General features: G+C 60.8%; 42 protein-coding genes (1 of these 42 running past the window's edge). 19 read left to right on the forward strand and 23 right to left on the reverse strand.

Going from position 1 to position 57,671, the window contains the following annotated elements; genetic code table 11:
- Window positions 1–60: 60 nt before the first annotated feature.
- On the forward strand, window positions 61–753 hold the full coding sequence (locus J3R75_RS02200) for a DUF1559 family PulG-like putative transporter (RefSeq protein WP_307259678.1): 693 nt from the start codon (window positions 61–63) through the stop codon (window positions 751–753).
- 105 nt (window positions 754–858) lie between these two features.
- Here the strand turns inward: J3R75_RS02200 and J3R75_RS02205 are convergent, their stop codons facing one another.
- Window positions 859–2,982: a pyruvate formate lyase family protein gene (locus tag J3R75_RS02205; RefSeq protein ID WP_307259680.1), complete on the reverse strand. Its 2,124-nt coding sequence runs from the start codon at window positions 2,980–2,982 to the stop codon at window positions 859–861.
- 358 nt (window positions 2,983–3,340) lie between these two features.
- Between J3R75_RS02205 and J3R75_RS02210 the strand changes: the two genes are divergently transcribed.
- The 4 genes from J3R75_RS02210 (at window position 3,341) to J3R75_RS02225 (ending at window position 6,633) form a co-directional block, all read left to right on the forward strand.
- Entirely contained in the window at window positions 3,341–3,931 is a 591-nt protein-coding gene (locus J3R75_RS02210) for a chromate transporter (RefSeq protein WP_307259681.1), read from the forward strand.
- Window positions 3,928–4,500, forward strand: coding sequence for a chromate transporter (locus tag J3R75_RS02215; protein WP_307259682.1), 573 nt, complete (start codon window positions 3,928–3,930; stop codon window positions 4,498–4,500). The genes J3R75_RS02210 and J3R75_RS02215 overlap by 4 nt, the downstream gene beginning before the upstream one ends.
- A gap of 220 nt (window positions 4,501–4,720) precedes the next feature.
- Window positions 4,721–5,737 carry a hypothetical protein gene (locus J3R75_RS02220; RefSeq protein WP_307259683.1) on the forward strand — a complete coding sequence of 339 codons (1,017 nt, stop codon included), beginning with the start codon at window positions 4,721–4,723 and terminating at the stop codon, window positions 5,735–5,737.
- Between the two features lie 71 nt (window positions 5,738–5,808).
- Complete coding sequence (locus tag J3R75_RS02225; protein WP_307259684.1) at window positions 5,809–6,633, forward strand: LOG family protein; 825 nt, start codon at window positions 5,809–5,811, stop codon at window positions 6,631–6,633.
- Here the strand turns inward: J3R75_RS02225 and J3R75_RS02230 are convergent, their stop codons facing one another.
- The 3 genes from J3R75_RS02230 to J3R75_RS02240 form a co-directional block, all read right to left on the reverse strand.
- On the reverse strand, window positions 6,634–6,873 hold the full coding sequence (locus J3R75_RS02230; RefSeq protein ID WP_307259685.1) for a hypothetical protein: 240 nt from the start codon (window positions 6,871–6,873) through the stop codon (window positions 6,634–6,636).
- 938 nt (window positions 6,874–7,811) lie between these two features.
- The gene (locus J3R75_RS02235; protein ID WP_307259686.1) at window positions 7,812–8,783 is read right to left on the reverse strand and encodes a hypothetical protein; all 972 of its coding nucleotides are present in this window, start codon (window positions 8,781–8,783) and stop codon (window positions 7,812–7,814) included.
- Window positions 8,784–8,792: 9 nt separating this feature from the next.
- The gene (locus J3R75_RS02240; protein WP_307259687.1) at window positions 8,793–11,729 is read right to left on the reverse strand and encodes a family 10 glycosylhydrolase; all 2,937 of its coding nucleotides are present in this window, start codon (window positions 11,727–11,729) and stop codon (window positions 8,793–8,795) included.
- Between the two features lie 895 nt (window positions 11,730–12,624).
- On the opposite strand from J3R75_RS02240, the gene J3R75_RS02245 reads away from it, so the two are divergent.
- The 6 genes from J3R75_RS02245 to J3R75_RS02270 all read left to right on the forward strand — a co-directional run bounded on the left by J3R75_RS02245 (window position 12,625) and on the right by J3R75_RS02270 (window position 18,596).
- Window positions 12,625–13,731, forward strand: coding sequence for a phosphotransferase enzyme family protein (locus tag J3R75_RS02245; protein ID WP_307259688.1), 1,107 nt, complete (start codon window positions 12,625–12,627; stop codon window positions 13,729–13,731).
- 18 nt (window positions 13,732–13,749) lie between these two features.
- Window positions 13,750–14,979: an epoxyqueuosine reductase gene (locus J3R75_RS02250; RefSeq protein WP_307259689.1), complete on the forward strand. Its 1,230-nt coding sequence runs from the start codon at window positions 13,750–13,752 to the stop codon at window positions 14,977–14,979.
- A 428-nt stretch (window positions 14,980–15,407) separates the two neighbouring features.
- On the forward strand, window positions 15,408–15,644 hold the full coding sequence (locus tag J3R75_RS02255; protein WP_307259690.1) for a hypothetical protein: 237 nt from the start codon (window positions 15,408–15,410) through the stop codon (window positions 15,642–15,644).
- A gap of 72 nt (window positions 15,645–15,716) precedes the next feature.
- On the forward strand, window positions 15,717–16,781 hold the full coding sequence (locus J3R75_RS02260) for a hypothetical protein (protein ID WP_307259691.1): 1,065 nt from the start codon (window positions 15,717–15,719) through the stop codon (window positions 16,779–16,781).
- A 15-nt stretch (window positions 16,782–16,796) separates the two neighbouring features.
- On the forward strand, window positions 16,797–17,522 hold the full coding sequence (locus J3R75_RS02265; protein WP_307259692.1) for a helix-turn-helix domain-containing protein: 726 nt from the start codon (window positions 16,797–16,799) through the stop codon (window positions 17,520–17,522).
- Between the two features lie 42 nt (window positions 17,523–17,564).
- Complete coding sequence (locus tag J3R75_RS02270; protein ID WP_307259693.1) at window positions 17,565–18,596, forward strand: hypothetical protein; 1,032 nt, start codon at window positions 17,565–17,567, stop codon at window positions 18,594–18,596.
- Window positions 18,597–18,921: 325 nt separating this feature from the next.
- Here J3R75_RS02270 and J3R75_RS02275 read toward each other — a convergent pair whose 3' ends face one another.
- The 5 genes from J3R75_RS02275 to prmC form a co-directional block, all read right to left on the reverse strand.
- Complete coding sequence (locus tag J3R75_RS02275; RefSeq protein ID WP_307259694.1) at window positions 18,922–20,946, reverse strand: FAD-binding protein; 2,025 nt, start codon at window positions 20,944–20,946, stop codon at window positions 18,922–18,924.
- A gap of 24 nt (window positions 20,947–20,970) precedes the next feature.
- Complete coding sequence (gene ispD / locus J3R75_RS02280; RefSeq protein ID WP_307259695.1) at window positions 20,971–21,705, reverse strand: 2-C-methyl-D-erythritol 4-phosphate cytidylyltransferase; 735 nt, start codon at window positions 21,703–21,705, stop codon at window positions 20,971–20,973.
- Window positions 21,702–22,778 carry a hypothetical protein gene (locus J3R75_RS02285; RefSeq protein WP_307259696.1) on the reverse strand — a complete coding sequence of 359 codons (1,077 nt, stop codon included), beginning with the start codon at window positions 22,776–22,778 and terminating at the stop codon, window positions 21,702–21,704. Before J3R75_RS02285 ends, ispD begins: the two co-directional genes overlap by 4 nt.
- A gap of 4 nt (window positions 22,779–22,782) precedes the next feature.
- On the reverse strand, window positions 22,783–25,401 hold the full coding sequence (locus J3R75_RS02290; protein WP_307259697.1) for an AMP-binding protein: 2,619 nt from the start codon (window positions 25,399–25,401) through the stop codon (window positions 22,783–22,785).
- A 150-nt stretch (window positions 25,402–25,551) separates the two neighbouring features.
- The gene (prmC, locus tag J3R75_RS02295) at window positions 25,552–26,409 is read right to left on the reverse strand and encodes a peptide chain release factor N(5)-glutamine methyltransferase (protein WP_307259698.1); all 858 of its coding nucleotides are present in this window, start codon (window positions 26,407–26,409) and stop codon (window positions 25,552–25,554) included.
- A 205-nt stretch (window positions 26,410–26,614) separates the two neighbouring features.
- Here prmC and aroE point away from each other — a divergent pair, with 205 nt between their 5' ends.
- Window positions 26,615–27,463: a shikimate dehydrogenase gene (gene aroE, locus J3R75_RS02300; protein ID WP_307259699.1), complete on the forward strand. Its 849-nt coding sequence runs from the start codon at window positions 26,615–26,617 to the stop codon at window positions 27,461–27,463.
- Window positions 27,464–27,888: 425 nt separating this feature from the next.
- On the opposite strand, the gene J3R75_RS02305 is transcribed toward aroE, so the two are convergent.
- The gene (locus J3R75_RS02305; RefSeq protein ID WP_307259700.1) at window positions 27,889–28,071 is read right to left on the reverse strand and encodes a hypothetical protein; all 183 of its coding nucleotides are present in this window, start codon (window positions 28,069–28,071) and stop codon (window positions 27,889–27,891) included.
- Between the two features lie 731 nt (window positions 28,072–28,802).
- On the opposite strand from J3R75_RS02305, the gene J3R75_RS02310 reads away from it, so the two are divergent.
- From J3R75_RS02310 to J3R75_RS02330, 5 genes are all read left to right on the forward strand, one after another.
- Window positions 28,803–29,939 carry an IS110 family RNA-guided transposase gene (locus J3R75_RS02310; protein WP_307259701.1) on the forward strand — a complete coding sequence of 379 codons (1,137 nt, stop codon included), beginning with the start codon at window positions 28,803–28,805 and terminating at the stop codon, window positions 29,937–29,939.
- A gap of 138 nt (window positions 29,940–30,077) precedes the next feature.
- The gene (locus J3R75_RS02315; RefSeq protein WP_307259702.1) at window positions 30,078–30,242 is read left to right on the forward strand and encodes a hypothetical protein; all 165 of its coding nucleotides are present in this window, start codon (window positions 30,078–30,080) and stop codon (window positions 30,240–30,242) included.
- Between the two features lie 644 nt (window positions 30,243–30,886).
- Window positions 30,887–32,047 carry a glutamate 5-kinase gene (gene proB / locus J3R75_RS02320; RefSeq protein WP_307259703.1) on the forward strand — a complete coding sequence of 387 codons (1,161 nt, stop codon included), beginning with the start codon at window positions 30,887–30,889 and terminating at the stop codon, window positions 32,045–32,047.
- Between the two features lie 188 nt (window positions 32,048–32,235).
- Window positions 32,236–33,003: a YebC/PmpR family DNA-binding transcriptional regulator gene (locus J3R75_RS02325; RefSeq protein WP_307259704.1), complete on the forward strand. Its 768-nt coding sequence runs from the start codon at window positions 32,236–32,238 to the stop codon at window positions 33,001–33,003.
- Window positions 33,004–33,112: 109 nt separating this feature from the next.
- Complete coding sequence (locus tag J3R75_RS02330; protein ID WP_307259705.1) at window positions 33,113–34,654, forward strand: NAD(P)H-hydrate dehydratase; 1,542 nt, start codon at window positions 33,113–33,115, stop codon at window positions 34,652–34,654.
- Between the two features lie 157 nt (window positions 34,655–34,811).
- Here J3R75_RS02330 and J3R75_RS02335 read toward each other — a convergent pair whose 3' ends face one another.
- The 3 genes from J3R75_RS02335 to J3R75_RS02345 all read right to left on the reverse strand — a co-directional run bounded on the left by J3R75_RS02335 (window position 34,812) and on the right by J3R75_RS02345 (window position 38,089).
- Entirely contained in the window at window positions 34,812–36,125 is a 1,314-nt protein-coding gene (locus J3R75_RS02335; protein WP_307259706.1) for a mevalonate kinase family protein, read from the reverse strand.
- A 56-nt stretch (window positions 36,126–36,181) separates the two neighbouring features.
- Window positions 36,182–37,243 carry a Gfo/Idh/MocA family protein gene (locus J3R75_RS02340; RefSeq protein WP_307259707.1) on the reverse strand — a complete coding sequence of 354 codons (1,062 nt, stop codon included), beginning with the start codon at window positions 37,241–37,243 and terminating at the stop codon, window positions 36,182–36,184.
- Between the two features lie 90 nt (window positions 37,244–37,333).
- Complete coding sequence (locus tag J3R75_RS02345; RefSeq protein WP_307259708.1) at window positions 37,334–38,089, reverse strand: hydroxypyruvate isomerase family protein; 756 nt, start codon at window positions 38,087–38,089, stop codon at window positions 37,334–37,336.
- A 1,056-nt stretch (window positions 38,090–39,145) separates the two neighbouring features.
- On the opposite strand from J3R75_RS02345, the gene J3R75_RS02350 reads away from it, so the two are divergent.
- Together J3R75_RS02350 and J3R75_RS02355 are read left to right on the forward strand one after the other, a co-directional pair.
- Window positions 39,146–41,950, forward strand: a complete 2,805-nt coding sequence (locus J3R75_RS02350; RefSeq protein ID WP_307259709.1) for a glycoside hydrolase family 99-like domain-containing protein — start codon at window positions 39,146–39,148, stop codon at window positions 41,948–41,950.
- A gap of 924 nt (window positions 41,951–42,874) precedes the next feature.
- Window positions 42,875–43,870 carry a zinc-dependent alcohol dehydrogenase gene (locus J3R75_RS02355; RefSeq protein WP_307259710.1) on the forward strand — a complete coding sequence of 332 codons (996 nt, stop codon included), beginning with the start codon at window positions 42,875–42,877 and terminating at the stop codon, window positions 43,868–43,870.
- Between the two features lie 49 nt (window positions 43,871–43,919).
- On the opposite strand, the gene J3R75_RS02360 is transcribed toward J3R75_RS02355, so the two are convergent.
- The 10 genes from J3R75_RS02360 to J3R75_RS02405 form a co-directional block, all read right to left on the reverse strand.
- Window positions 43,920–46,028, reverse strand: coding sequence for a hypothetical protein (locus J3R75_RS02360; protein WP_307259711.1), 2,109 nt, complete (start codon window positions 46,026–46,028; stop codon window positions 43,920–43,922).
- A gap of 223 nt (window positions 46,029–46,251) precedes the next feature.
- Entirely contained in the window at window positions 46,252–46,977 is a 726-nt protein-coding gene (locus J3R75_RS02365; RefSeq protein ID WP_307259713.1) for a prepilin-type N-terminal cleavage/methylation domain-containing protein, read from the reverse strand.
- 1,332 nt (window positions 46,978–48,309) lie between these two features.
- Entirely contained in the window at window positions 48,310–48,705 is a 396-nt protein-coding gene (locus J3R75_RS02370; protein WP_307259714.1) for a hypothetical protein, read from the reverse strand.
- A 154-nt stretch (window positions 48,706–48,859) separates the two neighbouring features.
- Window positions 48,860–50,926, reverse strand: coding sequence for a hypothetical protein (locus tag J3R75_RS02375; protein ID WP_307259715.1), 2,067 nt, complete (start codon window positions 50,924–50,926; stop codon window positions 48,860–48,862).
- 253 nt (window positions 50,927–51,179) lie between these two features.
- Complete coding sequence (locus J3R75_RS02380) at window positions 51,180–52,139, reverse strand: AAA family ATPase (protein WP_307259716.1); 960 nt, start codon at window positions 52,137–52,139, stop codon at window positions 51,180–51,182.
- A gap of 39 nt (window positions 52,140–52,178) precedes the next feature.
- On the reverse strand, window positions 52,179–53,372 hold the full coding sequence (locus J3R75_RS02385) for a DUF4350 domain-containing protein (RefSeq protein ID WP_307259717.1): 1,194 nt from the start codon (window positions 53,370–53,372) through the stop codon (window positions 52,179–52,181).
- Between the two features lie 20 nt (window positions 53,373–53,392).
- Window positions 53,393–55,315 carry a hypothetical protein gene (locus J3R75_RS02390; protein ID WP_307259718.1) on the reverse strand — a complete coding sequence of 641 codons (1,923 nt, stop codon included), beginning with the start codon at window positions 55,313–55,315 and terminating at the stop codon, window positions 53,393–53,395.
- Window positions 55,315–56,352, reverse strand: a complete 1,038-nt coding sequence (locus tag J3R75_RS02395) for a hypothetical protein (RefSeq protein WP_307259719.1) — start codon at window positions 56,350–56,352, stop codon at window positions 55,315–55,317. The genes J3R75_RS02390 and J3R75_RS02395 overlap by 1 nt, the downstream gene beginning before the upstream one ends.
- Window positions 56,353–56,358: 6 nt before the next feature.
- Entirely contained in the window at window positions 56,359–57,375 is a 1,017-nt protein-coding gene (locus J3R75_RS02400) for a hypothetical protein (RefSeq protein WP_307259720.1), read from the reverse strand.
- 29 nt (window positions 57,376–57,404) lie between these two features.
- Window positions 57,405–57,671: the final stretch of an FGGY-family carbohydrate kinase gene (locus J3R75_RS02405; RefSeq protein ID WP_307259721.1), read on the reverse strand. Its footprint extends 1,221 nt past the window's final position; 267 of the gene's 1,488 nt are visible here — the last part of the coding sequence; its start codon lies off the right edge, out of view; it ends in the stop codon at window positions 57,405–57,407.

A 57,671-nucleotide genomic window follows, 5' to 3' on the forward strand; every position in this document is an offset into this window, starting at 1 on the left:
CTCCGTAGTTGCCGTATCATCACAAACACCATCGCAGTAGCAAAAAGGGACAGTACCACCATGAAACGCGCATTTACGCTGATTGAGTTGCTGGTCGTTATCGCCATTATCGCTATTCTCGCCGCGATGCTCCTACCGGCCCTATCCAAGGCACGCGAAAAAGCCCGGCAGATTTCCTGCGCCAGCAACCAGAAACAGATCATGCTGGCTTACGCCTTGTACTCCAGCGACTTCGAGGGCTTCATGTTCGGGCATCTCGGCGCCGCCAACCTCGGCTGCCGCTCACCGGCAACCGTGCTGGTCTCCAACCAGAAATACCTCGATGCGAATGTCTTCCACTGCCCGTCCTTAAGCGGCACCACCCGCGACCTCTGGCGCTGCCTGGGCGTCTACCGGGTGGACCTTGGTGGGGCTCCGCTCTATAACGCCAAGAAAAGCACCTGGGGCGATTTCTACATCCCAAAACGCAGCGGCTGGGACGAATCGCACTACGCCCTGGCCGCCATCAAGGTACCATCGGAGATCATTCTTAGCGCCGATACCCAGAAAAAGTCCACGGCGGCCACCTACGCCTACTGCGGCGAGTGGACATTCGAACCGCGCTGCGAAGTCGAATACGCCGCCATCAGCGTCCACCACGGCGGCAATGCCAACGTCGGCTACTTCGATGGCCATGTCGGCAGCATGAACGAAGGCCAGCTGCGCACCTACGGCGCCACCAAAGTCGTCGTCGAAGGCGCGCAAATACGCTAGGCGACAAACAAGACAACAGGTTATATTGAACACGCCCGGACAGTCCTGAACCGACCGGGCGTGTTTCTTTGTGCGGCTGCCTGGCGCGCAAGCCGTCCCCGACACCTAGACGTATTCCGTGCGCTGGATGACCTCGTCCTGCATTTCAGGCGAGAGCCGGGTGAAGTAGTCCGTGTAGCCACCGATGCGCACCACCAAATCGCGATACGCATCGGGATGGCTCTGCGCCTGCTTCAGCGTCTTGGTATCGACCACATTGACCTGCGTTTCAAAGCCGCCGCGGATGAGAAAGCCCTTGATCAGCTCGCGCAACTTGCCCCGGCTGTCAGCATTTGCAAACAGCGCGGCGGGAAATTTCATATTGAAGGCCGCGCCGCCAATGAGCGTGCTGTGATCCCAGGCGGTCGTCGAGAGAATGGCCGCAGTCGGGCCATGTTTTTCGCGGCCTTGAGCGGGCCCGCAGCCATCGGCGAACGGCGTTCCCCGCAGGCGGCCATCGGGCGTCGCGGCCGTTTCACGGCCCAGGCGTTCGTGCATGATCCAGCAGAAAGCACCAGGCACGAATGGGCTGTCATCGGGTGCCAGACGGTGCCTGCGGCATTCGCTACCCGCAAACTGCACCATGTCGGCAAAGAGCGTATCGGGTGCCGCTTCGGCATTGCCGTATTTGGGCAAGCTCAGACAGCGCTGGCGCAGCGCCTCCTGGCCCACGAAGTTGCTCTGCAGCACTGCCTGCAGGGCCGGGAAATCCAGCTCGCGGCTGGTAAAAAGCAGCTCGCGCAAGGCCTGCAGCGAATCCGCGAGATTGGCCAGGCCGACGAAGGAACACTCGCACCAGTTGTAGCGGGCACCGTCGTCGTCGATATCTCGCCCACGCGCGAGGCAGTCGCGGGTGAAGACGCTTTGCAGCGGCTTGCGGCCGTACAGTCGGCGTTTTTCGCGCCAGTCGTTTTGCTGGGCGACAGCCGCCTCAATCCGCGCCGCCAGGCGCCGCTGGTAGGCGTCCAGGAAGGACGCAAAATCGGCAGCGGGTGCAACACTTGCTGCCTGCGCGGCGATCTCCTCAAGGAGAAGACCGCAGCAGTTGAAATAGGGCGAAGCCACCCACACGTTACTGGCAGCAACCGGCGTGATTTCCACGCAAGTCGAGTTGATGTAATTGGTCGTATCCGAGTCGGGCACGCCGAGCTCGCGGAGACCGCTGCAGATCGTCTCGTCGCCGAAAAAGCCCAGATTGGGAATTCCGCGGCTAGTGAGCTCGACGGCGAGATCAACGAGCTCCTCGGCGCAATCGTCGTGCCAGCAGAGGCCCACCGTGGGATAGATCAGACGCGTGCGCCGCAACGCCTCCACGCACAAATAGCTCAGCGCATTGGCCACTGGCTGGCCGTCATCATCGCGGCCGGCGACCATCACGGACATCGCCAGACCGTCCGCGCGGGTGTCGTTGATCAGGATGTACAGGCATTCGATCAGCGCCAGCGCGTCGTCAGCCGTAAGTATGCCGGCGGCAACATCGCGCTCATAGTAGGGCCAGAGCGTGCGGTCGAGACGGCCCGGCACCACCAAGGCCACCCGGTCGGCGTACTCCACGGCCTTGTCCAGCAGGCTGATGAGCTGAATGGCGTCGCGAAAGGTCGCCGGCGGCTCGTGGGCAATGCGCCGGCAGGACTGCAGCATCGCCAACAGCTCGCTGCAACGCGCCGCGTTGCGCTCCCGCGCCAACGCCGCGGCCACGCAATCACCCGCGCGTTCAATGAGTAGCGACAGGCCACTCAACGCCAGGCACGCCGACGCCCGGAAGTCCCGCGCGTCGGCGTCCGCCGGCTCGTTCATGGCGCCAATATCGGCCAGCATGCCATCGATGCCCCGCGTGAAAATCCGCTCGCGGTCGAGTTCGCAATGACCGGTCTGGCCTGGCGCCGGCGGTAGCTGCTTGAGATAATTGGCGGCGCAAGTGCGCGTCGCGTCATCGTCGCCATGGGCGGCGTAGCGCCCCACCAGCAATTCGAGCTCGTCCAGCTCGAAATACTGCACGGACAGGCTGTCGCGACACGCCTGCCCCCGACGCAGCTGCCAGGACGCCTCATCCGCACTGCTTTGCAGAGACCGCGCCAAAGCCGTATTGCCATCCGGAAACTGCCATTGCCGCTTGCGCGCCAGGCAGCGCGCACGCAGCTCCGCAATGCGTTCAGCGTGAGAAGATGACGTGAGTTCCGGCGAAACCATTCATAGACCTTTCGATATCACACAACAGTGGCTCGCCCGACGTCCTTTGCCGGCACCCAGGGCCGCCGCCAGCGGGCCATTTGTGCTTTCCTTGCCTTGCCATTGCCCATTAGCTGTAATACGTCAGTCGCAAGCCGGAAATAAGGATAATACCCGCACGACGCCGTACAACCGCCATTCGGATCGCTTTTCCAGAAAAAGACCCGGCGCCACCATCGTCCGATGGAGTTGCCATCGTCCGTTCAGACATGATAGTACCCGTTTGGCGAGAGCCCCTTGCTAACGCGTCAACATGTCCTCGCTCTCTCTTTCGCGAACATGCGTTCACCACCACTGACCACTTGCTATGATCATCATCATGACCACCCCTCTGACCGACCATCACCAGCGCATCTGGACCCTCTTCCGCGTCTTTTTCGGCATTTCAGCCGTCGCCCTCGGCGGCGGCCTGGCCATGCTCCCCATCATGAAACGGGAGTTCGTAGACAAACGCCACTGGCTGAGCAATGACGACATGATCGACACCGTCGCCGTCATGCAGTCCCTGCCCGGCATCATCTCCATCAATATGGCGGCGCTCATCGGCTACCGCGTTGCTGGTTTGGCTGGCGCCAGCGCGGCGGCCATCGCGGTGGCCCTGCCGCCTTTCATCACCATCATCGTCATCGCCGCCGCCGTCCAGGGCCTGCTGCAATCGCCGACCATGGGACGCATCTTTCACGGCGTGCGCTCGGCTATCTGCGCCTTGATTCTGCTGTCGGCCATCAAGCTGGCCAAACAAATTCTTGTCAGCCGCTTTGCAGTAATCCTGGCCGTCATCGGCTTTGTCGTCATGGTCTTTCTGCCAATCAACGCCATCTGGATCATCGTCCTGTCGGCACTGGCCGGATACATCTATCAAACCATCTCCAGATTCCGCCAACAAGCAACACCAGGGAGCGCGTCATGAGCATATCCCTGCAGCTCTACCTCCTTTTCGCCAAAATTAGCCTCTTCACCTTCGGCGGTGGCTATGCCATGATCCCGCTCTTCCAAAATGAGCTGGTAACGGTCAACGGTTTTCTTACCGACGCCGAATTCGCCAATATGGTCGCCCTCGCCCAAATGACGCCCGGGCCCGTCGGGCTCAATGCCGCCACCTACGTCGGCTTCAACCAGGCCGGCATCATCGGCGCCGCAGCCGGCACCCTCGGCCTGATGACACCGTCGTTCATCCTCGCCGTGCTCGCCGCCATCTTTGTCAAGGTCTTCAAAGACAACCCGACCATGCAAGCCGTCCTCAGCGGCGTACGCCCGGCCGTCCTTGGCCTCATCGCCGCTGCCGTGATCTTTTTCGCTGACACGTCAGTGTTCAGTGCCCCCCTACGCAATATGTGGACCGCCGGCGCGTCCTTCGGCATCTGCTGGCCGGGCCTGCTGATCTTCGCCATCACCATCGCCATGGAGCTCAGCGGCAAAATCCACATGCTCTGGACCCTGCTCGTCGCCGGCGCCCTTGGCGCGCTGCTGCTGGCCTAAAGACCGCCATTCTGACCCGCATTTGAACCTTTGCGCCAGCATGATGTCATATGCCTCAGATACTCCGCTAGGGACGCCCCCCCATTTTGTTCCAACTTGACGTATTGCCATCATGCCAGCATTGCGCTACATTTTGCCCTTTATTATTCGCCTGTATTATCAAAGCCAGCAGTCTATACCAACCTGACGCGCAACCCGTCGCATAAGAAGGAAGCTCAATATGACCATGAAACACTTCACTTATCACCTTGGACGTCTATGCTGCGTGGCTATTCTGCTGGTCGCCAGCCAACTCACCCAGGCACAAGAGGCCGCCGACGACGACGCCGCCCTCGAAGACGACTGGAAGGCTGAGCGCACCCAGATCGAAAAGGAAATCGAACAGGAAGTCCAAGCCGAACTGGACCGGCTGGTGACCCACGAAGGAATCGTCAAAATCCTCGCCCAACAATGGAAAATCACCCCGCCTTGGTCATGGCCAGTTCCTGAAAAGTACAAGCCCAGCAAAGCCGTTGAGGAAGCCCTTGACGAAATCCTCAAAAAAGAAGCCGATAAACGTTTCCCCGCCAAGGAGCGCGAAAAATTCACCGTTGAGGCCAAGGAAAAGTACCCGCTCCACCAAGTAGGCGACTCCGTGTCTTTCACCCTCCGCGGTGGCTACGGCGCCAATGTGGAAGTCTCCGGCACTTTCAAGAACCTCTCACCCGAACGCATCCGTGTCGGCAACCGCTGGATCAACCACCGCGATCTGGACGAAGATACCTCAGCCCGCTTCTATGCCGACGAAAATGCCCGGCGAATTGACGAATACGTCATCCGCGAAAACAGCAAATACGACGCCCGCATTGCCAACTACATCTTTGACGAAAAACAAATGCGGCTGCCCGGCGAACTCCTCAAAGCACACTACGTGCCCGATCTGCGCAAAAAAAATGCCTCGGTGAAAAATCCCAATCTCGACACCTGGATTACCCGCAAGGAAGCCGTAGAAATCCTCTATGAGCTGCAGCGCAAAATTGAAGGCGAAAAATTGCGCAAGTCCATCACTGAAAAGAAATTCAAAGCCATGGAGTACGAATGGGTCGCCGATAGAAAAGAGTGGATGCCCATCTACATCATTGAAGAAATGCGCGAAGAGGAACGCCGCAAACAGGAAGCCGCCCAACGCGGCGCTGGCGGCATGCCCATGGATGGCGGCATGCCCCCGGATGGCATGCCCCCCCCGCCGCCCATGTAAATGAAACGCCCACCGCGCCGGCACAACGCCGGCGCCCTTGACGTTAACGATAGCACCAGGACAGCAACACCATGCATGACTCTGACAGCAACGCCCCAGCCATACCTTTGAAAGCATACGAAGATCTGGATTTCCTAAAAAAAGATGTCTGTCGCGGCGTACGCCTGCAGCTGGAATTCCTCAAACCCGATTACATGCTCGACCTGCATCAGGTCGAATCCACCATTGTCATCTTCGGTAGCGCCCGCACCCTCCCGCCGGATGTCGCCAAAAAACACCTTCAGGACGCGCAGGATGAGTTGACCCGCAAACCCGGCGAAGCCAGCGCCCAAACGGCCGTCAAACGCGCCGAACGCATGCTCAGGGAAAGTCATTTCTACCAGGTCGCTCGCGATTTTGCCGCGTTGATCACCCGCGAATGCCAGAGCCGCGATTGCGAATCGCGCAAACTCGTCGTCATCACCGGCGGCGGCGGCGGCATCATGGAAGCGGGCAACCGCGGCGCGGCAGATATGGGCGGCATTTCCGCCGCCGTCAATATCACCCTGCCTTTCGAGCAGCACCCCAATCCCTACATCACCCCCGAACTGAGTTTTCTGCTCCACTATTTCAGCATCCGCAAGATGCATTTCCTCAAACGGGCAAAGGTGCTCAGCTGCTTTCCCGGCGGCTTCGGCACCATGGACGAGCTCTTCGAAGCCCTCACCCTCGTGCAGACCCACAAAATACCCCCAATGCCCATCCTGCTCTTCGGAAAAGAATTCTGGGAAGAGCTCATCCACTGGGACACCTTCGTCGAACGGGGATTGATCTGCCCCGACGACCTCAAGCTCTTCCGATACTGCGAAACCGCCCAGGAAGGCTGGGAGGCCATCAAGGACTTCTATAGCCTCTGATCAGCAGAAGCGCGCACTCGGGCTGACGCCATCGTCCCCCCCCCACGGGACGGTGTTGTGTCGTAATCGGCCAGTAACTACCCCGGTGGGGAAAACACCGGGGACAATTTGCAGGAAACCCACGGCCAGTCGCCGCCCAGCCATTACACATGGGTGGCTAACCAGGCAGCGGATTTCATAGGAGCAATGCTCTTCACATAGCATGCGGCAATCGCCGGCGATGAGTTGATTGGTAACCATGCACAAGATCATTCGCCGAGGTTTTGAGCGCCGAAGGTGCGCCCTAAGATAGCCCACGGCGCGCGTCGCCCTGGGTAAGGTGCCCCAACCCAAAAGAGCCCTGAAGGGGCGGCCTAAAAGACCTGCGACGAAGGGTCACAGCGCAAAATTGCCGCAGCAATCAATGAGTTCCATTGCCTCTTTGGCTCCAGTCAGCTTCGCCGACTGAAGCCAAAGAGGCTGAGGAACGCGGACCAATATGGCGCGCTACCCAGGGCGGCGCACGCTTTCAGCGTGCCTGGAGTTTGGCATTTTGCGGCGCGGGAAAACCGTTCCGGCTCTGGTCGGTTTTGAGCCGGAACGAAGAAAAACTGGCTTGGCTTTGCTGCGCCGTAGGCGCACTACTATGCTTAACCCCAGGCTTCAGCCTGGGGTGGACAACCACCAAAAGACGGTGCCTCGTAGAGGCACTACAGTTTTGGCGTCCACGTTGCCTATCGCTGCAGTTTTCGTTCATGGGGTGAGAGAGAACATGGCTGATAGTAAGCCGTTTTTTCGATGTTCCAAGATGGGGCTCTGACTATACTGCCAGTTGGTACTGCTGGCGCAGTCGATTGATCAAAAAGAACATTTTTCAGAGTCCTTGGCGAAAGTTAGGCAAAGTAGTGCCTCTACGAGGCACGGATTCCGGGAGTGAGCCATTTCCCCAGGCTAAAGCCTGGGGTTAAGCATGGTTAAGCGCCTACGGCGCAAGGTCGAGTTTTGCCAAACTCCAGGCACGCTTTCAGCGTGCTTGCCCTGGGCTGGTATGTTTCGCGCTTTCAGCGCTTCTGCCGCTTCGCGGCGATGTACATGCTGGCCGGTGGCAAGGCATTTCATCATAGAGCGTTTGCGTTGAAAAGTGTAAACGTAATTAGTGAACGGCTACTAACCGATTACGTTGTGTCACCTTCCGGTCCCTAGCGATGCCATTCCCCCCCCTGCGGCGCAGCCGCCAGCAACACGGCTAGCGCTTGCAGCGCCCAGGCGCTGTCAACAATGCGCGCGGCTGGACTGTCACCGACGCGCCCCCAGCCGCCATCGCCACGCTGCATTTCCAGCAATACCGTCATCAATTGCGTACGCCAGGCAGCGGTGTCATCTCCGCTAGAACCTTGTGCATAGAGCACCCGCGCCAGCCAGTACAGCTCAGCGAGAAGCGCTCCGTTGCCATCGCCAGATACCCCTTCCAGGCGCCGCCGGGCCGCGGCGCCAACGGTGACATCGCCAGTAGCCATCCGCGCGGCGAGGCGCACGCCCGCCGGCACCGCATCATCACCATTGGCGATGATGTTCGCCAGCAGTTGATTCGACAAATGAACGGACTCAGATCCCGCCTTGGCGCCTACTAACACCGCGTTCCCCGCATTGGTTTGCTGCATGAGCAGCAGTGCGTCAAGAACGATCATGGCGTCTGCCGCCGGTACCTTGCCCGCCGCAACGATATCCCGTAATCGCCCCACACTCTCCGGCGGCACAAGGGCGCCTTCCCGCAGGAACAGCCGCAGCGCCATGGCCACGGCACCAACCGCCACCTGTTGTTCGTTTTCACTCGCAGACGGCGACAGCGGTGTCGCCGCTCGCAGCAGCCTCTCCTGCACAAAAGCCAGCGCCCGCTGACGCGCCGCTTGTGCGTCTAGGAACTCGCCAGCGGCAGCGGTCAGCGCCAGTGCGGCATGAGCAGTGAGCCCGGGATCCTGTTGCCAGCTGCCTTCGGCATCCTGCCAGGTGATGAGTCGCGCAACACCACGCTGGCAAGCCATGCGGCCCTCAAGGTGCAGGGACGCGCCAAGTTCATCGGCGTTCACCACACAGGCGATCAGCAACAAGACTATGACCAGCAGGCATCTACGGGTATACGACATCGCCACCGTTGTTTCCTGTTGTTCCATGCAACGCCGTCATTTGTCCCTCGGCATGGGCGCGCGTTCGCCCAGCCAACGCAGGGTGCTCAGCAACAACGTCCGTTCCGCAGCGGACAGCTCGCAGTCCTTGTCCTTCGGACCAATGGCCAATCCCAGTCCGCAAGCCGCATAGCGGCCCTTGCCGACCTGCCCGACGACCATCACAGCCTCACCGCCAGGCGCTTCGGCGATCACCCGCCCCATGGCACCGGGCGTCATGACGATGCGGTCGCCAAAAGTGGACTTGAATGTTTCCGGCCCAAGCCCGACCGTTGCCGGGTGACGACCTTTGAGGCGCCACTCGGCCCCAGGTAGCGCAGGCTCCAGAGCAGCCGCCACCAGCTCGGGAAAGGCATTGGGGTAGCCACGAATGCCCACCAACGCGTGTGTCACCAGCAGCCGCCCGCCGCCCGACACATAGTCACGCAGCAACAGCTTGTACTCCTCGCCTCGGAACTGTTCGCCCTTTGACCGCGGTTGCGGCAAGATCACCACCTGGCATGCCTGCAGCGACGCGGCCTTGAGGTTGTAGAGCGGCGCGGCGTCAAAGCCACCCTCGGCGTTCAACGCCGCCAGGATGATCGCAGCGCCATAGGCATCGTGATGCCAAACGCCCACCCGCAGGCCGCCCTCGCCCCGGAATACGGGCGGGCCTTCCTGCAGACGCCGCTCGGCTAACTCATCAGCACTCAGCACAGCCAGTGCCGGCGACCGCGCAAACAAACCCCATTGCTTGTCGCTCAGCTCCACTTGAAAAGCGCCCGCGCGCGCCGGTGTGAAAGAACAGTGCAGCTCGCGACCACGCATACGCACCGTCACCGGTTCCTCGCTGTGCTCCCCGTCGTTCGCCAAGGCCACCGTCACGCCATGGGCAAGCCCGACCCCGGCAGCCGGGGCAACCCGCCACTCGACGCGCTCCCCGACCTCGACGTAGTCGCGCTCCGCACCAGCGGCAACACCGACGCGAGTAAACCGTATGGCCGGCCAGCGATGCGGCAACAATTTGCCAGTAGCCTGCGAGGTCGGGCCACTGCCCAGGTCCGGCAGAAAATTCTCTGCGAAGCCCCTGCTGTGCTGGAAACAGATGACACCGGCGGCGCCTAGACGACGCGACAGCTGTATCTGCTCGGTCGTCAGCGCCGCATCTTCATGCAAGAAGGAGCCCAGGCCGGCATAGAGCGGCATGCGCTGACCAACACTGGCCAACTGCCGGCGCAGATCACGCTCCAGAGCCGTATTACTCACGGTGTAATTCATGGGGCAGATGAAGTCCAGCCAGCCTTTGGCGACCCACTCGTCGCTCTGCTGGGCAATGCTGTGTGGTGCGCTGTCCCAGTTCGGAAACACCGCCGCCGATACCATGACGTCCGGGCGAATCTTCTTCGCCTCGCGATACACGGTTTCCACCAGCCGGCTGATGTTGTTGCTCCGCCAGGTGTTGTATTCCCGCCGCAACGCACCCCCGCTCATGCAGTCCTTGGGCCACTCGGGCACCACGCGACCCAGCACGGCCTCGAAAGCCTCGCGCGCACTCGGGCTGAAATCGGCATCGGCGCCCGGGTAGCGGATGTAGTCGAAATGAATGCCATCAACCGGGTACTTGCGGGCCACTTCCAGCATGGCAGCCACTTCGAGGTCGAAATTTTCCTGGATATGCGGTGCCAGATAACGCGTTTCCTTGCCGTCGTTGGTCATCTGCGTACGTCCGGCGGCGACCATTTGCTGGCGCAATTCCTCCGGCGTATGCCCGCCCATGTTCCAGTTGACCTTCCACACGTGCATTTCCAGGCCGTACTTCCGGCAGGCGTCCAGGCACAGCTGGATCTGGTCGCCAGCAGTGGCGACCTGCGGATGCACGGGCAACACCTCACTGGGATAATCCGCCACGTAGCCCCAAAGCATGTTCGGAAAAATGGCGTTGAAGCCCTGGTCGGCGAGGACTTTCACCGTTTTGTCCCAACCCCAGTCGGCGATGCCGTAGGCCGAGTGAATCCACACGCCACGTAGCTCCCCAGAGCGCGATGGACTGCTCACCACGTAGGCACGCCGCGTCAAAGCCAACGCCTCCTCGGCCTTGGCCAAAGCATCGCCATAGCGCCGCTGACTGCGGAAGTTTTGCGCGCCGTCCAGGCAGCTGCGAGCCTGCACCAGCAGGCGGTTGCCCTCCTCGTGATTCAGCTGCCGCAGCCGCGCCTGCAGATCGTCCATGCCGTTCAGGCCGCCGACTTTGCCCAGCTTGTCTAACCGTGCCTGCACGGCTTGCTCCCACAGGCCCGGAATAAAATGGCCGGCTAGTGCCATCAGAAAACGCCGCGAAGCGCCGGCGTCCTCCGTAAGCAACACATGCGCGAAGTACAACCCACTGCCGCTCAGCACCACCGCCGCCCGCTTCATGTCTTGGCCATCGGCAGAGATAAAATGGCCGATGACTTTTGCAGCGCTGCCAGCTTTGAGCATTGGCTCCATGATATTCCACGACGGATGCGGCAGGACTTCCGGCGCAAAAGCCAGTGCGCCCACCGTAAAACGGATGCTGGCGGCCCCCTTCATATTGTCACCGCCACAATAGGTCACTCGGTCTATACCAAGCAGCGACAGCAGCGCCGGATCCGAATGATAAAACACCGCCAGCTTGCCCCCCTGCGCCACAAAGGCTGTCAAGGCCGCCAGAGATCCCGCCGGCAACGGCGCGTTATAGGGCAACACGACCAACTTGGCGCCCCCCAAGGCCTCGACCGTCACCGCGTCGTCTTGAAGTATCTTGAATTTAACCCCCAGTGCCTCGTAATTGCGGCGGAAGACAGCAAAATAACGGTCCCGTTCAAACTGGCTGGTCGATCCCCGAGCCATGCCTTGGAGCAACACCAAATCCTGGGCCATGCCCACCCACGCCAACATCAACGCCAGCACGAAAATCACCTTGCGAAAGCTCATGTTCGTTCCTTTCCCGTAACCTCATAGCACACGTTGGTCGCAGTTGTGTCGATAAACGCCGGCAGGCCCGCCGGCACGTTCTGGCGAAGGCACACCGACAATTCTGCCGGCACGACGCCGCACCGCTATCAAAATATCAAGCAACTAATAAACCGCCTACGCTGGAAAAGTCCATCTCTCAGCCTGAGAATGCAGCAATGACCGATTACGCTTCCCGTAATGCCTCACCCATTGATACTGGCGGTTCCAAGGAACGCCTAGAACCGTGGGGACTAATTGGCGCGGCGTACTGGGGCGAGGACTCACGGACTCATGAGGCATGATCCCATGGATTGGACCGTGGGGACGAATTGGACCGTGTGGAATGACGCCTTGGACGCCAGGGACTGCTTGAGGACCTCTTGGGAGCGCCTACGGCACAATAACATGAATATTGAATGATGGTGGTTTTCGGCCCGAACCGGCAAAGCAAGTCGCCTGATCGGCCAAGTTCGGCCCGGAGGACCGCACCATGCGTAACCCCGGGTGAGGCGCCCGGAGGGCGCCGCAACCCGGGGTATGACAGCAACATAGAATTGCGCCCGGAGGGCGCCACATTGGCGAGGCACGCCGCGTCCCACCGCGCCAGCGAGAGGCATGTCGTGCATCCAGTATCAATGGGTGAGGCATTACACGCTTCCCGTCTTGGCGCTCGGCGCGATCCTTGTCAAAGAACCATTCGGATTTATATTCCGAACCTTGCCTTAACGCGCTACGTTTCTGATTGAAAGTGGCCGCTATGTCATCATGAGTCATGCAACCTAACCAGGCCAGCAAAGAACGCTGGCAGGTCGCGACCGGTTGTGCCCATTACCCGCATTTGAACCTACACTCCACATATCAGCCCAGGACCCCTATGAAATCTGCTTTCATGGCTCAGCGCTTCCAAGTCGATGGCCGCCTCGTGGCAACCGAAGCGACCGGCTCCGGCAATGTCAACGACACCTATCTGGTCATCTTCCGCACGATCTTTTCCGAAGAGCGCTTCATCCTCCAGCGCATCAACACCAACGTCTTCAAATCGCCTGATAAAGTCATGGACAACATGCGGCTGATCACCCAGCATGTCCATCACCGCATGGAGGAAGAGCAGGACAACGCCGACCGCATCTGGCAGCTCCCCCGCGTCATCCCCGCCAAAGACGGCAAAGACTACGCACTTGACGGCGATGGCAATTACTGGCGCGCCATCACCCTCATCGCTTCCGCTCATTCCTACGAGTGCATCCAAAGCCCTGAACACGCGCGCGAAATCGGCGCGGTGCTCGGGCAGTTCCACCGCCTGATCAGCGACTTTCCCTGCGACCGCCTGCACGACACCCTCGAAGGCTTCCACATCACCCCGAGCTACCTGCAGAAGCTCGACTCGGCCCTCCAGGGCAACATCGGCAAAGAGCGCCTGAACGGCTCGCAAGTCGTCCGCGACGCACTCAAATTCATTGAAGAACGCCGCGACTGGTGTAGCATCCTTGAAGACGCCAAAGTGCGCGGCGAATTGTCGCTGCGCCCCATCCATGGCGATCCCAAGACCGCCAATGTCATGATTGACGACATGACCGGCAAGGGTACCTGCATGATCGACCTCGACACCGTCAAACCCGGCTTGGTACACTATGACATCGGCGACTGCCTCCGTTCCTGCTGCAATCCCGCCGGCGAAGAGGCCAAGGACTTCTCCACTATCTATTTCGACACCGATCTCTGCGCCGCACTGCTCAAGGGCTACCGTGCCCAGGCCAAAGACTTCCTCACTGACGCCGACCGTTATTACCTCTACGACGCCACCAGACTCATCGCCTTCGAGCTCGGTCTGCGCTTCTTTGCCGACTATCTCGCCGGCGATGTCTATTTCAAGGTCAACCACGACGGCCAAAACCTCCATCGCGCCAGAGTGCAGTTCCATCTCGTGCGCAGCATTGAGACCCGCGAGAAGCAAATCCGCGATCTCTTTGCCACGCTCTGAGTGAACAGGCGCCTTGCCATGCCGACCGACACCCCACCCGAGCAGGCGTCAGTTTATCGCGACCTTGCCGCCCGTTGCGGCGCCAACCAGATCGCCTGCCTGAAAGCCGACAGCTGCTCAATGGCGCCGCTTAAGCAGCGCCTGGACGCATGGCGGCAGGCCGGTAACGTCGGCGCCCTGCCGTATCTGGACAGCTGGTCGGCTATCCTCACCGATCCCTTCGCCGCGCGACCCTGGGCGCGCAGTCTGCTGGTTCTGAGCTTCTCACCCCAGCCCGACCCGGCATCACCGCTACTGCAGCTCCCGCCGGCGCGCCCCGGCCACCCCGCCGCGACCATTGCCCGCTACGCCCTCCGCGTAGACTACCACCGCCATGGCCAGACTATCCTCGACCAGCTCAGATACGCCATCGCCGGCGACAACTCTCCCGACGCCCAATTCGATGCCTGCGTCGACAGCAAGCCCGTGATGGAAAAAGAACTCGCGCTCCTGGCCGGCCTGGGCGTCCGCGGCCGCAACGGACTCCTACGCACCCCCGGCCACTCCTGCCAGGCCCACCTCGCCGTGCTCTTCTCAAGCCTTGATCTAGCTCAGCATGTCCTCACCCCGCCGACCTCTCTCCACTGCGGCGACTGCCATGCCTGCATCACCAACTGCCCCACCCACGCCATCGGCAAGGACGGCATCCTCACGGTCCGCAAATGCCGCAGCTGGCTCGCCAATGAAAAACGCGGGCCGCTGTCCTGGCTGGAACAACTCGCCCTGGGACCCACCCTCTTCGCCTGCTCCACCTGCACCAGCTGCTGCCCAGACGACAGTGCCAGTGCCAGTGCCAGTGCCAGTGCCAGTGCCAGTGCCAGTGCCAGTGCCAGTGCCAGTGCCAGTGCCAGTGCCGGTGCCGGTGCCAGTGCCGGTGCCAGTGCCGGTGCCAGTGCCGGTGCCAGTGCCAGTGCCAGTGCCGGTGCCAGTGCCAGTGCCAATAACACATACGACGCTCGCCGCCCCGCCGCCCCTCACGGCGACTACGCCGTCGATGCCGAAGAACTCCTCCGCATGCCCTCCGCCGAACTCAGCCGCCTCATCGCCGGCACCGCCCTGGATCACGCCGGCGCCACCCAGCTCAAACGCAATGCCGCAGCAGCCTTCGCCGTGCAGTCGTCACCCGAACAGCGCCGCGCCCGCCAGACCGAACTCGCCGCACTCTCCAACAGCCCCGCCGTCACCCAAACCATCGCCAACTGGGGCTAAGGTGCCGTTCACAAATTACGTTTACACATTGCAGTGCAAACGCTCTTTCATGTCATACCTTGTCGCCGGCCAACATTTCCCTGGCCGCGAAGCGGCAAGCGCCCTGGAGGGGCGCTGTCATCGTAGCCCAGGGCAAGCGACGCCGAAGGCGGAGCGCCGCCCTGGGTAAAGCGCCAACTAAGGCCGTGTTCCTCGGCCTCTTTGGCCCCAGTCGGCGCAGCTGACTGGGGCCAAAGAGGCAATGGAACTCATTGACTGCTGCCGCAATTTTGCGCTGTGACCCTTCGCCGCAGGTCTTTTAGGCCGCCCATTCAGGGCTCTTTTGGGTTGGGGCACCTTACCCAGGGCGACGCGCCCTGCGGGCGCTTGCCCTGGGCTATCTTAGGGCGCGCCTTCGGTGCTTAAAATTTCGGCGAATGATCTTGTGCATGGTTACCAATCAACTCATGGCCGGCGATTGCCGCATGCTATGTGAAGAGCATTGCTCCTATGAAATCCGCTGCCTGGTTAGCCACCCATGGGTAATGGCTGGGCGGCGGCGGGCCGTGGGTTTCCTGCACATTGTCCCCGGTGTTTTCCCCACCGGGGTGTACACTGACCGATTACCCCCGCGTCATTTTTCCGCGCTGAATAGCTTGCAATCTTCCTTCTCGGCATTATCGTGATTTTGCCTTTTGTGGATGTTTGTCCATCTATGATGAACAACAGCATAAATCCCAGCCAAACGAGGAGCGACCATGGCAGTACTGAGCAGGACATTCAACGACATCGACCTGAGCGATCCGGTGAAAGCGGCCGATTACGTCAAGCGCAAGGCCCTGGAGATGGGTGCGGACGCGGTTGGCATTGGCAACATCGAGCGTTGGGCCGGGGCGCCTTTGCAAATGGACCCCAAGCAGATCATGCCGGAGTGCAAATCGATCATCGGCATGGTCTTCCGTGTCGAGCGCGGCAGCTTGCGAGGCATTGAAGAAGGCACGTATTTCAGCAACTACTCGTCGATGGGCTACGGCGGCATCACCTATTTGTACATGCCGATGACGGTCATCAACCTATCGAAGACCATTGAGGATCAAGGCTACGAAGCCATTCCCATGGGGCACCAGAGCGACTGGCGCGGCATTGACTCTGATGGCTACACACCGAAGAATTACAGCCGGCCCGTACGCCCAGGCCAGGCCACCCCGGACATTATGATCCAGTTGCGCATCGCGGCCTATCTGAGTGGCCTGGGCGAAATCGGCTTCAGCAAGATGTTCCTGTCGCCTCAGTTCGGCCCGCGCAACCGCCTCGGCATCGTGCTGACCGACCTCGAACTGGCTCCCGACCCGATCTACGACGGCCCACAGCTCTGCAACCGCTGCATGGCCTGCGTCAAGAACTGCCCCGGGCAGTGCTTTGACGCCAAGAACACCGTGAAGGTCAATCTTGCCGGCCACGAAGTCGAATGGGCCAATATCGACACCGCCAAATGCGACGTCACCTTCCGCGGCGCCCAGATCACCGATCAGCCGCAGGAAAAGCCCTACCTGCAGGAAAAAGCCAACTCCAAGCCCGGCGAATGGAGCCCATTCTTCAAAAAGCCCCGCAATCTCTACAACACCGGACAGGCCGTCTGCGGCGCCCGCGGCTGCACCCGTGCATGCATGATCAGCCTCGAAAGTCGTGGCGTCCTGCAAAATACCTTCAAACAGAAATTCCGCCGTCGCCCAGCATGGACCGTCGACTGGAGCACCGAGCCCGAATACGCCCCCGGCACCATCTTCCGCGGCCAAAAAGGCCACAGCAGCGACGTCGATTGAGGACACTGCACAGCTATGCCCAACTCCGACATGGTCCAGTCCGTTCTGAAGGCGCTTGACATCCTCCGGGCCGCCACCGAGGCCCCCAACGGCGTCCGCCTCAATGAACTGGCTGAGGCCATGGACCTCAAAAAAAGCACCGCGCATAATCTCATCCGAACTTTATGCGCGCGTGGCTTTCTAGTCAAAGACAGCGCGAACCGTTTTTTGCCGGGCGTGGCGATTCAGGAACTGGCCCGGCTCAGCCGCACCAACATCGCGCTCAATGAAGCAACCAAGCAACTGCGGCTGTTGCGTAAGGCCTTCCCCAAGGCGACGCTGACCTTTTCCGAGCTCGCCCCCAACGCCATCCACTGCCGCCTGCGCATGTCAGCAGACCGCCCCGGCGAAGTGCAGCATCCCCTCGAATGCCTCTACACGCCATACGTGTCAGCTACCGCCGTCTGCCTGCAAGCCACCGGCAGCAATGCCAGCGAATTCGAACGGCACTTTCCCTTCCAGGAACACGGCGTCGCCCGCTGGAAAAATATCGAGAATTTCCTGGCTGAAAAAGAACGCGTCCGCAAAAACAACTACGCCATCAACCAGTACATCAGCCACATCGCCGTCGCTTTCGCCGTGCCAGAAAATTTTGCCATCGGCTTCAGCATGGAAGCGCCGCCGGATGATTTCTTCCCGCGCCTGCAGGAGCAGATTGAGCAGTTTCGCCAGGCCATTCGCAGCGCCACTGCGGCAACATGAGCGCCCTGTGGCCCCAGCCATCAACAAAGTAGTGACCACACCATGAAATTTGCCATCGGCTATCAGCAACCTGAAAATGGCGAGCCTTTCAGCAACATCGTCCGGGACTACCGCGAGCATATTGCCGAGGTGTATTTTCCCTGGACGGGCATGGCCACTGGCCGCGCCGCGCTGGGCAATATTCGTGGCGCTATCGACTGGGCGGCACAGGAGGAGCTCGAAGAGCAGCTGCGGCAATTCCGCGCCATGGGCATCAAGCTCGACCTGCTGTTCAACGCCAACTGCTATGGCGCCTACGCCGTCAGTTGCAAGCTGGAAAATGAAGTGTGCTCCATCGTCGACTATCTCGGCAGCCTTGATCTCCTGCCGGAAGTCGTCACCACCACCAGCCCATTCATCGCCACGACCCTGAAAAAACATTTTGCGAGCATCGACCTGCGCGCGTCAGTTAATATGCGAATTGACTCCACCCTGGCCATGGAGTACTTGGCGGACATCTTCGACTCTTTCCACATCCGCCGCGATTTGCAGCGCAACCTGGCCAATGTCGAGCGATTCCATCAGTGGTGCCAGGCCAACGGCAAGACTCTCTGCATGCTCGCCAACAGCGGCTGCCTGCGCAACTGCCCATACCAGAGCTTCCACGACAACCTCGTCGCCCACGACGCCGAAATCGACGAGATCAAAAACGCCCGCGGCTTCATGCCCCATCTCTGCTGGAAACTCTACGGCAACGAGGCCAACCGCCTGGAATTTCTGCGCGCGTCGTGGATCCGCCCGGAAGATATCCACCGCTACGAAATGTACGTCCCCGTGGTCAAGCTGGCCACGCGCCAGCACTCGCATCCGCGCATGGTCATCGGCGCTTACAGCGAAAGGCAATTCCGCGGCAATCTCCTCGACCTGATGGAGCCGTCTTTCTCGTCCATCTTCTCGCCTTACGCCGTCGACAATAGCCGCTTCCCCGCCAACTGGCATGACATCGCCGGCGACTGCGCCACCAACTGCCACCACTGCGGCCGCTGTGACGACGTCCTCAAACAGGTCCTCGTCAAACAAAACGACGATATGTAAGCAGACCAACCGCCGCTTCCGCAAAACCAGCAGGCTGCCCCCTCTCGCGGACTACTTCTTCTCGCGGACGGATCCGTCCGCGAGAAAAGCCAGAAGATCGGACCAATCGGCCAAGTTCGGCCCGGAGGGCCGGACCATGCATAGCCCCGGGTGAGGCGCCCGGAGGGCGCCGCAACCCGGGGTAACCGGACACATCTTGGTCAGCGCCCGGAGGGCGCCACACTCCGCAATGCCTGGGCTACCACCAAAGCCCAGAAGCAACTCTGATTGCAGAAAGCGCACTGCCGCGCGGCACCGTCTTATCCGCCTGCTCCGTCTCCCCCGGTCAGCCTTTGAAGACCTCGCCGCGGTTCCACTGTGCCCAGGTGGTCTCGTACCAGCTGTCGTCATTGGGTAGCGGCCGGACCTTGTCAACGCGGACGGCGAAGTCGCAAAGCGTGCCCGGCTGCAGCTGCAGTTCGAGGATTTCCTGGCGTTTGCTGGCATTCTCCTCCCGGTGTCGGAGTTCGCGGCCGCGTTTGCTATCGACCGTCAGCGCGCCTTTTCCATCCAGGACCATATAGGCGCCGCGACTGCCGCCGCCTTGCTCGATGTAGCTCACGATGGCCTGCAAAAATGCCACGCTGGTCAAAGCCAGCCATTTGTTTTCCACGGCCTGCGGCAATTGCCGGGGACTCTGGCAGCTGAAGCCCTCACTGCAAATGCGTGCGTAGAGTGCGCGGGCGTCGACCAGCGCCTGTTTGGCGCCGGCCAGTGAGCGAATGAACGCGCCCTCGGCCGACATCCGCGTCTGGATTTCCCGGCGGACCGCGCCCGGGTCCAATGCTTCCGCGCCGGGCGACAGGTAGCGATGCAGTTCATGCCACTGAGCACTGATCTGCCCGGCACATTTGGCGACACATGCCACCGGTGCCATGGGCGTCTCGCGATAGACATTGGCGATACGCTGGGCGGCGCGGGTAGCGCCGACCTGGCCGCTATTAAGAGCACTGCCGCCAGGTCGCACGCCGTGCGTCCCGCAGAGCTCGCCGATCACAAACAAGTGCTTGAGGTTGCTCTCCCACCAGGTGCTGCCGCTGATGCCACCATTGCAATGCTGCGCACAGACCGCGACCTCCAAAGGCTTGCGCAAATCCACACCGTGCTCGGCATACAGATCAATACTCTGCTGATTCATGTGTTGCAACCGCTCATAGGGCGTCGCCTGCAGTGCTCCCGAGCGCTCGAGGTAGCGCCGCGCCTCGTCGGGCAAGTCCGCGATGGCAAAGGACGCCATGCCCTCGCCCGGCGTCGGGTTGCGCATGAAATCCATGAACACGCGGCGTCCGGCGCTGATTTCACGATGGACGGCGATGTCCACCAACGACGACCCGCCATGCTGCAGCCGCGCCGCGTGGAAGGGCCACTGGTAGCCCTTGAGAAAAATCGCCCCGGCCATCGCCGGCATATCCGCAAAGTAGTCGTGCAGGAAATACCGGCGCTCGCTGACGCCGTCCGCCGCCGTGCTGTAATAATCCGGTATCACCTGCTGATAGGTGCCTGAAAGATTCCAGCGGAAGCCCAGCGAGGCCAGCCCGAACTGCAGCTCGGTGAGGTTGTTGGCCGCCGCGCCGGCCGCCAGAGCCAAACCATGCGAGCCGATCTGGCCGTGTGGCCAGACGCTGATTTTATAGAGTTCGCCCGGCCCACCCGTGGCCATGACGACATTCTCGGCGTTTACCACCGTCAGACCGTAATTGGCGCGGTAGTGATCGGCCTTGTTCAGACATAGCGCGCCAACCACCCGCCGCGATTCGCCGTCGCCATCAGTGAGCAGCGCGATGGCCTCGTGCTGGTCCAGCACCGGCGTGCCGGCCTGCCGCACCTGCGCCAGCAGCTTTTCAAACATGAACTTAGAGGTCTTCGGGCCGGCCGAGGTCGCCCGCTGTCGCGGGTCGTGGTCGGTCTTGTAGCCTACGTAGGCGCCGTAGGCATTGTGCGGAAAGGGCACCCCGAGCTTGCATAGATCAAAAAAGGCCGGCGCCGAACCGAGAGCCTCGATGTAGGCCAAATCGCCGTGCATCATGCCGCCCTGGAACAGGCTGCGGGCAAAATCCATGGGACTGTCCGGCTCGCCGCCGAAAAGCCCGATCTTGTAGTAGGTCTGTTTGTCCGACCCCGAGTTATTGGAGGTGCCATTGCCCAGGCGATCCACCACAATAGCCACGTCACGCACGCCATAGGCGTGAAGCATGTCCGCGCATTTGAGGCCGGCCGCGCCGGCGCCGATAATCAGCGTGTGGACAGTCAGCACGTCGCATTGGATGGCCTGCCCACCAGCACCGGCAAAGGTCGTCGTGTCATATCGCATGGTTGCGCCCTTTCACTATTCAAGTCAAGTCACGTCGTTCGCCTCAGCGCGCCGCTGAGCGAGGATGAAATTGGCAAGCGGAAGGTCCGCCGCACGGGTGATTTTGAGGTTGTCCTGCTGGGATTCCACCAGCTGCACGGGATGCCCCGCCAACTGCACGGCCTGGGCGTCGTCAGTGACCTCCAAGCCATCGCGTGCGACCAGCTCGTATGCGGCGGCAAGCCAGTCGCGACGAAAAACCTGTGGCGTTTCCGCCGCCCATAACGCGCGACGATCGGGCGTGGCCGTGACCGCGCCCTCAGCCGTAGCGGCCTTGATGGTGTCCACCACGCGATGCGCCGCCACGCCTGAACCGCAGGCGCGCGCGCTGGCCACACAACGCGCCAGGAGCTCGGCCGTCGCCAGCGGCCGCGCCGCGTCCTGCACGGCGACAATCGTCGCCGCCGCCGGCAACGCCGCCAGACCAGCCTGCACGGACGCCTGCCGCGATGCGCCGCCTGGTACCAGCCGGACCCGTTCGCCCCAACCGGCAGCCGCCAGTGCCGCCGCGAAAAGCGGCTCGCTGACCGCCGGCACCACCAGCACGGCATGGCCAGCCGGCAACAGCGGCAAAAAGGCCCGCAGGCAGTGGCAGAACACCGGCAGGCCAGCGAGATCCATGAGGAGCTTATTGCCATGACCAAAACGACTGGACGAACCGCCCGCGGCTACAATAAGACCGCAGTCCGCGAGTAGTTCCGTTGCGCCAAACGCCGTCATCGCGCCGTTCCTTCCAGCGTAACTCCCCCCGGAACTGCCGGCGCCGCCAGCGTTGCCGGCAATTGGCAGAGCCGCTGTTGCCAGCGATCCCAGCGCCAGCCGCCTGGGCCAGCCAGCAGCACATTGGCCACGTGGCGCTTAACTGGGCGCAATGCGCGCCAATCGCCCCAGCCCCAGAGGCTACGCATGCCCTGGAGCGTGCCCAAGATGGTGTACGCGGATATGGGCGGCGGCGCAGGCTCGCCGGCAGCAGGCACGGCCACCGGCAAACGCGGCGTCGGCCCCCGCAGCTGCAGCAGCGGCGTCGGACCATCGCAGAGGGCATTGAGCTCGTACCACAGCATGGTGTCGCCAAAATACGGGATGGCCTCCTGCGCGGAAACGTGTTTGAAGAGGGCTACGGGCTGCGACAGGCCGTCCAGCACGCCGGAGAGTATCTCGTACTCCAGGCGGTTCAGGCCCGTGCGCACGCAGGGCAGCTGCTCCAACAGCCGCTGCGCCGCCACCGGGACGTAGGGAAAGAGCGGATTGTCGCGACGCGCCAGCGCCAACCACGGCTCGGGTGTCGGCGCGGTGAAGGCCCGCCAGGCGTCATCGACCGCCGCCAGATGCGCGGCTGTCAACGGCACGCGACAGGCCAGCAGCGGCGGCATCTCGGCGCTGGTCAATTCGCCAAAACCGAGGAGGCGCGGCCGCCCGGGCACCGATCCCAGGCAAAGCAGATAGGCGCGGGACAGCGCGCCACGCAGCGCCTGATTGTGCGCCAGCAGCGCGCAAAGCAGCAACTGGTCGTAGAGGCAGGCATCAAACCACAGAGTGATTTCAGACGCGGCAGCGACGGCCGCCGACAACTCCCGATCTTTCCGCCGCAGAAAATGCCCGGCTCTGTCAGCATTGCCGGCAAAGGGCGCCAGCGCCCCGGCGCGGGCGTCGTACCACGCGTCGCTGGCGTCGCCCGCCGGCAACGGCCCATTCATCAGCAGATCGTGCCAGGACATGTGTGTGCCGGCAATGACGCCCCGCGCCAAGTCGGCTGCGGCATCGCCGCTATGGATATGCAATGAAGTCGTCATCGTCTCAGCCACCATTCTCCGTCAATTTTTTCAAGGACTGATAATCGGTCTTGCCGCTGCCCAACACCGGTATGGCCGTGAGGCTGACGACCTGCCGGATGTTGTGGATGGGCGACAAGCCCGCCTCCCGCAAGGCAGTATTGGCCTGCTCGCGATCAATAGCCAGCACCGTGAAGAGCGTGACCAGCGGCTGTTCTTCCGTGCCCAAGGCCTCGACGGCCAGCGGCAGCGGCACGTCCTCGCTGCGGTATTTCTCCAGCAGCACCTCCTCGATGGCCGGCAGCGACACCATCTCGCCGCCGATCTTGACAAAACGCTTGAGGCGGCCCTTGAAAAAGATAAAGCCCTCCTCGTCCGCGCTGACGAGGTCGCCCGTGCGGTACCAAGTCTTACCCTCAAAGTCCACAAAGGGCGACGGCCCGTCGTAGTGCATGTAGCCAGCAAAAACGCTCGGGCCGCTCACATAGAGCATCCCCGTGCCGCCCGCTGGCACCGGCTTCATCTCCCGGTCCAGCACCCGCCATTCCAGGCAGGCAAGGATCTTGCCGATGGAACCGGCCTTCGCCGCGCCCGGGTGGTTCATCGCCACCACCGGCGAGCACTCCGTAATGCCATAGCCCTCCAAAAATGCCGCCGCTGGGCATTTCTCACGGAAGAGCGCAAAGGCCGCCTCGGGGCATTTTTCCGCCCCGGTGATGAGCAGCCGCACCGTCCGGGCCTGCTCGCTGTTCGCCCGGCGCAGGATGTTGGCGATAAAGGTCGGCGTGCCAACCATCATCGTCGCCCGGTAGGCCGCGATCAGCCGCGCCAGCATATCGCCCTCAGTCGGGTTGGTGTGATAGGCCACACGCAAACTCGCACAAGCCGGCATGACGAAGTTCATCAGCAGGCCGAAAGAGTGGAAAGGCGGTAGCATGCCCAGCACGCAGTCGTCGCGACGCAGCCCCAAGGGCGCCATCGCCGCCGTGAGGTTGGTCAGGATATTCGTATGCGTCAGCGGCACGGCTTTCGGACGACTCTCCGAACCGCTGGTAAACAGCACAGCCGCAATCTCCGGCACCGCCGCTCGCCGCAGACTCCGCCAGCAGAAATGGCTCGCCAGCACACAGCGCAGTTTGTGCGGCAGACGAATGCCCTTGGCGATGTCCTCCAAATAGCAGAATTGCTCTTTCACGCCGGTGAAATCCGTCCCGCGACCTTCCAAACGATCAATGACTTGCGACGATGTGACGATGGTTTTCACGCCGGCATTGTCCAGGCAGTAGCGCATATTGCGCAAACCGACAGTCCAGTTGACCAACACGGGTATCTTGCCGGCAAACAACGCGGCCAAGTAAACGACATTGGCCATCGCGCAGGCCGGCATCAAGATGCCGACGCGATCGCCGGGTATGGCCATGATGCTCGGGCGCAGGGCCATGATCGCCAGAACAATCTTGCGATTGGTGAAGACGCCCTTGCTCTGGTCGGCCAGCAGCACAAAGTTTGGCGCCTCCGCGGCATTGCGCAAAAACACGTCGGTGATGCGATTGCCACGCGGGCAGAGCAGCAAGCCAGCGTCCTCTTTGGCAAACCACTCCGGCGGAATGGGCCGCAAGGGCTCAATGCCGTCGCTCTCGCCAATGGCCGCCAGCAACAGACTGCCCACCGTGCGCAGGGTCTCGGGGTTGTTCACCTGGAAGCCGAATTCCTCCTGCAACCAGCCATGCAGCTCGGCAACCATCAGGCTGTCCAAACCGAGGTCGGTACCAAGAGTGTCGGTCTCCTTCAGTATCTTCTTGCTGGTCACTTCATGCAGACGCTCATAGACCTTGCGGCGGACTTCGTCAGGCACCGACCGGGTGTCAACCGCAACGTTGATCGCATCGGGCTCGGGCACCACCCGCGAACCACCACGCTCCCACCAGACGTAAGGAACGTAGGTGTTCGGCGGCGCATCCTCATTGTAAAATTTCTCCAGGTAGCGGTTCATCTCGTCTTTGTCGGCCTGCCGGGGAAAGTCGTCCGGCAGCTCGACAAACTCGATGCTGACGTCCCGCCGCGGGCCGAAAAAGATACCATTGAGCAAAATATGCTTGATGTGGCTGACTAGGACTTCACCAAAGGTATTCTGGTAGCCCTTGGCGCGCCCGAAGGAACTCCCCCAAAGCCCACGCGTACGCACCAGCACGACGCGCACCTCCGGGTACGCCTCCAGGATGCGCGCGACGCCACCGTTGCCACGCAGCTTCTCATAGCGACCGCGATAAATGCGCCCCGCCGGGTAAAGAAGCAGATTGTCACCGGCCTTCAGGGAGTCGACGCAGGCGTTGATCTGCTTGAGCACTTCATCGCGACCGCTCTTGCCCGATATGCCGATGTCCGGCAAAGGCAGCATATTGATGGTCTTTTCCAAATACTTCAGCACCCCGAAACGTAACTGCTTGATGTCCACCAGCGACCGCGGACGAAACTTCCAGAACAGCGCCAAGTTGACTATCACCGGGTCAATCAACGCGGGGTGATTGGGCAGAAACAGTACGCCTTTTCGACCTTTTTTAATGCACTCGTCCAGGCCACGCACCCGCACCCGGTAACGCAGTGGGATGACTAAAGCCACAAAAATCAACAGCAGATACAGCATGTTTTCGCTCTCCTCGTGCTTTGCATCGTCAAAACAAACGCATACGCTAAAAACAATCGCAACCGCGAAACAGACGGTTCGTCGCCATTACCCAGCCAAGCGCAGATCACGGCGCCGACGCCGGCAGCGCCAATACTTGGTCGCCGCTGCTCAATCTTCGGCACCGCCCGGCCAGCGCGCCACTGCAACGCGGTCCTTGCCCGCATAATCCTGGCGAATCGCCACGGCGGCATAGCCGCAAGCCGTTAAAATATCACCGACTTCACCGCCCTGCTCTTCACCGATCTCGCAAAGTAGCCAGCCACCAGACAGGAGTCGCCGGCGGGCCCCCTCGACGATGCGCCTGATCACAGCTAGGCCGCGCTCGGGCGCCACCAGTGCCAGCTGCGGCTCGTAGTCCTTTACCACCGCCTCGAGGTGCTCGTACTCAGCAGCCGTCACGTAGGGCGGATTGGCGGTGATCATGGCGAAACGCGCGGCCGCCGGCAGCGGCGCGAAGAGATCGCCCAACAAGAACTGCGCATTGGCCAGCGCCAGCCGTTCGCCATTGCGCCGCGCCCATACCAGCGCTTCCGGCGACAAATCCACGCCGGTCACCGCGACCCCCGGCAGTCTCGCCGCCAACGCCAGCGCAATGGCGCCGGACCCCGTGCAAAGATCGCAGATCGCGCCGGCACCGGGATAGAGCGCCAGTGCGAAATCCACCAGCTGCTCAGTCTCTGGCCGCGGTATCAGCACGCCCGGCCCCACCAGCAGATTGACGCAATGAAAATCCACATCGCCAAGGATGTACTGCAGGGGCTCGCCTGCCAAACGCCGCGCCAGCAGCGCATTGAAACGCGCCACGACCGCCGGCGCTAACGGCGTCCCACCGCTGCACGGCTGCGCCGTCAGCGGCTGCTCGCCCAGCACCTGCGCCAGCAGCCAGCCGGCTTCCTGCCGACCGTTGCTGATGCCGGCCGCCAGCAACGCCGCGGCGGCTTCCGCTAGTAAGGTCTCAGCACGCATGGCTACACTCATCGCCGCACTCCAACCGTTGCACCCGGCGGCGCCCAGACCGCGATGGCAGGAAACATGGCCATTCTCCACTATAGTACTTCACCTCAAAACCCCGACTGCCGACGGGCGGCAGCGGACACCGTCCGCGAAGCTGAAAAAGTAATGGCCCGCCTGACAAAAACAATCACCGCCGCTACTCATACGGTCCACAACCATGGAAAAATACGCCATCATCGGCTGGCCTGTCCGCCACTCGTTGTCACCGCAGATGCAGGAAGCCGGCTTCCGCGCCCTGGGGCGAAACGCGCGCTACGAACTCTGCGAAACGCCGCCCGAAGAACTCGGCCAACGCATGGAACAGCTCCGGCTTGACGGCTATCGCGGCTGGAATGTCACCGTGCCCCATAAGGAGCAGGTCTTCGCCATGCTCAATCATCGCGATGGCGACGCCGTCAGCGCCGGCAGCGTCAACACCATCGTCAACCGCGACGGCGTGCTCCACGGCTTTTCCACCGACGGCTACGGCCTGGCCGCCGCCATCCACGAATGTTTCGGCATCGCCACCGCCCAAACCCGGCAGCTCTTCCTCGGCACCGGCGGCGCCGCCCGCGCCGCAGCCGTTTACGCGGCCGTCCATGGCGCCGCCGAAATCATCCTGGTCAACCGCACCACCAGCCGCGCCGAAGCCCTGGCCGAGACCATCCGCCAAGCCGCACCAGCCTGCCCCGTGCGCTGCCTGCCATTGGCCGACGACAACGCCATCGCCGCCGTCCTGCCGTCCTGCGATGTCCTCATCCAATGCACCTCACTGGGCCTCCACGCCGGCGACCCGCTGCCCTTTGCGCCAGAACTCATCCCACCAGCCCTCGCCGTCATGGACATGGTCTACGGCTTTACACCCTTCCGCACCCAATGCGCCGCCCGCGGCTGCCACACCGCCGACGGCAGCGGCATGCTCCTCCACCAAGGCTGCCGCAGCCTCGAACTCTGGACCGGACAGGCCGCACCCGTTGACGCCATGCGCCAGGCACTCGCCCTCGCCCTCGCCAAGCGCCAGGCATGACCGCCACCGCCAAGCGCACCTGCATGTAATGCCGCCTATGAAACCCGTTGCCGCAAAGGTCGGCGGAAATCAAGGTCGAATGGCTGGGCGGCGACTGGCCGTGGGTTTCCTGCAAATTGTCCCCGGTGTTTTCCCCACCGGAGTGGTTACTTACCGATTACGTCTCGCGGCCGTGGAGTGGGCGTCTCGCCCACTCCGACAAGACGGCTCATAAAACCGTCCTCGTCTTCCACGCCGACCGTACCCGGCCCGTCTCCCCCGCCGCATGAATAGTTGCTGACCGATTACGTCTCGCGGCCGTGGAGTGGGCGTCTCGCCCACTCTGACAAGACGGCTCAATAAACCGTCCTCGTCATCCACGCCGACCGTACCCGGCCCGTCTCCCCCGCCGCACGAGCCGTGCGCACAGCGGCTGGAAGCCGCTGCTACTCTGGGCCCGCTATGACTCCGCTGCCGCGAAGGTCAGCGGTAATCAAGGTCGAATGGCTGGGCGGCGACTGGCCGTGGGTTTCCGGCAAATTGTCCCCGGTGTTTTCCCCAACGAGGTGGTTACTCCTATGAAACCGATGCTCTGCATTTAACGGTATCCATGGCACTTGTTGTTTCAACCAAGCAGCCTTTTCTCGTCGTGCATTTCCGCCGCGAAGCGGCAGAAGCGCTGAAAGCGCGGCCTAAGATAGCCCAGGGCAAGCGGCGCCGAAGGCGCGCGCCGCCCTGGGTAGCGCGCCATATTGGTCCGTGTTCCTCAGCCTCTTTGGCTTCAGTCGGCGAAGCTGACTGGAGCCAAAGAGGCAATGGAACTCATTAATTGCTGCGGCAATTTTGCGCTGTGACCCTTCGTCGCAGGTCTTTTAGGCCGCCCCTTGTATAGTGGCGTCATTGACACCTGTGTGTCGATAGCCACTGCGATTTTCCCCGTAATTCTCTTGGGAGAACCAAGTAACAAGGAGCGGCAAATGGCTACGTATAAGTATCAAAGAGGTTATCCACGAGGCGCCCTATGCATAGTCTCTATGCGTCCTGAAGGTTGTGGTACCTCTTTCTTTTTTCCGGTGTATGTTGTCTTCTCTTCTCTTCTCTTCTCTTCTCTTCTGTTCCGCCTTTGGAGTCGTGTTATCAGGCGCTTTTTTGTGTTTCGCACACAAAAAAGCACGGCCGTGCCTGCCTGTGGCCCATGAGTAACTATTCAGTTCCTCAGCCTGAAGATTAGGCGGCACGACCGTTACCGTGCAGTGCAATAATGGCCGTATTCACCATCTTTGGGGAAACTCCCCGCATAGACAAGGTTGGCCTTGCACGCACACTTCCAACACTATAGCAGCAAGCGGAGAAGTAAGCCATGCTTAGCGAACATATAATCTGGGTCGGTCTTGATGTCGGCAAAAAAGATACCGTCTGCGCCATAGACTGGCTTGACGATAACCAGGAATTGAACAGGAACAAGGGGTTGACCTCCCTGGCGGTCAAGCACATCACCAACACGCGTGAAGGCGTGAAAGATTTCTTCACCTGGTTGAAGGCGAATCGAAAGCATATTGAGGAACGGTTGCATCCGCAGCGCAAGGTTGTGTACCGGCTGGTGATGGAATCGACGGGATGTTATTCATACCGTCTGATCAAACAGTTAAAGGCGGCGAAGCCCGATAGTTATATTGCGCTCATCAATCCAGCCAAAGTGCCTGCCTTCAAGAAGTTCAACGATATCGAAAGCAAGACGGACAAGCTGGACGCCCAATGCCTGGCGAGGTTGGGTACCACGCAAAAGCCGGACGCCATGTATGAAATGCCGGCAGACTACGCGGGGCTCAAGCGTTTAACCAGAATGAATGCCAGTTTGACCAAAATAAGCACGATACTCAAGAATCAGCTGACGAACCTGGATGATCCGGGCGAACGTCAGATCTTTCAAAATCTTTTGAAGAGCGTGGAAGAACAACTGGACTGTCTCGTGGTGAAAATAAGGGAATACCTGCGGAGCCACGCCGCCCTGCAGGAACGCGTCACCAAGCTGGATTCGATTCCCGGGATAGGAATGATCATAGCGGCTACTCTCATCGCCGAATACGGGCCGGAAGACCGTTTCCAAAACATCCGGCAGGTCGTGAGCTTTGCCGGCATGAACCCGAAGAACAAGTGTTCCGGCACGTCTGTGAAATCCACCCGCTTGTCCAAGCAAGGAGCGCCGGTCATTAGGCAGATGCTCTACATGGCCACCCTCACCGCCCAGGCGAGAATACCCATCTTGGATGCATTGTCCAAGCGTTTGACGAATCTTACCCCCATGCAGAAGCGCTGCGCCGTCATGCGCAAGTTGCTGATGATCTGCTGGTCGGTGCTATGCGGCACGGAAAATTACATGGAGTATCAGCCTTCAAGCAAGAAGTTGGTTCCCTATGAAGCACCGGCAGCAACCAAACGTCGGATTAAGCGGGAAAGAAAAAAAAGGAGTTTTTCACCCGAAAATGACGCTGATTGAGTTGACAAAAGCATACCATCTTCAGGGCTCTCTTGGGATGGGGCACCTTACCCAGGGCGACGCGCCCTGCGGGCGCTTGCCCTGGGCTATCTTAGGGCGCACCTTCGGTGCTCAAAACCTCGGCGAATGATCTTGTGCATGGTTACCAATCAACTCATGGCCGGCGATTGCCGCATGCTATGTGAAGAGCATTGCTCCTATGAAATCCGCTGCCTGGTTAGCCACCTATGTGTAATGGCTGGGCGGCGGCGGGCCGTGGGTTTCCTGCAAATTGTCCCAGCGATGCGCCGGGGTGTACACTGACCGAGTACCTTTTCGCGTCGTCGGGCAGTCATTGATACGCCGTTATTGCCAGCGCCGCCCACCTACGCACAAGAGGGACATGACTAAGGTGGAATATCGCTAGCCGCCGCGATAAAGCGGGCATCCGAGCGGCGCGATCGGTTCACCAGAACTCACAACGATGAATACCCAAATCACACGAACAAGACAGCTCAAATCATACTGATCCACAATTTGCTGTTATTCGGCGTTTTTTTGCTTGTCAATGGGCGAGTTTTTGACTATTTTTTCTGCGGTTCTTGAAATCAGCCCCCCCACCGTAGGGGGCCCCCATCCCATAAGGTCGCGCGCACGAAGCGGGCTGCGCTTAAGCCGTGGTCCACACGGTATCAATGACTCCTATGAAACCCGTTGCCGCAAAGGTCGGCGGAAATCAAGGTCGAATGGCTGGGCGGCGACTGGCCGTGGGTTTCCTGCAAATTGTCCCCGGTGTTTTCCCCACCGGGGTGTACACTGACCGATTACCCCGGCGCCGTGTTTTTCGCAAGTCCAGTCATTGCATGTCTTTGAAAGCACCTTACATTTAAACGCTTCCGACCATTGCTTGTAGGCGCTTCCAACCATCCCCCCGGTATTTCACGACACCACCTCACCCCCATTCCGCCATGCATTATCAATTCGAAGACAACGGCACGCGCGCCAATCTGCTCCCGGGCATCCACCGGGTCGTCGTCAAAGTCGGTACCCGGCTGCTTATGGACGTCGACGGCCAAAGCGCCGCCGCACGCGTCAACCAGCTTGTTGCGGCCATTGCCGGCCTGCGCGACAAGGGCCTGGAAGTCGTCCTGGTGTCCTCCGGCGCCATCGGCGCCGGCATGGAACTGCTGGGCACCAAGCGCCGCCCGAAGAGCCTCGCCGCGCTGCAGGCGCACGCGGCCGTCGGCCAGTCCCTGCTGATGACCCTCTACGAAGAAGCCTGCAAGGCCCATGGTTTCCACTGCGGCCAGCTGCTGCTCACCGCCGCCGATCTCCACGACCAGGAACGGCACCGCTGCGTCGCCCAGTGCCTCAACGAACTCCTGGCCAGACAGGTCCTCCCCGTCATCAACGAAAATGACTCGGTCTGCGTGGACGAAATCAAGGTCGGTGACAACGATACCCTCGCCGCCCTCGTCGCCGGCATGTCCCGCGCTGACCTGACCATCCTGCTCACCACCATCAACGGTCTCTGTGAACGCCTGCCCGACAGCGGCAAGCTCGGCAGCCGCATCAGCGTCGTCACTGCCCTGGACTCCGAAGTCATCGCCATGGCTCAAGGCACCGATGGCAACCGCTTCTCCGTCGGCGGCATGGTCACCAAACTCCGCGCCGCCGCCATGGTCACCCGCAGCGGCGAACCACTGTGGATCGCCGACGGCTTCGACTTCGGCGTGCTCAGCAAACTCTTCGCCGGCGAAGACCTCGGCACTCTCTTCGTGCCCTCACGCAAAGTCCGCATGCACGCCAAACAGCGCTTCCTCGCCTTCTTCTCCGAACCGCGCGGCGCGCTCATCGTCGATGCCGGCGCCGAAGCCGCACTCTGCAAAAACGGCCGCAGCCTCCTCCCCGGCGGCGTCATCGGCCTGCGCGGCGTTTTCAAAGCCGGCGATACGGTGCGCATCATCACCACCCAAAATCAGGAACTCGGCCGCGGCGTGGTCAATTTCAGCAACGCCGAGCTGTCCCTGCTCTGCGGCGCCCGCACCGGCGAAATACCCCAATTGCTCGGTTACCAACCCGACATGGAAGAGGCCGTACACCGCGACAGCTTCGTTCTTACCTGCTGAAAACCACCCGCGACCAGCTCGCGGAGACAGTTTCCACAGTTGAATTGTCGTCTCCCGCGCATTACATTTATAGCTTGTTCTAAAGCCACAAACCGGGTGCACAAGCGGCAAAAGCCGACATGGCCCATCGGTGCATAGTGTGATTATTGTAGCCCATTTCTGTCCCCAGAGCCAAAAAGGAGCTGCCTATGTCCGGCCACAACAAATGGTCTTCCATCAAGCACAAAAAAGGCGCGGCCGACGCAAAACGCGGCAAAATTTTCTCGCGCGTGAGTAAAGAAATCATCATGGCTGCCAAAGAAGGCGGCGGCGATATTGATCTGAACGCGCGCCTGCGTTCGGCCGTCGCGGCCGCGAAAGCAGCCAATATGCCCAACGACAACATCGACCGCGCCATCAAAAAAGGCTGCGGCGGTGGCGATGGCGTGCAGATGGAATCACTCAGCTACGAAGGCTACGCCGCCGGCGGCGTGGCAGTCATCATCAACTGCCTCTCCGACAACCGCAACCGCACCGCCGCGGACATCCGCTCCTTCTTCAACAAGTACAACTGCAACATGGCCGGCAGCGGTGCCGTATCGTGGAAATTCCACCGCAAAGCCCGCTTCGTCATCGAAGGCGAAAACGCCAACGAAGAAAAGCTCTTCGAACTCCTGCTCGATGGCGGCGCCGATGTCGAAGACATTTCGGTGGACGACGATGTCGCCGAAATCCTCGCGCCACCAGAGGCCTTCAGCAGCATCCTCGGCATCTTTGAAAAGGCCGGCATTGAGGTCAGCGAATCCAGCGTCGCCCTCATCCCCGAGAACAGCACGGTAGTCAATGACGTCAATACTGCCCGCCAGGTCAACAAGTTCATCGATGTCCTTGAAGACTACGACGACGCCCAGGAAGTCTACACCGATATGGAAATCAGCGACGAGATTGGTCAACAACTCGCCGACGAAGAAGACTAAGGCAACGGACGTCTCTCCACAGCTCCGCGGGCATGACCGAAGGACCAACACGGCCCTTTCTGTCATGCCCGTTGTTGTTTGATGCGCAATTCAGCCCGAGGAAAGCGCCATGGACATCATCAGCGTTGACGACATGCGACGCCTGGACGCGCTGGCCATCAGCAACGGCAGCGCCAGCGGCTTTGAACTCATGGACCACGCCGGCAAAGGCGCCGCCGAAGAAATCCTCTGCTATCTGGAGGGCCTGCCGCCCCGGCAACGCCGGCGCATCGTCGTCCTGGCGGGCAAAGGCAACAACGGCGGCGACGCATGGGTCGTCGCCCGCGTGCTACACCAGCAAGGACTCACGGTAAAACTCTACAGCTGCTGCCGGCGAGACGAGTTGCCCGCCGATGCGCGCCTGCATGCGGCGCTTCTGCCAGCCGCAGTTCCTCGCCGCGAAGCGATCAGCGAACTGCCCGCCGAGGCGCTGCAGCCCGGCGGCGTTATCATTGACGGCCTGCTCGGCACCGGCCTCCATGGCGCCCCGCGAGATCCCTACCGGCGCGTCATCGACCAAGTCAACGCCAGCGGTCTGCCCGTCGTCGCCCTGGACATTCCTTCCGGCCTCGACGGCGACTCCGGCGCCGCTGAATGCGCGATTGTCGCCGACCTGACGCTGACCATGGCCTTCCCCAAGACCGGGCTCGTCCGCGGCGACGGCCCGCGCCTTTGCGGCGCCATCCACGTCATCGACATCGGCTTCCCGCCAGCCGTAACCGCTGCCGCGCAGTCCCTCGGCCGGGCTTTTACCCAGGCCGATGCCGCCGCGCTGCTTCGCCGCCGCGATCGCGCCGCGCACAAGAACAGCCTGGGGCACGTCCTCTGCGTGGCTGGTTCGCGCCAGTACGCCGGCGCGGCGGCACTCTGCGCCGGCGCAGCTCTGCGCAGCGGCGCCGGCCTGGTGACGCTCGCCCATCCGGCGGCCATGCCCCGACCGGCATCACCCCACGCGCTGATCTGCACGCCCCTGGGCGATACCCAGCGCGACGATGTCTTCGGCGATGCCATGGTTCCGCAACTGCAGCAGGCGCTGCTGAACAAAAACGCCGTGGTCTACGGCCCAGGTAGCAGCCCCGCCGCAACGCCAGACGTCCTGCGCGCGCTCCTGGCGGCAGCCATCCCGATGGTCATTGATGCCGACGGCCTGCGCCTCCTCGCCGCGCATCCCGAACTCCTGGACGCCGCTCGGGCCGGGCTGGTGCTCACGCCACACCCGGGCGAGATGGCCGCACTCCTGCGCGGCGTGGGCTTGGTCGACGCCATGCCGGCCAGCCGCAGCGAACAAGCCAAGGCCCTGGCCGCGCGCTGCCACGCAGTGGTGGTCCTCAAAGGCCAGCATAGCGTCGTGGCCACGCCCGATGGCCGAGAGCCGACCATCAACCTCAGCGGCACGGCCGCTCTGGCCACAGCCGGCACCGGCGACGTCCTCGCCGGCATGATCGGCGCCATGATCGCCCAAGGCATGAGCATGGAAGACGCCGCGCGCTGCGCGGTATTCGTCCACGGCGTCTGCGCCGAATGCTGGCACGACGCCCAGCGCGCACTCATCGCCGACGACGTCGTCGAGCTCATCGGCAGCGCCCTGCGCCTCGTCGCCCCCAACGCCTGAGCAGATGCTGGAGTAATCCAGGACTTTTTACCCGGCTGCCGCCGTTTGCACCAAGCCCCCCACGCTCAATGGCTGGCTTTGCCTGTCGCAGCCGCAGGCCAGCTGGCGACGATTGTATCTGGTGCCATCCGCGCTCGGGCCGTCATCGCTGCCGTTCTCAGCCGTAGGCCATGCGCGGATCGGTGACGATCTGCGGCTTGATGATTTCGATGTGATGCTCGCCCAGTACTCGTTGGAGCTTGCCAAACATCGCGTCATCGTCGTAAATGCCAATCATCGCGCCGCCGGATCCGGTCAGTTTCGCCGGCGCACCCACGGAGCGGGCCAATTCAATCATGCGCCGGTTCTTCGCGCTGACGCAGTTGCCGCACACTTCGCAACGCAGATCGAAGTTGCGGTTGAGCAGCGCCGGCAGCTTCTCGTACTGCCGTTTATCCATCGCCTCCAGCGCCAGGTCAGTCAACGACGCCCATTCCTTCATGGCTTCAAGCACCTGCGGCACCCCGGCGTCGTAATCTTCACGCAAATGGCTGTGGAGAATCTCCGACCCCTCGGCCAAATCCGTCCGGAACGCGACAAAGAAGGTGAGTTCGCTGGGAATATGAATCACGCGATAACGGCCGATGCCGTGCGCATCCATATAGCGCTTGTCAAAATCCATGAACACCGGCTCGTTGAAGGCCTGCGCCACGCGGTCCTGCAGACCCGCCGGGATGCCCAGCTCCTCGCGCTCCACCGACAAAACCAAATTGGCCAGCCATGCCGGCGCGATCTTCACGCCATAAAACTGCGCCAGAGCCCGCATACACCCCGTGATGATCGCCGACGACCCGGCCAAGCCCAGGCGGTTGGGGATGTCCGTATTGTAGCGCAGCGTGAAGTTGCGCTTGTCCATCTCAATCCCATTCTCCAGGCAATAATCGCGGAATTTGCGGATGGCCGCCTTCAACAGCCGAATACCGCCGTAATAGCCGTATTTGACGACCTCGTCACAGAGCTGTTCAACACTGCCAAAAGTGCTGTGATCCCGCAGCGACGGCAGCAAGTCCAGTTCAGGACTCTCGTAAAGCGTCACGTCCGCAGAATAATTGCTAAATACAAAGGCGATGGTCTTGCCGTGATAACCATCCGAGGGATTGCCTATCACCGCCGCCCGCGGATATGCCCGTGTCCGTATAATCATGGTACTGACCTGCTGCTTGAGTACGCTCGCGTTACTGCCCGTCCCCTGCGTGAACAAGCACGTAATATAGTCGCAGAAAAAAACAGCGGCGCCCACCAAAACGAAAACCAAGATCAGACCGATCAGACCGATCAGACCGATCAGTAATCGGATCCGTCCGATCCGTCCGATCCGTCCGATCCGTCCGCGATAAAAAACAGAAGATCCGACCGCTCCGTCCGCGAAAAAGACGCCCGCTCCGACCGCACTTGCCGCGCAAAAAAACGGGCCGCCGGCGTTGGTTTTCACCAGGAACGCAGGCGACCCGCCGGTTGCACGTTACGCGCTGGGCGCGTGACGCGGTCTTACTTCTTGCACTTTTTGCTAGTGGCCTTCTTCTTGCTGTCGCAGCAACAGCCGCAGGCCGGCGTGTCCTTGAGAACGACGACTTTGCCGCCGTTGTCCATGGACTCATTGGCCGCCAGGGTCACTTCCAGGTTCTTCACGGCTTCGCTGTAGGGCGATAGGATGATGCTCTGGTCGTTGCTCAGAATGGCCTCAATGAAGACATTGTCTTCTTCCTGGCCGTAGTCATTGCCCGTCTTGGCATTGATGGTGCGGGTCGGCTCGGTGATGACCACGCCGGCGCGCTCGGTGTATTCCATGCGGCCGTTCATGGTGAAGCAGTCGATGCCATTCTTGCCGCCGCCGCCACGGACGAAGCAACCGCTGTAGACCGTGCCAATAATGCCGTTCTCAAACTTCAGGTTCACGGCTGACGCGTCTTCCGTGTCGTAGTTCTCCACGTCCGTGATGATGCCACGACGACCGAAGGCCTGCACCGCGACGACTTCGCCGAACAGCAGCCGGCACATATCGAAGGTGTGGATGGTCTGCTCCACGGCCTGCCCGCCGGACGTGTCACGACGACGCCACCACCACACGCCGGGCATGCCGCCAACCCAGTACGCATTGAAAAAACCGACCTTCTGCTGCGCAACCCAGTTCTTCATCATCGGCACGAAGTCCAGATAGCGATCCTGGAAACCAGCCCCGTTGATCAGCTTCTTGGCTTTCAAGCCCTTCTCCACTTCGCGGGCGTAGTCCATGCACAGCGCCACCGGTTTTTCCACGAAAAGATGGCAGCCCTTCTCAATGGCCATCAGTTCCATGCCCTTGTGCGCGCAGGGCTCGACGCAGACGTAAACGGCGTCGAGCTTCTCTTTGCTCAGCATTTCCTTGTAGTCTTTGTAGGGCGTCGCGCCGAAACGCGTCGCCGCCTTCTGCACCCGGTCGTCCAACAGGTCACACACCGCCGTGATCTGCGCGTCGGGAATCTTGTTGTTGTCGTAATGCGCGAAATGGAAGTTGGCAATGCCGCCACAACCAATGAAACCAACGCGAACCTTCTTAGCCGATTTAGCCATTTTCTTCTCCATGTTGACTGTTGTTCGGACCAGGCACCCGCCGTAGTCTATTGCTCAGCAAATCCTATTTTCCGCCGGGATTTTTCCCGCTCAGGCCAGCCATTCACGCGTCTCGATCAGCGAGCTGCGCGAGTCCTTCAGAGGATGATATTCCAGACCCAGGTAGCCCGTGTAGCCCGCTTCATCAATTTTGCGGCAGATAAAGGGGTAATTCTGTTCGCCGGCCTTCATCTCATGCCGCCCGGGTATGCCTGCCGCGTGGAAGTGCCCGATGATGTCCAGGTTGGTCATGATCTTCTCGGTGACATTGCCTTCCATGATGCCCGCGTGATAAATGTCATACAGCCCCTTCACGTTGGGCGAATTCACCGCGCGCAACACGGCCGCCATGTCCTCGGAATTGTCGAGGAAATACCCGGCGTGGTTCACCGCCGTGTTGAGCAGCTCCAGGATCAGCGTGATGCCGGCCTTTTCCGCCAGCGGCGCCAATTTGCGCAGCCCCTCAATCACCGCCTTGCTCATGTCACAGCGCGTCCGGCCGGGAACGACGTTGCCCGTCAGCACAATCACTTTCCAGCAGTTCAAGCGCTTGGCGACCTCGACCGTTTCGGCAAAATCCGCCACGTACTTGTCATGCTGGCTACGGTCAAGCAAATTGTTACAGCCGTTGCCGAAACTCGTGATCGCCACCTTGTGCTTCTCGGCCGCCGCGGCAATCGCCGCGATGTCCTTGTTTGCATAGCCCCAGAACTCGCCGGCGCTGTAGCCGCAGTCGGCCACCGCCGCAATGCGGTCCGGAAAGGGCAGTTCCTTGAAAAACAACTCCAGACAAGGACTCAGTTTCATGTCAGCACGCTCCCTGATTGGGTTCACCAGCTATCCCCGCGACAATCCTGCCGCCGGCCAGCTCAATAACGTTAATGCTCCGCAGCCAAAAGAATCCTTATAATGTGCATGGTCCACCACGCTTTTCCACGCTAGATAACGCATTTAATCAAAAACGGCAGTAATCGGTCACCCATTGAGAACGGACGCCCAGACATGTCGCGACGTCACCCCCGGGTAAGTAAGTGAGTTCCATTGCCTCTTTGGCCCCAGTCAGCTGCGCCGACTGGGGCCAAAGAGGCCGAGGAACACGGACGTAGTCGCCGTTGTACCCAGGGCGGCGCGCGCTTTCAGCGCTGCTTGCCCTGGGCTGGTATGTTTCGCGCTTTCAGCGCTTCTGCCGCTTCGCGGCCAGGGAAACGGGCGCGTTTGACTCAGCCAGATGCTCCGTGGCTTAATTCTCAATGGGTGACCGATTACAAACGGCAAACATACAATGTCCACAATACCCCGGCAAGGTCATTTTCACCCCCAATGTACACGGATCGCGATTGCTCAACCCCATCTCCCCCCTTCAGAACAAATCCCCCATCGGTTTTGTCCCAATCCGTATCACACTCAGCTATCCATAGCAGCCACTAGGCACGAATTATTCGCAATACGGCGTAACTGCCTTGCCCTGAAAGCCAAACTAACATCTCGCCTCCATTTATTAACAGAACGCTGTGCATAACTGTCAATGTGCATAACCTCACGAGTCAAAAATTAGCATCTGCAAAAGACAACGGATGGCATAACTTGCCTGAAAACACAACAATATAAATACCGCCATCCATTGTAAGTTTTTCGTTAGGCCTGTTGATAACTTGTCAGCAACGTCACGCAAATCGCCCGCAGAACGCTTTTCAAGGAAAAAAACGAAATTTTCTTCCGGGGCGGCGTGGGGGCCCCGCCGCAGCGGTTTTCAACGGTAAATGCCCTGCATACTGCTTGCAGCGGGGCCATGCCCGGGCTAACTTTGACAGTCCGTGTTTTTTCGTGCAATACCCCGCCACTGACTAACCAAAAGGACCGCTCATGCTTAACAAGCTCATGCTATGCCTGGCCCTCGGCTCTTCCGCTCTGATGGCTGCCGACAAATGCCTGGTCGAATGGACGTTCAAAACTCCGGCGGACGTCGCCGCCTGGGCGGCCAAGACCAACCACGTTTCGGATGTCGCTCTCTGCGAAGACGGCATGCGCGGCGTCCTCAGCGACTGGGACCCGTGGATCACCAGCCCCGAATTCCGCATCAAGGCCAAGCCATGGCAGTACGTCGAAATCACCGCCAAGACTGACGCCGACGGCGGCGGCACCATCTTCTACACCAACACCAACGACACGGCCTTCGATGGCTTCTCACCGAAAGTCAATGTCAGTATGCGCTTCACGGGTGATAACCAGTGGCAGACCTACACCGTCACCCCGGGCTGGACGCAGCAGGACATCATAAAACTCCGCCTGGACTTCCCGGCCGTATACAACGACGACAAGGGCAAGAAGTCCTTCGTCGTCAAGCGCATCCGCATCATGGAGCCCGACTATGAGTCGACACCAGCAACCACGCCCCGCTGGAGCTTCCGCAACGGCTCGGCCGGCTGGAGCGCCGACGCCGACAGCGCCCTCACGAGCAAGGCCGACAGCCTCCGCGTCAGCAGCGGCAGCCCGGAATCACACCCCGCCATCAGCAGCGGCCCCGTCAATGTCGACAGTTTCGAACATGGCACCTGGCTGAATCTCACCATGGCCGCCAGCGCTGGCCGCGAGGCGCGCCTAAGCTGGATTTCCTCCATCATGGGTAGAAAATCAAAGAGCTTTCCTATCGTCGCTGATGACCAGTTCCATATGTACAATGTCGATCTCTCCGGCAGCCCCGGCTGGATGGACCGTATTTTCGACATCACCCTCACACTCAGCGATGCTCCCGGCGCCAGCGCCGCCATCATGGATATGTCGGTCGCACCTGATCCCCAGGGCCCCGCGCAGCTCACCATCAAGGACGACGGTCTAGTTGAGGCGCTCAACCGCGCGAACAAGCCCTGCGAGTTCACTTACACCGTCATCAACACCGGTGGCGCCAGCGCCGAAAAAGCCACCATCAACAAACTCATTCTGCCTCCTGGCGTGACGGTCGTGGAAAAGGACAGTAACTGGCTGCTCCTGCCGCCCCTCAAGCCTTTCGAGCCCGTGACGCAGTCTTTCCATATCCAGGCCGCCACCCCCATTGCGGGCGAATACGAACTGGAGATCGCCTATGGCGACCAACGCTTGCTTCATCGCGGCCCACTGGCTTTCACCAAAAATCTCAATCTGCCCAAAGCTGATTACGTGCCCGAGCCCAAACCCGTCAAAAGCGACTACGAAGTCGGCGCGCTGTATTTCCCGGGCTGGGAACGCTACGAGAAATGGCAAAGAATCTGGCGTGTAGATCCCATTCGCAAACCGGTGCTGGGTTGGTATGACGAGTCCAACCCCGAGGTCGTCGACTGGCAGATCAAATGGCTGGTGGAAAACGGCATCCAGTACCTGCTGGTTGACTGGTACTGGAATCGCGGCACCGTCCGCCTCGAGCACTGGATCAAGGCCTTCCAGCAAGCCCGCTATAAGTCCCACATGAAATGGGCCATGATGTGGGCCAACCACAATGGCAAGGGCTCCCATTCCATCGATGACCAGATCAAAGCCACCCAGTACTGGGTCGAAAACTACTTCAACACCCCCGAGTATTACTGCATTGACGGCATGCCCGTCGTCATGATCTGGAGCTGGGGCGGCATGGAAGCAGACATGAAAGACCAGGGTGGCATCAAGGCCCTACTGGACGCCTCACAGAAAGTCGCCCGCGACGCCGGCTACAAGGGCATTCATTTCTCCGTCATGAAATGGCCGGAGCACGAAGTCGACCCCGCCAATATCCAGTGGCTCAAAGACCAAGGCATGCACTCGACGTCGATCTACCACTACATGCACCACGGCGGCAGAGCCAGCAACCCACGCAATTTCTCCTTCGAACACGTCGCCGCCACCAACAAGGACCTGTGGGAAAAATGGTACAACACGGGCATCCTGCCCTTCTTCACCAATATCTCCACCGGCTGGGACGACCGCCCCTGGAACAACCGCACCGTCATCTACGGCCGCACACCCGAACTCTTCAAACAAATCTGCGAGGACGCCAAGGCCTTCGCCGACCGCACCGGCCTCAAAAAACGCATCCTGCTGTCACCCCTGAATGAATGGGGCGAGGGCTCCTATATCGAACCCAACCGCGAATACGGCTTCGCCATGTACGAAGCCGTGCGGGATACCTTCGCTAAAAGACCTCTCTTCGGCTGGCCAAAGAACTACGGCCCCGCCGATGTCGGCCTCGGCCCCTACGACTACCCCAAACCCGATACCGCCAGCGACAGCAATCGCAGCAGCTGGGACTTCGCTGACAACAACCCCCAAGGCTGGCAAGCAACCATGGGCATCGGCGACTGGAAGGTCGAAAACAACCAGCTGGTCTTTAACACAAGCAGCAGCGACCCGGCACTGGCTATCTACCTCAATCGCTTGGACACCAAACAGTTCAAACGCATGACCATCCGCATCAAGGCCACACCCGCCGAAAACGCCACCGCCACCAATGATGGTCTGCAGCTCTTCTGGGCCACCACCACTGCACCCATCACCGAACCGCTGTCCATCAAAGCCACTTACACCGCCAATGACCAGTTCACCGACCTCGTCCTTAACCTCGGCGAACACCGCCTCTGGCGCGGCAAAGTCACCAGCTTCCGCCTCGACCCCATGTCCCGTAAGGGCGCAACTGTCACCATCGACAGCATTACCCTGGAATAAGCAAACCGATCATCGGACTGATCCGACTGATCAGACTGATCACGTCATCGGATCGGTCCGATCCGTCCGATCCGTCGGATCCGTCGGATCCGTCCGCGAAAAAAGACCCCAAATTCGGCCCGAAGGGCCGCACCATGCATAACCCTGGGTGAGGCGCCCGGAGGGCGCCGCAACCCAGGGCAGAAGAAACCCTAAAGACCAGCGCCCGGAGGGCGCCACACTCACAACACATCCGCGCAGCCATCAACGCCCGGCAGTAACCACAAGCCCAAAAAGACAGTCGATCGGACTGATCGGACTGATCAGACTGATCACGTCATCGGATCGGTCCGATCCGTCCGATCCGTCGGATCCGTCCGCGAAAAAAGACCCCAAATTCGGCCCGAAGGGCCGCACCATGCATAACCCTGGGTGAGGCGCCCGGAGGGCGCCGCAACCCAGGGCAGAAGAAACCCTAAAGACCAGCGCCCGGAGGGCGCCACACTCACAACACATCTGCGCAGCCATCAACGGCCGGCAGTAACCACAAGCCCAAAAAGACAGTCGATCGGACTGATCAGACTGATCACGTCATCGGATCGGTCCGATCCGTCGGATCCGTCGGATCCGTCCGCGAAAAAAGACAGTCGATCGGACTGATCAGACTGATCACGTCATCGGATCGGTCCGATCCGTCGGATCCGTCCGCGAAAAAAGACCCCAAATTCGGCCCGGAGGGCCGCACCATGCATAACCCTGGGTGAGGCGCCCGGAGGGCGACGCAACCCAGGGCAGAAGAAACCCAAAAGACCAGCGCCCGGAGGGCGCCACACTCACAACACATCCGCGCAGCCATCAACGGCCGGCAGTAACCATGAGCATTTAAACGCCACTTAACCCAAACTCCCACCCCCGTCCCCCCCGCAAGCCATTGGAGAACATGTCATGAAGGGCAAATGCCTGAAGCTGTTGTCGAAGAACAACGTCGACATTTTTGACTACGACGTCCCCCGTCCCGGTCCCGGCCAGGTCCTCATTGAGAATGACTACACGGCGATCAGCGCGGGCACCGAGCTGGCAAATATCATGATGTTGCCCAACACCTACAACACCCTTCCGGGCTACAGCGGCTGCGGGCGGATCATTGAGCTGGGCGACGGCGTGAAGAACGTCCAGCTCGGCGATCGCGTGATTGACAACTGGGGCCGGCACATGTCCCACAATGTCAAAAACGCCAACGAACTCACCATGGTCAGCGACGATCGCATCAGCTCGCTTGAGGCGTCCTTTGTGGTGATCGCGACCTTCCCCATGTTCGGGCTCCGCCGCACCAGGCTGGAAATCGGCGAGTCAGCCATGATCATCGGCCAGGGGCTGCTTGGCCTCTTCGCGCTACAGTTCGCGGCCCTCAGCGGCGCGGTGCCGGTGATTGTGTCCGACCTCAACCCCAAACGCCTGGAGCTCGCCCGCGAGCTCGGCGCCGACTACGCGTTCTCGCCAGCCGAAGACGACTATGTGCAGAAGGTCCTTGACGCCACCGACGGCAAGGGCGTCGACTGCGTCGTCGAAGTCACCGGCGCGGCCATCGCCATGCGCCAGGCCCTCGAGTGCACGGCGAAATTCGGTAGGCTGTCCCTCCTCGGCTGCACTCGCATCCCCGACTGCACGGTCGACTTCTATCAGCTCGTGCACAAACGCGGCGTGACCATCGTCGGCACCAACACCACTGCCCGCCCACGCGTGGACTCCAGCGGCGGCTTCTGGACCGAACGCGACGAAATGGCCGCCATCCTCAAACTACTCGCTCACGGCAAATTCAAGGTCAAGCCCATCATCAGTGACGTCGTCTCACCCGCCGATGCCCACGCCTTCTACCTCGGCCTCATCGAAAGCAAAAACCCCAACGTGGGCTACGCTTTCGATTGGCGCCAAGTGCGCTGATCAAGGCGACAGACCCATCACCCGGCGCGCAAGCCGCGAACAACGGCGACTACCTGCTGATCTCGTAGGCAAAACAGGGCTGCGCAAAGGCGAAGCTATCGCTGGTAAAAGAAAGCTCGCCCGCCGCAGAAAAGTTGCTGTTCACCTGTCCCAGTCTCTTGCCGGCCAGGTCAACCGCATAGACGCTCGGGGCATCACCCGGCGTCAGCTGGAGGCGAATTTCCGCCACCCCGCGCCGTGCCAGCAGGGGCGGCGTCCCCCAGGTTTCAACAATCGTCGGCGTCTTGAATTTCATCTCCGAATTCTTGACGTCGGTCACATGCAGAAACAACATCCTCTTGGAATCCTTCACGGGCTGGGAGTCCATCGCCGACACAGCAAGCAGCGCAAAACCCGCCTGATTATCGATGGTCATGAGCCCGGAAGACAGTCTGCCGCCATGGACGGTGACTATCGCCTCCGTCTTGGCCGTCGTGACCAGGAAATGCTGTTCGGCGCCATTCAGTTCCAGCTCGCCCGTGCTGCTGCGTGCCCACTTTCTTGACATATCCAAGCCCCCCAAGCCAAGTGCTTGGCCACGCGCCAAAGCGAGAGCAACATCCTCGTTGCTGTCATTCTTCTGGGCCTCAAAGCTGACCTTAATGCCCGCCGGCAAGCTCGGAGCGTCGTCGCGCACAATGACCGTGCCGAGCTGCCCGACAAAACCGGCAAAGACATGACTGTTGCTGTGTTCGGCCTCGTCCAAGCCCGTCTCCTCAATCTTTTTGCGGGCATCGACCAGCAGGGCAATTTTCTCATCCGCCGCCCGGACATCGCCACGGAGAAAGAGCAAAATGGCAAGTTTCTCGGCCAACAATTGCACCGGGTCGGTCGCCACGTCAAAGAGGTCCACGCGGCTTTCTTCCGTAAGCCGCCCCGCTGAGTGAGAATACGCGAATTTGTAAATGCCGTCCCAATCCTGCAAAGCGCCATAAGCGCCCACCAGCGCGCCGCTCTCAGCCCGATAGGGATTGGGAAAGCAAAAGCCGATTTCTGACGTCACAAAGGGCTTGCCATAAATGCGCGCGGGAAATAATCGCGCCGGTTTGCGCGTCGCTTGCTCCCCGGTCAGCTCCACCGCCATACTGCTGATTCCCCAGAACCGCATGGGCAACTGCCAGCCACGCCCCAGAAAGACCGGGTGGTCCCAATAGCCGTGCGTATCCACATAATCAAAATGGTCGCGTATCAACGACAACGGCACCGTCATCCACATATTCTGCCCCGTCAGCGGAACTCGCAACCCAAAGCCCCGCAGGCGGGCCATCATCTTGCCATAATGATCCACAGTGTGCTGGATGAGAAAGTCGTTGAGATGATGGGTCCGTTCCAGTTCGCTGCCGGGCTCAATAGCGTTGGCCTGCAAATACTCCGCAAAAAGCCCTAGATAGCGTTCTCTGATACTGCGCGTCTTGATATGATGATATACCGTATCTTCATTGATGATGCTGATAAACCCCAACGCCGGATCGTCCTTCCACGCAAGACCAGTGTACGGGTTGAGATGCTCCATCCACGCCTGGCTGAATTGCATCTGGTTCTCCAACACCTCGTCCGCTAAGGGCATCAGACCCTTCATGCTCTGCCTGGTCACCCCCGGCAATTCCCCTGATCGCGGCCGCCGCGACACAAACAAATCCGTGGTGACATAAATACCACGCTTTTTCATGGCCGCAAAGAGGTAATCCAGCTTGTTCAAGTTCTCTGCGTGCAATACAGTCCCGTACTGCCGCGAGGCCAAATAATTATCGTGGTGATGCAGTCGCACCGAATTGTAGCCAATAGCTGCAAAACGATCCGCTAACCGATCGCAGGTCGCCTGGTCTAAATAATTCGCCGTCATGCACAGATTGGCCCCGTAAAAACGCTGCGGGCGATCGGCACGACCCGCAAACACAAACTTGCCATTCTCAACAATCACCCGGCCATATTTCCCCGCCGGTGCGTCGTGCAGACCCTGGCCGGAAAAATCCAGTATCGACCCCGCAATGATATCACGCGGATACTCAATCGCCCGCCAGTCATCTGGAGCCACCGTGAACGCATTGTCAGCTGCAGGGATAGCCGCGTCGTCAGCAGCGGCGCTGGCGACCAACACCGCCCCTACGGCCAGTATCATGACAAGATAATTCCTCAGTCGCAACACCCGCTCCTTACAGCCAACATTCATATCCCAGTCGGTTGATACAGACTATGCACACAGATGCATGATATGGCCAGCAACCACAACACGATAAAAATAGCCGTTGCTCTGCGTCACCACACAACACACCGCAGTTGCCGTACCACCTGTTTCTGTTTGCCAGCGCATGGTCGCTAGCCAGCGAACGACAGCAAGACCATCAATCATTCTTGCCGGTCTTCGTCCACCACCACATATTGCCCCGCGATTGCAGCACTTCCTTCTTGTACCACGCGGTATGTCCATCCACATGACCTATCGTGCAACCACCACCGTGAAGATTGGGGACATTGTCAGTCATCGCTCCAGCATTTGTCAGTGGATTGCCGATTAGTCCGCTGATCGACGTGGTCCGCCCATCGCCAAGCATGATCATACTCGACGGATGGGGAATCTCACCACGGGTCACCGGGCCACCACGCGGATCATTCAGCCTAGGTGCCAGCCCTAGGCCACCCCGAGTGGTGTATGAGGTCGACCCATCCCACGTCATGTAATTCCAACCATAATGATTGTTCACCACCGACGTCTTCCCTGCATACGAAGCAAACACATCGCCGGTCCGCGACGGACACTTGTAGATGGCCGTATCACCCGTATAGCCAACAATCGCATCGTGCCACCAGAGCCCACCCACTATCGCCGTCGGCAGCATGTCCACGTTGTCATCCGCATACATGCTGCTCGCCAAAGCCATCTGCTTCACATTCGACGTACACGAGATCGTCCGCGCTTTCTCCCGCGCCTTGCTCAACGCCGGCAACAACATCGCTGCCAATATCGCGATGATCGCTATCACCACCAGCAACTCAATCAAGGTGAAACAGCGTTCCTTTGCCTGTGGCACTAAGTCGTTCCACGTACTTCTTCGCTTCGCCCATTGCATGATTGCGTCCTCCTTAGCTTGGTTCTGGCTCAACACCCGGTTACCTAAATTCCCTGGCCTAATCATCACAACACATCACTATCCATTAAAGGCACGACACCACTTAAGAACTATTCGTCACATTCCCATCATTATACAGCATTTGTGTATTAAATACAATAGATATATCTTTTTTGGGTGATATTTCCGTAATCGGTCAGCCATTGATAACCAAAACGGTGGTGCCTCTACGAGGCACTGCCTGTTGGCAGGCTGCGTCCCCAGGCCAAAGCCTGGGGTTAAGCATAGTTAAGCACCTACGGCGCAAAAAGATAGCCATTGAATGGAGGTGGTTTTCAGCCCGGATCAGACAAAGCAAGTCGCCAGATTGGCCAAGTTCGGCCCGGAGGGCGCGCAACCCAGGGTGTGACAGCAACTTGGAATTGCGCCTGAAGGGCGCCACACTCACAACACATCCGCGCAGCCATCAACGCCATGCAGTAACCACAAGCCCAAAAAGACAGTCGATCGGACTGATCGGACTGATCAGACTGATCACGTCATCGGATCGGTCCGATCCGTCGGATCCGTCGGATCCGTCCGCGAAAAAAGACCCCAAATTCGGCCCGGGGGCCGCACCATGCATAACCCTGGGTGAGGCGCCCGGAGGGCGCCGCAACCCAGGGCAGAAGAAACCCAAAAGACCAAGCGCCCGTAGGGCGCCACACTCACAACACATCCGCGCAGCCATCAACGGCCGGCACTCCCCACAAGCCCAAAAAGACAGTCGATCGGACTGATCGGACTGATCGGACTGATCACGTCTTCTGATCGGTCCGATCCGTCGGATTTGTCCGCGAAAAAGACAGTCGATCGGACTGATCGGACTGATCGGACTGATCACGTCATCGGATCGGTCCGATCCGTCGGATCCGTCGGATTTGTCCGCGAAAAAGACAGAAGACCAGACTGCTCCGCAAAAAAGACAGAAGACCAGACTGCTCCGCATAAAAGACAGAAGACCAGACCGCTCCGCGAAAAAGACCGCCGATCTCTCAGAAGCGTCTGCAAAAAAGGAAAGCCCACCAGGCGCTTTAGGCATCCTGGTGGGCTTTTTCGTTGAAATGTGCCAGGCGGTCTTTATTCCGTCTGGTCACCGCCGATCCGCTTACGCCGGGCTCTGCGCCCTGTTCGCCTCCGACGTCATAGTGCGTCGAAATCCGTTACCGGCCTCTGGTGGTCCGGTGCGACGTGTCAGTGTCTTGGCTAGGGATCTTACGTCCCGTCGTCCGCGTCTGTTAGTCGTCTTTCCGCGTCAACGAATCGGCAAAAAACTTTCCGTTACTATACTCCTTATTTCGCTGCGGGCGCGGCCTTGCAGCAAGGTTTCTTTTCAGCCGCAGCGGCTTTGGCAGGGCATTCCTTGGCAGCAGCACAGGCTTCAGCGCCTTTTTTGCACGCCTCGGTGCAAGTGCATTTGCCATCGGCGCCCTTCTTCGGGCAAGCGGCCATGTTCTTGCAGGTGCCATCGGCGGCACGCATGGCGCAGCCTTTTTGCTCGGCGCAGGCGGGTTTTGCGGCCTTCATGGCGCAGCCTTCTTTAGCTTCGGCGGCCTTCATGGTGCAGGCGCTCTTCGCGGCCTTCATGGCGCAACAGCCTTCCTTTTTCGCTTCCTGTGCGGATGCGGTCATCGCCATCAGCGCCATTGCCATCAGTGCGGCCATCATCATGGTACATTTTTTGGTCATGCTTTTCATTGTCGTATCTCCAAATGTTGTTTATGTCAGGTGATTGTGAAAAAACGGTGAGAATCGTCACGCCGGCGCAGTGTCCAGCTTCTTCATTGCGTCGTCACCGGTGTCCACCCCGGCGTGATATCTCCTTTACTTACAGCTCAATCCGTCACTTCTCTTTGCTGCCGGCCTTGAGGCGGTACTCGTACAGCGAGTAGCCAACTTCGCGGCTGGCGGCAATCGTTTCCGGATAAGGCGTGTCGGCGATGTCGATAAAACCAATCTGGTAGTTTTCTTCATCCAGACCGCGACCCGTCGTGGCCTCGTCCATGTACTTAAACCAGTGGCAACCCACAAAGTTCCGATGGCGAAGCATTCCTAAGACATAATTTTTATAGGCCTCGGCACGAGCCTCCTGACTTTCCACCGGGACCAGTCCGGTATGGAACATGCCGCGATCCAGCGCCCCGAAGTGGAATTCGCCGATGATCAACGGCACGTCGCGACTGCCAGGATACTTGAAGGACGACACGTCGCGGCGGTAGAGATTGTAGCAGACGATGTCGCAGTAGGCACCGGCGATGTCCGCCGCGTCGTCGTTGACCCAGGCAAAGCGGCAGCCCGCGTATAGCTGGTTCGGTGCAGCGGCCTTGAGCGCATCGCGGACGGTGCGGAAGTAGGTCTCAATGAAGGCGCGGTTGAACACACGCAGGTCCTTGCGAGCGGCGTCATTCAGCTTCACCTCATCGCGATTGGCGCTCATGACCTCCCAAGACGCGAAGGTTGTCTCCCAAGCCGCGTTAAGGGCCTGAATGTCGGCATACTGCGCCTGGAGGACTTTGAGCAACTCAATCTTCGCGGCTTGTTCCGGCGGCGACAACAGCGCGCCGACGGCCAACGAGGTCACGTCGCCCCAGCTCAGCTCGTTGTGCACAAAGTAGCCGATGCACCACGGGTCGCCAATGCTCTTGCCGCGCTGCTGCGCGATGCCCTTCTCAATGGCCTGGCGGAAACTCGGGTCATACACATCACTGAATTTTCCCCAATAGCCCACGCTGCCTTCGAGGACCTTGGCACCCCAGGTGCCTACATTGGCAAAGTACGGCGTGCGCTTCTGCAAATAAATGTCCGAGTCGGACCAGTTGGCGATGGTGTTGATGCCCCAGCTGCGCAGACGGCGGTGGGCGACATCACTGGACTTGGCCTCCCAGTTGTCGCCGTACTTGCGCATGTTGTTGGCGCGACCAAAGTCAAACAGCTTCGGCGTCCGACCCTTATAATAGCCATTGACCACGTGCCCCTGGCGACCAAAGCAGTTCTTGAATGCCTCTTTGTCGCCAGGAAAGTCCTGGAACCAGGTCTCGCGGTCGTCAATCGGCGTCGACCCGCTTTCGCCGACACAGTCCAAGCCGTGACTGATAAAGAGGCGGCCGTCGGGATCGACCAGCCACCACTTGTCAGCATACTTTTCGGTGCGGAAAAAGCCCGTGGCGGCCAGCTGCGGTCCGGCGGCCCAGCCGCCCCATTTGTTCCAGTCGGCCGGACCCGGCTTCGCGGCCAGCTCCTGCTCTTCGGCGACGCGACGCGCTTCGAGATCCTCAGGGCCGGTGACTTTGCCGGGCCAGTCGCGGTGAATGAACTGCCCGTAGGTGTCGATGAAGGGGAAAAAATTGTCCTTGGTCAAAGTCGGCCGATCGGCGACCGGCGCCGCCGTACCGGCGGCTTTGATGTTGTCAATCTCAATGCTGTAGCTTTCCTTGGGACTGGCCATGAATACCAACAGCTGAATGACGTTACTGGCGTCGATCGTGCGCTGGCCGCCGCGCATGCTGCCATTGACTTCAACGGGATAGCCGCGCATGCCAAAGAGGTCCACAGTCATTTCGCCACTGGTGCTGGTGTAGCTGATGTCTAGGCGCTGCATACCGCCAGGAATGATCTCAATCATCTGCTGCAGGCAATGCTTGCCGCCATCGGCGCCGGGGTTGTCCACGCGGAAGCCCACGCGGGCGGCTGTGGCGCCAGTGTTGCGGATGTCCAGACCAATACGCTGATACGGCCGCAGGTCCCACTTGCCCTCGGGGGCCTTGAGCGTAATGCCCGGCCATGCCGTACCAGGCTGGAAGACGATTTCCAGAGCGCCCTCTTCAGTCAACCGCGTCGTCGTCTCGCGCATCTCCAACAGGCCGACGGGCACTGGCGCGCTGAAGTCATAGAGAACCAGTTCGTCTGCCATGGTCAGAGCTCCCATTGTCATCAGTGAAGTTGTCAACAAAGCCAGCACGCCACGAGGGCCGCGCGGGCGAGTAACCGTGAATTTGCGCAGTAATGTCGACATAATACTCCTTGGTTCAGTCCCGTCGGGCCGTTCCGCCAAGAGCTGCTGCTGCTTTGGCGAAAACGTCCCGCAAGCCGGGTATTTGGTGGTGGGCAATGGTGGGTAATGAGTCAGCGAGGGTCAACGCATGAACGTGCCCGATTATTGTCTTTTAGCGCGGCACCGCGACGTCTTCCAGCACCCGCGCGACGACCTCGTCGCAGGTCAGTCCTTCGATTTCGTATTCCGGTCGCAGAAGCAACCGGTGGGCCATGACCGCGCGCGCCAGGCCTTTGACATCGTCGGGCGTAACGAAATCACGGCCGTCGAGGGCAGCGGCAGCGCGGCTGGCCATGACCAACGCCTGCGTCGCCCGCGGACCGGCGCCGACCAGTACGCACTCCTGCCGTCGGGTCGCCTGAACCAACCGCACGATGTATTCGAGTAGTTCATCTCGTAACAGCACCTGTGGTAACTGGGCGCGTACCGCACTGAGCGCGCCGGGCGCAAGCACCGGCGTAATGGCGCCATCGGCAAGAGCCTTCTCCGGCGCGGCGTCGTTCGCCATGCGCCGGGCCAACTCGAGTTCGTCATCCCAGCCAGGCATGTCCATGGCGATTTTGAGCAGAAAGCGGTCTTTCTGCGCCTCGGGCAGCGGATACGTCCCCTCGTACTCCACGGGGTTCTGGGTAGCGAACACCGTGAAATCCGCCGGTAACGGATGGGTCTGGCGATCCAGGGTCACCTGCCGTTCCTGCATGGCCTGCAGCAGCGCCGACTGGGTCTTGGCGGGCGCGCGGTTGATCTCGTCCGCCAGCAGGAACGTCGTGAACACCGGCCCTTTCATGACCTTGAATTCCTGGCTGCGCATGTCAAAAATCGTTGTGCCGGTGATGTCCGACGGCATGAGATCGGGCGTGAATTGAATGCGGCCAAAATCGCAGCCGAGGAGCTTCGCCAGGGTCCGCACCAGCAGGGTCTTGGCCACGCCGGGCACGCCTTCGATCAGCGCGTGCTGACCGCAGCAGATGGCGATCAACGCCTGATCCAGCACGTCCTGCTGGCCAATAATCACCTTCGCGGCCTCCTGTTTCACTTGGGCCAATACATCTTGAATACGCATGTCGGTCATGGTTCTCTCTCCTGCCCGGCGCTGCCGCCGGGCCTTGCTTCAACGTTGCCACCTGCGGCCGAGTTTGTCACACCAGTGATTGTAGAGCTCCGTCAACGATCGCCGTTCGCCTGCCGGTCTCGCGGCATTCGCGGCCAGCTCGGCATTGATCTCGTCGAGCGCGCCCTGCGCGTCCCCTTGCTCGGGCCGGACGGCGTCCCGTGCCCACTCGTCGCGACAGGCGGCGAGCAGCTGTGATGGCGGTACGTTTGCCTGCAACAACCGCGCCAGACCGGCGGCGGCGCTGGCCGGCAAGGGCTCGTCGTCGTCGTCGTCGCACACGGGCAGGTGCTGCTGACGCCAGATGACCATGCCGAAGAGGATCAGCACGCCAATCACCAACCCATGCAACCGCGCCCGTCGCATGAGGGTCACCAAGCTAGGTCGCTCGGCCACGCCGAGATGCCACTCGTCAAATAGCAGGCGCTCGTCATCGCCGGCACACCAGGCGAGGAAGGCCGTTTCGCGCGCAATGCTCAGCGCTTCATTGCTGAACAAGTAGCTGCCCGCGCATAGCACAATGCGGCCACGACCCCAGCTGCGCTGCAAGACCACCGGCTGACCGCCAAGAATATACAGCGCCGACCAATCCGCCGGTACCGCGCCGAACCCGCCGCGATCACGCCACAGTAGCTCGGACGGCAAAGCACCCGACGGCATTGCCAAGCGCGCCCACCGATCAGATCCCGCAACGACCGGCGGCAAACCGCCCACCTTCGGCAAGCTCAACCGGCTAGCCAATACTGCCGCTGGACGGGGAGCGGGACAGGTGCCGCAACCCGCACCGCATTTGCTCGGCTGCGACGCGCCTGCGTCTGCCAAATCCGCGCTAGCCAACGCGACCAGCAGCACGCCGCCGCCATGAACAAAGTCCAGCAACGCGTCGTCCTGAAGGCAGTCCATATCCCACGGCGATAACCCCAGCACGAACAGACGCGTGCCGGTGGACGGCGAGGACGCCGCCGGCAGTTCCACCGGTGGACGATAGAAGCGCGCGAGCTGACGGCCGGGCACTTCGCTCAAGGCGTCGTAATAAGCGCGGCAGCCCATGGGGTCCGCACGCAGGCTGGAATACTCGGCGTAGGCATCGCCGCGCGCAAAACGCCACGAGAGCAGCACGTACAGCCCCGCAACCAGCACTACCGCCAGTAGGCATAGCCCAGCTTTGGCTAAGATGGACGAACGCTCACGCATATAAAACAGTTATCCCTATATCAATCGTGGTTCGTAGGCGGCAAGACCGGCGCAGCAGGCTCGGCAGGAGGAGCTGTGGTGGACGCAGTGCACGTGGCCGCAGGCAGATCAGGTGGCGAAGCAGGCAGTGCCGGCAGCGAGGACGACCCGGTCGCTGGCACGGGCGGCGAAGCCCCCTGTGATACATCAGCAGATTTATCAGCAGGCACGGGAGGTGGAATCGCCGGCTCCAGAGGCGCCCGAGGCGCTAGCGGCGGGGGCTTCACTGCAGGCGTGGCCGGCGGCGGTACATTCCAGGCAGGCGCAGCAACGGCCGTGCGCACCCGCGCTTGCACGCAGGCGACCAGCGCGGCATCAGCAACGAGACGGCCGTACCAGACAGCATCAAAGAGCCGGCCATTGGCGACGAAGTCGTCAAAAAACTGTCCAGCGACGCGGCCGCGCTGGCGCAGTTCGCGGAAATAGTCGTGGTTGCTCTTGCCGCGGGCAAGACGTAGTAGCTCCCGTTCGGCGAGCGCGGCGATGTGAGCCAGATACCACGAACGCAATGCCTGTCGCCACTGGCCCTTGCGGGCGAGCTCTTCGGCCTGCTCGACCCAGCCGTCGGGGCTGCGTTCTTCGGCGGCGAGCACGGCATCGACAATCGGCTCCGCAACAGCAGCTGGCGTCCCCGCAGCCTGCGCTGCCCGGCGGCGACGCTTGGCCAGCGTGCGCCGCAGCAGCCGCACGGTCAAGATGATCAGCAGCACAGCCAGCAGCAATGCCGCCCAATGCAGGATGACCATCAGGCCATCGCGGCTATACCAGCCCGGATGTGGTATGGCACCTCCCGACCCGTCATCCCAATCCGGCACAAAGCGCCGCCACCAGTTGCGAATGCGGTCCAGAGCGTTGCGGACATCGTCAACAACATCACGAATTGCCTCGGCGATGCTTTCCGCCCAAAGCGCAATATGTTGCGACCATTCGCGCTCTGCCTCGCTCGGCGGCGCTGGCAAGCGCCACGCGTACATTTCACGGGCCAGGACGCGGTCGATGCGACCATTAAGCTCGGCACTGCCCACGGCATCCGCCGCCAGCGCGGATGCGCCGCCGCCGGCAAGCGCGACGGCGGCCAGCAACACGCCCAGCGCACGCGGCAGCCGCCCTTGATACCGCCGCAGCGCCGCAAGAATGTCCTCGCCCGTGCCGATAGCTTCGACGCGAAAGGCCATGCCGCTCAGCAGCGCCAGCCAGAGCAGCTCCATGCCAATATGAGTCAGCAGCAAAGTCAGCATGACAAAACTGCTGTTGATAAGATGGAAGCCGCTCTTCGTGAAAACGGTGTCCAGGCCAGTCAGCATACGCAGAAACTCCGGCAGAAAATTCACCGCGATGGCGCAGTTGAGGGCAAGCACCAACGCCGCCGGCAGCAGGATGACATGGAGCAGCAGCAGGTCTTTCACGCTGTGTCGACAGACAGTCAGCGCCCGCTGACCAATGCCGCCCTTTGCGTCGTCGTCCCGCCCCAGCGCCGTCGCAGCCAGCGCAACGCCATGCCCCAGCGGATAGAGCACAAGCGTACAGGCGCTCACCAGGCTTAGCCCGAGTACCCACGGCTGCACCCGGCATTGCGCCGCGGCCAGCGCCCGAAAAGAACGCCAGGACCACGCCTGCGCGGCGTCGCCACGCAGGCGCCGGCGCATATACTGGCAGACACTCGCGAGGCAGACGCGATACCACAAGTACAGCCCCGCTAACACCAACGCCCCGGCAATACAGCGCCAGGTCGCGCGCCGTCCAACGCCCATGTCCAACCAAAAATACATCAGCGCCAGGATGAAAGGCGCCGCGCCACCTAGAAACCAGCACCAGGCCGCCGCCGGCAAAGCCCGCAGCTGAGCCAGGGCGTCGTCTATCAGCCCCAGTCTGGCGAGCTCATGCAGGCGTAGCCGTTTTTTCATCAGCCTCCCCCGTTCGACGCGCCGCCCTCGCTGCTGATCAGGCGAAAGACCTCAGCGCAAGTGCCGCAGAGCTCGCAATCGTGGCCGCAATCGGCCGTGCGTTCATACCAGTCGGCGGGAAAACGGCTGTTGTCCAAATAAGGCATGCCCGGCAACGCCGAGTGGCCCGGTTCCAGCAAATCCAGCACATTGCCATGATAGCGCCCGCGCACATAGGCGCCGAGGACCTTCTGCGGCCGCGGATGCACCCGCGTCGCCAGTTTCACCGTGCTGAACCACGCCTCGTAGTGATGTATGTCTTCCGGACGAATCCAGCAGTTGCGCAACAACCACGGCCAGCGCTCGGGCTTCTCCAGGAACTCCCAGCATGGCGCCGGGTAGGCCAGCGGCCGTCCCGGCTGCTGCCGCGCCTCGGCCTCATGGGCGACCAAATTGTCGTGAAAAGTCTGGTACGCACAGTCATACAGACAGCCGCTGTTGGCCAGCAGATGCAGGCTCTTGCCGTGCGCATCACACCAGGCCTTCAGCGCGGTGATCTGTGATGGCGAACGATTGAGCTCGCGCTTGAGGTAATAGCCGTCGAAGCTGTCAGCCAAATGCGCCATCGCCGCCACCGACCCCACGCGCATATTCACCGACGCACGCACCTCAATCCGCGGAAACTCCCGCTTGAACTGCCGCGCAATCGCCAACGATGTGGTCGTAACCGCCGACAAAGGCACGAACTGTTCCACCAGGGCCACGCCGCGCCGCACCCGCTCTTCCAGCGCGAAGGACATCGCCTCCGCGCCGTAGCACGACGAATTGAGCAGCAGCACCGCCTGCACGCCCATCCCCGCCAGCTCACTGAGGTCGCTGCCCATGGCATTCCAGGCGTCGTCAACGCTCCACACATCGTCCAGACCCAGCGGGGCGCGCCCACTGGCTTCGGCCGGCAGGGCAAAATACACCTCGGCCACCGCGCCGGGATAGGCGGCGACGACGTCCACAATGGACCCGTAGTCGCCGGGAAGCTGGTAGCCGATGGCAAAACGCATGTGACGCTACTCCTTGTCCGTCAGCCGCGCGCTGTCCTTGGCGAGAACGCCCTGCCAGCCGTCGCTGCCCAACGGCGGCAGCTTCCACGGCGTGCGCTTGCGGAAGGGATTTTTGAAAGTCTTTTTGAGCACGCCCTTGGCCTCCAGGTGCGCCAGGCAAGCCCGGAAGCAGCCACGCGCGCCCTCCAGCGCCGGATTGTGCCCTTCGATGCGGCCGTATTCCATGGCCTTGTCCATGGCCGGACCGCCCGTATAGCCATGGAAATCCTCGGGCTTGTGCGTGGGCTGGAAGAAGGGATTGTAGTCAGGATTGCCGCCGCGATAAGCGATGGAGCACTTGACGATATCGAGCTTACCCCATTCAATCTTGCGGCCGGCAACGACGATGGACTCGGTCTCCGTCGCCGATATGGCCTTGCCGGAACACTCGCGCACGCAGCTCATGCAGCGATCGCAGATTTTGCCCTCGAAAAGCGGATCGGGCTCCAGCTCGGCATCTGTCAAAATGGCGACAAAGCGCTGCATGGGCCCGAACTCGGGCGTCAAAAAGACCTTGCTGTAGCCGAACTCGCCCATGCCGGCGGCGAAGGCCATGATGCGGAAGTCAGGCATGACGTCAGGAAAGGGCAGGCCCTCGCGCACCGGCCGGCTGCGCTCAGGCGTCTCCGCCTGCCGCGGAAAGCTGATGCTGGCACCGATGTACATATTGGGAATCGGCACGCCTTCGTAGCCCTCGTCCTCCAGGAAACAACACAATTCACGCATGACGCCAGGCATATAGACGTTGTTCATGTGGCCGTAGCCCATGCCCGTATAACTGGCGAAGTACGTGCCTTCCTCAATGCCGCGCATGTAGCCGCGTGGTATCCGGAAGGCCAGCACGATGGCCGCCTTGGCGTCCGGAAAAATGTAACGCGGATCCTGCTGCTTCGGCGCGCCAGCAAAGCGGTCCATCGACGCGATCCCACACAAATCCGCTCCGAGCTCCCGGGCTACGCGCTTCACTTCTGCTGCTGTGAGCATCTGCTGCTTCCTTCTGTTGGTATATCACCTCAACCAGGCAGCACCTGCCGCCGGCTGAATTCACGGACGCACGCGTACCAGTCCTGGTACTGCTTGAATTTGACATCGTAGAGGCCGGCCTGCTCGGCATCGGGCTCTACCAGCCGCTCGGGATCGAAATTCTGCTTGGCCAGCTCCTGCACTGGCCGGCCCTCGACGGCGCTCTGCGCCAGCCGCGCCCCGCCGAGGCAGCCCGCCTCGGCCACATCCAAGCACTGAATGGCCTTGTTCAACACATTGGCCTTCATTTGCACCAA

The organism is Oligosphaera ethanolica (assembly GCF_030814695.1).
GTDB lineage: Bacteria > Verrucomicrobiota > Lentisphaeria > Oligosphaerales > Oligosphaeraceae > Oligosphaera > Oligosphaera ethanolica.

Coding starts and splice junctions, on each gene's coding strand:
- J3R75_RS02200 (WP_307259678.1), top strand. CDS start 61: ATGAAACGCGCATTTACGCTGATTGAGTTGCTGGTCGTTATCGCCATT.
- J3R75_RS02235 (WP_307259686.1), bottom strand. CDS start 8,783: ATGGAACAACAGGAAACAACGGTGGCGATGTCGTATACCCGTAGATGC.
- J3R75_RS02310 (WP_307259701.1), top strand. CDS start 28,803: ATGCTTAGCGAACATATAATCTGGGTCGGTCTTGATGTCGGCAAAAAA.
- J3R75_RS02375 (WP_307259715.1), bottom strand. CDS start 50,926: ATGGCAGACGAACTGGTTCTCTATGACTTCAGCGCGCCAGTGCCCGTC.
- J3R75_RS02325 (WP_307259704.1), top strand. CDS start 32,236: ATGTCCGGCCACAACAAATGGTCTTCCATCAAGCACAAAAAAGGCGCG.
- J3R75_RS02265 (WP_307259692.1), top strand. CDS start 16,797: ATGCCCAACTCCGACATGGTCCAGTCCGTTCTGAAGGCGCTTGACATC.
- J3R75_RS02385 (WP_307259717.1), bottom strand. CDS start 53,372: ATGCGTGAGCGTTCGTCCATCTTAGCCAAAGCTGGGCTATGCCTACTG.
- J3R75_RS02205 (WP_307259680.1), bottom strand. CDS start 2,982: ATGGTTTCGCCGGAACTCACGTCATCTTCTCACGCTGAACGCATTGCG.
- J3R75_RS02400 (WP_307259720.1), bottom strand. CDS start 57,375: ATGCTCACAGCAGCAGAAGTGAAGCGCGTAGCCCGGGAGCTCGGAGCG.
- J3R75_RS02270 (WP_307259693.1), top strand. CDS start 17,565: ATGAAATTTGCCATCGGCTATCAGCAACCTGAAAATGGCGAGCCTTTC.
- J3R75_RS02340 (WP_307259707.1), bottom strand. CDS start 37,243: ATGGCTAAATCGGCTAAGAAGGTTCGCGTTGGTTTCATTGGTTGTGGC.
- prmC (WP_307259698.1), bottom strand. CDS start 26,409: ATGCGTGCTGAGACCTTACTAGCGGAAGCCGCCGCGGCGTTGCTGGCG.
- J3R75_RS02260 (WP_307259691.1), top strand. CDS start 15,717: ATGGCAGTACTGAGCAGGACATTCAACGACATCGACCTGAGCGATCCG.
- J3R75_RS02245 (WP_307259688.1), top strand. CDS start 12,625: ATGAAATCTGCTTTCATGGCTCAGCGCTTCCAAGTCGATGGCCGCCTC.
- J3R75_RS02380 (WP_307259716.1), bottom strand. CDS start 52,139: ATGACCGACATGCGTATTCAAGATGTATTGGCCCAAGTGAAACAGGAG.
- J3R75_RS02315 (WP_307259702.1), top strand. CDS start 30,078: ATGGTTACCAATCAACTCATGGCCGGCGATTGCCGCATGCTATGTGAA.
- J3R75_RS02225 (WP_307259684.1), top strand. CDS start 5,809: ATGCATGACTCTGACAGCAACGCCCCAGCCATACCTTTGAAAGCATAC.
- proB (WP_307259703.1), top strand. CDS start 30,887: ATGCATTATCAATTCGAAGACAACGGCACGCGCGCCAATCTGCTCCCG.
- ispD (WP_307259695.1), bottom strand. CDS start 21,705: ATGACGGCGTTTGGCGCAACGGAACTACTCGCGGACTGCGGTCTTATT.
- J3R75_RS02370 (WP_307259714.1), bottom strand. CDS start 48,705: ATGACCAAAAAATGTACCATGATGATGGCCGCACTGATGGCAATGGCG.
- J3R75_RS02390 (WP_307259718.1), bottom strand. CDS start 55,315: ATGAAAAAACGGCTACGCCTGCATGAGCTCGCCAGACTGGGGCTGATA.
- J3R75_RS02250 (WP_307259689.1), top strand. CDS start 13,750: ATGCCGACCGACACCCCACCCGAGCAGGCGTCAGTTTATCGCGACCTT.
- J3R75_RS02345 (WP_307259708.1), bottom strand. CDS start 38,089: ATGAAACTGAGTCCTTGTCTGGAGTTGTTTTTCAAGGAACTGCCCTTT.
- J3R75_RS02255 (WP_307259690.1), top strand. CDS start 15,408: ATGGTTACCAATCAACTCATGGCCGGCGATTGCCGCATGCTATGTGAA.
- aroE (WP_307259699.1), top strand. CDS start 26,615: ATGGAAAAATACGCCATCATCGGCTGGCCTGTCCGCCACTCGTTGTCA.
- J3R75_RS02330 (WP_307259705.1), top strand. CDS start 33,113: ATGGACATCATCAGCGTTGACGACATGCGACGCCTGGACGCGCTGGCC.
- J3R75_RS02210 (WP_307259681.1), top strand. CDS start 3,341: ATGACCACCCCTCTGACCGACCATCACCAGCGCATCTGGACCCTCTTC.
- J3R75_RS02275 (WP_307259694.1), bottom strand. CDS start 20,946: ATGCGATATGACACGACGACCTTTGCCGGTGCTGGTGGGCAGGCCATC.
- J3R75_RS02365 (WP_307259713.1), bottom strand. CDS start 46,977: ATGCAATGGGCGAAGCGAAGAAGTACGTGGAACGACTTAGTGCCACAG.
- J3R75_RS02230 (WP_307259685.1), bottom strand. CDS start 6,873: ATGGTTACCAATCAACTCATCGCCGGCGATTGCCGCATGCTATGTGAA.
- J3R75_RS02220 (WP_307259683.1), top strand. CDS start 4,721: ATGACCATGAAACACTTCACTTATCACCTTGGACGTCTATGCTGCGTG.
- J3R75_RS02350 (WP_307259709.1), top strand. CDS start 39,146: ATGCTTAACAAGCTCATGCTATGCCTGGCCCTCGGCTCTTCCGCTCTG.
- J3R75_RS02395 (WP_307259719.1), bottom strand. CDS start 56,352: ATGCGTTTTGCCATCGGCTACCAGCTTCCCGGCGACTACGGGTCCATT.
- J3R75_RS02360 (WP_307259711.1), bottom strand. CDS start 46,028: ATGATACTGGCCGTAGGGGCGGTGTTGGTCGCCAGCGCCGCTGCTGAC.
- J3R75_RS02355 (WP_307259710.1), top strand. CDS start 42,875: ATGAAGGGCAAATGCCTGAAGCTGTTGTCGAAGAACAACGTCGACATT.
- J3R75_RS02240 (WP_307259687.1), bottom strand. CDS start 11,729: ATGAGCTTTCGCAAGGTGATTTTCGTGCTGGCGTTGATGTTGGCGTGG.
- J3R75_RS02285 (WP_307259696.1), bottom strand. CDS start 22,778: ATGACGACTTCATTGCATATCCATAGCGGCGATGCCGCAGCCGACTTG.
- J3R75_RS02290 (WP_307259697.1), bottom strand. CDS start 25,401: ATGCTGTATCTGCTGTTGATTTTTGTGGCTTTAGTCATCCCACTGCGT.
- J3R75_RS02215 (WP_307259682.1), top strand. CDS start 3,928: ATGAGCATATCCCTGCAGCTCTACCTCCTTTTCGCCAAAATTAGCCTC.